Source organism: Streptomyces sp. NPDC059166, from assembly GCF_042755185.1.
Taxonomy (GTDB): domain Bacteria; phylum Actinomycetota; class Actinomycetes; order Streptomycetales; family Streptomycetaceae; genus Streptomyces.
This window is the reverse complement of record NZ_JBHZCI010000012.1, coordinates 12,234-68,976: the sequence shown is the minus strand read 5'-3', so window position 1 is coordinate 68,976 and position 56,743 is coordinate 12,234. Positions and strand designations below refer to the sequence as shown.

Below are 56,743 nucleotides of genomic sequence, written 5' to 3'. Positions count from 1 at the left end.
CGAGACCGAGGTCGTGCAGCACGACGACCACCGCGTCGCCCGCGGCGGCCCGTTCGCGGCAGATGCCCAGCACCAGTTCCTGGTGGCGCAGGTCCAGGGCGGCCGTGGGTTCGTCCAGCAGCAGCAGCGGGGCACGCTGGGCCAGCACCCGGGCCAGTGCGACCCGGGCGCGCTCACCACCGGACAGCGCGGAGAAGGGGCGTGAGGCGAACTCCGCCACCTCCGTCGCGGCCAGCGCCGCCGCCACCGCTGCGTCGTCCTCGGGCTCGCGGGGAGTCCCGGCCCAGGGCGCCCGCCCCATCCGTACGACCTCCTCGACGGAGAAGGGGAAGGCGAGCGCGGCGGACTGCGGCAGGACCGCGCGGCGCAGGGCCAGTTCGGCGGCCTGCCATCCGGTCGCGGGCCGGCCGTCCACCCGCACCTCGCCGCTGTCCACGGACAGGTCTGCGGCGAGCGCCGCCAGCAGGGTCGACTTCCCCGCGCCGTTCGGTCCCACGAGGGCGAGCACCTCACCCGTCCGCACGGTGAGATCCACGCCGTCCAGGACCGGTCTGCCGCCGAGCCCGACTCGGACGGAGACCAGTTCGGCCGCTGTCGACCCCGGCTTCGGAGGAGAGGGGAGCTCCCGCGCACGGGAGGAGAGCAGTGCCGTGAAGGGATTCATGCCCAATCACCTTGTCTGCGACGGGTCCTGCGCAGCAGCCAGAAGAAGAACGGGCTGCCCAGGAGCGCGGTCAGCACCCCGAGCGGCAGTTCGGCGGGGGCGGCGACGGTGCGTGCCGCGAGATCGCCCGCCACCAGCACCAGCGCGCCTCCCAGCGCGCTGCCCGGGACGAGGAAGCGGTGCCCCGGACCGGCGGCCATCCGCAGCAGGTGCGGGACGAGCAGTCCCACGAAGGAGATGATCCCGGCGACGGCCACCGCCGCGGCGGTCAGCAGCGCAACGACGAGGACGAGCACGATCCGCAGCCGCTCCACGTCGACCCCGAGGTGGCGGGCGGGCCGCTCGCCCAGCGCGAGCAGGTCGAGCTTCCTGGCGTGGAAGGGCGCGACCAGGAGACCCGCCGCCGCGCAGGGAAGCACGGCCAGCACCTTCGGCCAGGTCGCCTGGGACAGCGAGCCGAGCTGCCAGAAGGTGATCTGGCTGATCTGCGCGTTGTCGGCGAAGAAGATGAACAGGCCGATCAGGGCACCGGCGAAGGCGTTGACGGCGATCCCGGTGAGGACCAGCGTCACCACCTCGGTACGGCCTCCTGAACGTGAGAGGACGTAGACGAGCAGCACGGTGGCGAGACCGGAGACGAAGGCGCAGGCGGTGATCGTCCAGTTGCCGAGGAACGTCGCTCCGAGCGCGATCGAGGCGACGGCTCCGACCGCGGCCCCGGAGGAGATCCCGATGACCCCGGGCTCGGCCAGCGGATTTCCGAACACCCCCTGCATCAGGGCCCCGGCGCATCCCAGGGAGGACCCGACGAGCAGTGCCAGCACGACCCTCGGCAGGCGCACGTTCCACAACACGCTCTCACCGACCCGGTCCAGGGCGTGCCCGCCGAGGCCGGCGCGGTGCAGGACGGAGGCCAGGACGTCGCCGAGTGGAATGCCGTACGCGCCGATGCCGGCGGAGAGCAGGCAGCCGGCGAGCAGGGCGGCCGACAGGGAGAGGGTGAGGACGAAGGCCCGCCCGCGCCGGGCGGTGAGCTTCAGGGGCGGCGCGTCGGAGGCGGTGGCGGTCACTTCTTGCGCCCGCCGTCCGGGTAGAGCTGGTCGACGAGTTCGGCCAGGACCCGGTCGGTGCGAGGCCCGTAGTTCAGCAGGACACCGTCGTCGATCGAGACGATGCGCCGGTCCATCCCGGCGGGTGTCTCCGCGACCCCGGGGATCTTCACCAGGCCGTCGGGGCCGCCCACCGACTCCAGGCCCTTGCTCATGACCAGGATCGCGTCCGGCGCGGCCTTCGCCAGCGCCTCGCTGGTGATCGCGGTGAAGTCCTTGGACAGCCCGGACGCCTTCCCGGCATCGACGGCGCCCGCTGCTTCGATCAGCGAGCTCGCCCCGGACTCCCGGCCGCCCAGCAGATAGACGGAGGCGGAACCGCGCAGGTAGAGGAACGCCACCCGCGGCGCCCCGCCCTCGGGCCGCGCGGGGACGGTCCTGCGTACGGCGGCGATACGGGACTCCGTACGCTTCCGCAGCGCGTCACCGGCGGACGGCACCCCCAGTGCGGCGGCCACGGTACCGATCCGGCGGCTCACGTCGCCGAGCTCCTTGGCCGGCTCCACGACGACGAGAGGGATGCCCGCGTCGCGGATCTGCGCGATCGCCTCCGCGGGGCCCGTGGTGGTGTCGGCCAGGACGACCGTGGGCCGCAACGAGAGCACGCTCTCCGCCGAGACGTCATGGGCGCGGGTCACCACGGGGAGCTTCTCCGCCTGTTCGAAGGTGGCCGTGATGTCCCGGGCGACCACCTTCCCGCCGAGCCCCAGGGTGAAGACGATCTCGCTGAGCGAACCGGTGAGCGGGACGATCCGGTCCACGGAGCTGACGCCGACCTCCTCGCCGTCGGCGGAGCGGACGGTGACGGGCAGCCGGGGCGCCGGGGTGGTGGCCGGCGGTTCGACGACGTCCGCCGGAGCGGTGGCTGCGCCCGGCCCGGCGGGGGCGGCCGCGGGGGCGGCGGACGGCCCGCAGCCCGTGAGGACCGAGGCCAGGGCCAGGACGACGACCGGTATCCGGCGGACGGCGGTGCGCCGCCGCGCCGTTCTTCGGTCCGCCGCGGCGGGGTACTGGGGAAGTCGCACGGGTGCACCGTCCTGGGTCTTGCGCAGAGGTGCGGCGGAGGGGGTTCCGGCGCACGGGCATTGAGCTTAGGTTAGCCTTACCTCACTTACCAGCTCCTGGGGGGTCTCCCATGCCGTCGTCCCTGTCCGTCCGCGCGCCCGCGGCCGCCGTCATCGCGGTGCTGCTCGGAGCCCTGCTCCCCGCCACCGCCGCACACGCGGCGAGCCGCACGGTGCAGGGCGGAAGGCTCGACTGGGGGATCAGGTCCTCCTTCCAGAGCTATGTCACCGGACCCGTCGCCGACGGCAGTTGGAGCCTCACCGGAGGGGCCGCGACCGTCGGCGGAAGCCAGTTCCGCTTCCACTCCGCCACGGGCTCCTACGACCCGGACAGCGGCGCCCTCCGCGCCGGGTTCTCCGGAGGGGTCCACTTCGTGGGCCACAAGCAGGCCGGCGGCGGCAACGAACTCGACCTCACGATCAGCCGTCCCACCGTCCGGATATCCGGGGGAGCGGGGACCCTCTATGCCGACGTGGCCGGCAAGGCCCGGGGGAGCGGCCGGATCACGGCCTCCTCGCAGGTCCCCCTGGCCACCCTCGGCCTCGGCGGGATCGACATGCGAGGCGGCTCCACCCCGGTCCGCCTCGAAGGGATCCCCGCGACGCTCACCGCCCAGGGGGCGAGCGCCTTCGCCGGGTACTACGCGGCGGGCACGCCGCTCGACCCGGTCAGCCTCTCCGTCGACACCCTCGCCCCCGCCGCGAAGCCGTCCGGATCCGCGAAGTCCCCCGCGCCCGCCAAGTCCTCGCCCTCCGCGGGGAAGAAGGAGCGGAGTGCCGGCCGCATCGAGGACGCCGCCGTGGACTGGGGCGTGCGACGCACCTTCCGCGAGTACGTCACCGGCTCCGTCGGCCGGGGCGAATGGACCCTGACCGACGGAGCCCTGGACGGCGGGGCGGTCTTCCGGTTCCCGGAGGGCGAGGGCGGCTACGACGCCGCGAAGGGCACGCTGGACGCCGACTTCGCGGGCAGCGTGCGCTTCACCGGCGCGGGCGGCCTCGATCTGCGGCTCTCCGCGTTCAGTGCCCGGATCGCCTCGGGCAAGGGGACGCTCCTGGCCGACGTCACCAGGGGCGGCGCCACGGACAGGGCCGTCCCCCTGGTCACCTTCGCGGCCGCCGGCCTGGCGCCTAAGGGCGGTCTGGCCGTCCTCACCGAGGCACCGGCCACCCTGACCGCCGAAGGTGCCGAGGCGTTCGGCTCCCTCTACAAGCCCGGCACGGCCATGGACCCGGTCTCTCTCGCGGTCGCACTCGACGCGAAGGCCGAACTGCCCGCGCTGCCCGACCTGGGCAGTACCGCCGCACCGTCCGGGACCCCCACACCCTCGGGGGCCAAGGCCCTGACCACCGAGCCGGCCGCCTCCGGAGCGTCCGGACCACGAACCTCTCTCGCCGTCGGGGGCGGAGCCGTGCTGATCGCGGCCGCGGCCGCCGTGCTGTACGCGGTCAGGCGCCGCCGTGCCGCACGGAACACCTGACGAACTCCCCCTTCCCTCCCTTCATCCACGTACATCAGGAGCACCGCCATGTCGGCAAACCGCCGTTCACGCACCCTCGCCGCAGCAGTGGCCACCGCCGCCGCCTTCGGCGCGACCTTCGCCCTCCCCGCGCTGGCGGCGGACAGGGCCACGCCCGCCGGGGCGCCCGCGGCCACCATGGAGCTGACGGACGGCACCCTCGACTGGGGCTTCAAGGAGAGCTTCCGCAGATACATAGGCGGTGCGGGCACGATCACGGTGAAGGACGGGGCGACCCAGGCCGCCGGGAACGGCATCTTCACCTTCGGCAACGGCAAGGGCACCTACGACACCAAGACCCACGGCACCGGTACCGCCTTCGACGGCAGCGTCAACTTCAACGCCCACGGCGGTGTCCTCGACATCACCGTCTCCGACGTGAAGGTCACCACGAGCGGCACCACCGGTGCCGTCACCGTCGACCTGAAGACCCCGCAGGGCACACAGGACGACGTGGCGTTCGCCGAGCTCGACCTGTCGTCCGTCCGGCCCGGCCAGGGCGAGGGCGGCGCGATGGTCTTCAAGGACATCCCCTCGAAGCTGACGAAGGCCGGTTCGTCCGCCTTCAACGGGATGTACGCCGAGGGCGAGGCCCTCGACCCGGCGACCCTGTCGGTGAAGGCGGTCACGCCCCCGACCGAGGAGCCCACGAAGGAGCCCACGAAGGAGCCGACGAAGGAGCCGACGGCGGCACCCACCGAGAAGCCCACCGAGAAGCCCACCGCGAAGCCGTCCGCGAAGCCGTCCGCCACGGCGACGGCCGTGGCGCCCGTCGAGGGCGAACTCGTCGACGGCACCCTGGACTGGGGGGTCAAGGAGTCCTTCCGCTCGTACGTCACGGGCCCCGTCGCCGGCGGCAAGGCCGAGACGGCCGACGGCGCCACCGCCTCGGCATCCGGCTACCGCTTCCCCGACGCCGAAGGCGGCTTCGACGCCGACGAGCAGACCCTGGACGCCGAGTTCGGCGGCAAGGTCCGATTCCTGGGCCACAAGGAGGGATCCGCCTACACGCTCGACCTCTCGCTCAGCGGCCTCGAGGTCAAGGTGAAGGACGGCGCGGGCACCCTCGTCGCCGACGTCTCCAGCAAGGACCGCGAGACGAAGAAGGTCACCACCTACAGCGACCTGGCCGTCGCCGACCTGAAGCTCCCCGCCGGTGAACTCGCGGCGAAGGGCGGTGTGGTGACCCTCGACGCGATGCCGGCCACCCTCACCGCCGACGGCACCAAGGCGTTCGGCGGCATGTACGCCGAGGGAACCCGGCTCGACCCGGTGACCGTCGCGGTCGCCCTCGACGAGGACGCGGAACTCCCGGCCGCCGCAGGCGGCGGCACCGCGACCACCGGCGGTGGCTCCACGGCCGCGGGCTCCACCTCCGGCGGCGCGACGGTCGGTGGCGGCGGCACGGTCGGCGGGGGTGGCGCCCTCGCCTCCACCGGGGCCGGCCTCCCGGCGGGCGCGCTGATCGCAGCCTCCGGTGCGGTCGTGGCGGCGGGAGCCGGCGCGGTCGCCCTGGCACGCCGGCGCCGTACGGTCTGATCCCCCTGGGGAGGGCCGCACCGGCGCACGCAGCCGGTGCGGCCCTCGGCGTACGGAGCCGCCGTACGGTGTTTGAATGACCCGGTGAACGACTACGACGTACCCGCAGGAATCGATGTGCTGCGCGTGTTCTGCGGCCCCGGCGGCCGCCACGGCAATGCCCTCGGTGTCGTACGCGACGGGCGCGGCTACCCCGACGACCTGTCCCGTCAGGCGCTGGCCCGCAAACTCGGCTTCAGCGAGACGGTGTTCGTCGACGACCCCGAACGGGGCGCCGTCGACATCCGCACCCCGGAAGTCCGGCTGCCCTTCGCCGGACATCCGCTCGTCGGGACCGCCTGGCTGCTCGACCTGGAGATCCTGGAGCTGCCCGTCGGCGACGTGACGGCACGCCACGACGGTGAGTTCACCTGGATCACCGCCCGCCCCGAATGGGCGCCGCCCCGGACGCTGGAGCGCTACGCCTCGGTCGCCGAGGTCGAGGCGCTGACGGGCCCCCCGCCCGGCGAGGGCTGGCTCTACGTCTGGGCGTGGGAGGACGAGGCGGCCGGCCGGGTGCGCGCGCGGGCCTTCCCGAGGCGCGGTGACGTCATCGGCGAGGACGAGGCGACCGGCGCCGCCGCCATGCTGCTGAGCGCCGAACTCGGCCGGGCCCTGAACATCACACAGGGACGCGGCTCCCAGATCCTCACCGCACCCGCGCCGGACGGCACGATGGAGGTCGGGGGCCGCGTCCTGCTGGATCACGCGTCCTGATCGCAGCCGTTCCCAGGCGCTGAACAGGACGACCGGAGCCGTCCTGCTGAACAGGACGACCGGAGCCGTCCTCAGGCGCCGATCGGGAAGACCTCGCCCAGCTCGCGGAAGACGGCCGTGTTCAGTGCGAACGCACGCCTGCACTCGTCGACCACGCGCTGCTTCTCCAGGTCGTCGGCGTCCACCGCGTCCAGCAGCTCCCGGTACTCCCGCTTGAAGGCGGCGGGGTTGGCGATCTGCTCGAAGACGTAGAACCGCACCCCGTCGCCCTTGCGCGCGAAGCCCCAGGTCTTCTCCGCGGTGCCGCGGATGATCTGGCCGCCGGACAGGTCCCCGAGGTAGCGGGTGTAGTGGTGCGCCACGTAACCGGCGGGCCAGTCACGGGCGCACTCGGCGACGCGCGCGGCGTAGGCCGCGGTGGCGGGCAGCGGCTCCAGGCCCTCGCGCCAGGCCTCGCCCCGCAGGTGGGCGAGGTCCCGCTCCAGCTCTGCCGTGCGCATCAGCTCGGGTCGGATGAAGGGGCCGGCGACCGGACTGTCGCGCAGGGCGTCCGCCCCGTCCTCCAGGGCCCGGTAGACGAACCACAGCTGCTCGGTGTAGCGCGTGTACGCCTCCACCCCGAGCCGCCCGCCGAGCATGTCGCTCATGAACGCCGAGGACTCGGCCTCCGTGTGCTGCTCGTGCGAGGCGGTGCGGATGAGCGTCGAGAACGGCGTGGTGGTGGCGGTCGACTCCAAGGCGGGCCTCCGGGGACACAGGGGACGGGAAGTCCGGATGAATGGGTGCATACCGGCGGCAGCTGTGCGGGCCGCCGCACGCCGATGTGCCGATCCTCCTACTTAGGCTTACCTAAGTCAACAGGTTCCCGACTCCCTGTCGGTAAGTTCCGTGCCTCAGGGAAGGGTCAGGATGTCGGCCCCGGTCTCGGTCACCACCAGTGTGTGCTCGAACTGCGCGGTCCGCTTCCGGTCCTTGGTCACCACGGTCCAGCCGTCGTCCCACATGTCGTAGTCATGGGTCCCGAGCGTCAGCATCGGCTCGATGGTGAACGTCATCCCGGGCTGCATCACGGTCGTCGCGTGCGGGCTGTCGTAGTGCGGGATGATCAGCCCGGAGTGGAACGAGGAGTTGATCCCGTGCCCGGTGAAGTCCCGGACCACGCCGTAACCGAACCGCTTCGCGTACGACTCGATCACCCGCCCGATCACGTTGATCTGCCGGCCGGGCCGCACCGCCTTGATGGCGCGGTTCAGCGACTCCCGGGTGCGCTCCACCAGCAGGCGCGACTCCTCGTCGACGTCCCCGCAGAGGTAGGTGGCGTTGTTGTCGCCGTGCACACCGTCGATGTAGGCGGTCACGTCGAGGTTCACGATGTCGCCGTCGCGCAGCACCGTGGAGTCCGGGATGCCGTGGCAGATGACCTCGTTGACGGAGGTGCAGAGCGACTTCGGGAAGCCCCGGTAGCCGAGGGTCGAGGGGTACGCGCCGTGGTCGACCATGTAGTCGTGGGCGACCCGGTCGAGCTCGTCGGTGGTGACGCCGGGGGCGATGTGCTTGGCCGCCTCCTCCATCGCGCGCGCCGCGATGCGGCCCGCGATCCGCATCCGCTCCACGGTGTCGGAGTCCTGGACCTCCGGCCCGGTGTACGGGGTGGGAGCGGGCTTCCCCACGTACTCAGGGCGCCGGATCTTTCCGGGGACGGAACGGACGGGAGTGATCTCCCCTGGTACGAGAAGCGACTGGCCAGACATGCCAGCGAGTCTAACCAGCGTGCCCGGGGCACCATGGCAAAGAGGAAAGGATCCTGCGATGGCCCTGTTCAAGAAGCGCACGGTGGGCAAACCGGGCGAATGGTACTACTGCCTGGAGCACAAGAAGGTCGAGGAAGGCCCCGAGTGCCCGGGCAAGGACCGGTTCGGCCCGTACGCCACTCCGGGGGAGGCGCAGCGCGCGATGGACACCGCGCGTGAGCGGAACCTCGAGTGGGAGACCGACCCGAAGTGGCACGACCGTCCGGAGGGCGGGCAGGCGGACTGAGGGGGTCGCGCCCCGGCGGGACCCGCCGGGGCGCCGTGGTCCGGTCAGCCGGGCCGGACGGAGTCCAGCGCGGCCAGGGCCTCGGCGTCGAGCCTGATCGCGCCCGCCGCGACGTTGGCCTCCAGGTGCGAGGGGTCCGCCGTGCCCGGGATCAGCAGGGTGGCCGGGGTGTGGTGGAGGAGCCACGCCAGCCCGGTCTGGGAGGGGGTGGCTCCGAGGCCGCGGGCGACCTCCTGCACGACGGGGTGCTCGTTGACCTTGGGGAGGTCGGGGAAGGCGCTGCCGAGGGGGAAGTAGGGGACCCAGGCGATGCCGTGTGCCGTGCAGGCACGGGCCAGCTCCTCGTCCTCGCGGGCCAGGAGGCTGTAGGCGTTCTGGACGCACGCGATGCCGAGGGGGAGCGCCCGGTTCAGGTCGTCGAGGGTGACCGTGCTGAGGCCGATGGCCTCGATCTTGCCCTCGTCGCGCAGGCTGCTCATCTCGGCGAGCTGGTCGTCGAGGTCGACCATCTGGTCGGGGGAGGCGGAGAGGCCGAAGCCCGAGGTGGTGGGGCGGCGCAGGTTGACCAGGGGGATCCGGTCCAGCCCGAGGCTCTTGAGGTTTGCCTCCACGTCGGCGCGGAGGTCGGCCGGGTGCTGGGCGTATCGCATCGGCGCGGGGCCGCCGGGATCGGGCGTGGCCCCGACCTTGCTGACGACCGTGACGCCGTCCTCGGGGCGGATCGCCTCGCGGATCAGCTCGTTCGAGAAACCGTCGCCGTAGAACTGCGCCGTGTCGATGTGGTCGATGCCGAGCTCCACCGCGCGGCGCAGCAGCGCCACCGCGCCGGCGCGGTCCTCGGTCATCCGGTGGAGCTGCATCGCGCCGTAGCCGACCCGGGAGACGGTGCGGTCACCGAGCCGGCCGGCCCCTCCGGCGCGGGGGGCGCCCGAGGCCGTCGTCGGCGAGGAGGGGGAAGGTGAAGCGGATGAGGATGAGGGCATGGGTGGTTGACTCCCTCGGATGTGAGATCCTGAAGTGACGCGGAGGATTCCTCCGCTTGAGAATGACCGTAACAGGAAACGGAGGAATCCTCCACCATGGTTCCGCGCGCCCCCGGCGGCGGCTCCGCCGACCCGGCACCCGGCAGTGCGCGGGGCGGGCGGACCGATGCCCGCCGTAACCGCGAGAAGATCGTTCAGGCCGCCCGGGACGCCTTCACCACGGCGACCGGACCGGTGGCGCTGGAGACCGTCGCCCGGCAGGCGGGCGTGGGCATCGCCACCCTCTACCGGAACTTCCCCACCCGTGACGCGCTGGTGGAAGCGGTCTACGCCGAGGAACTCGACGCGATCGCGGCCGACGCCCCCGCCCTGCTGGCGGAACTCCCCCCCAGGGCGGCACTCCGCGCCTGGATGGACCGCTACATCGCGTTCTCCGCGGCCAAGCACGCGATGCACCGGGATCCACGGGTCGGACCCACCGCCGGAAGAGCGGTCCCGGTGCTCCCCACCCGCGAACGCATCGACGAAGCCGTGGCGACGCTGCTGAGCGCCGGAGCGCGTGACGGGTCGCTGCGCACGGACGTCGCCGCGGACGACGTCACCACCCTGCTCCTGGGTGTCTCACTGGCAGCGGTGGCGGGGATCCCGGCCGAGCAGACGGCACGTCACCTGGACCTCGTCGCGGACGCCCTGGCGTCGAAGGGGGCCGGCCGGGTCTGATCCGGCCGACCGCGCCGTGGACCGTGGCGCGTCACCAGCGGTCCGGGGGCGGGGCGGTCAGCTGGTCGGCGAGCCGGGAGAGGCGGTCGCGGAAGGTACGGCGGCCCCGCGACGCCGGGCCGCCGTTCTCGCCGGCCGCCGCGCTGACCAGGTGCTGCACCGTGTCCAGATCGACCTCCGCCTCGCCGGACACCGTGAGCGCCTCGTGTGCGAGGCCCCGCACCTCCGGATCGCCGCCGTCCAGCGCGAGCACCGTCGCACCCGCGCGCCGCGCGTCGTGCACCCGCTCCAGCAGGCCGCCGCCGGGCCGCTGCGGAGCGACCACGAGCAGCGTCTCCCCGCGCCCCGCCGACTCGATCCGCCCCAGCCCGACGGCCAGGTGAACCGGGTCGTCCGGCTCGATCCGGTGGCGTACGAGAGTGGGCCGCAACTGCGGCAGACCCGACCACGTCGACTCGTCGACCAGGTGCGCGGCCATGTGCCACGGCTCGTAGACCTCGGTGCCCACCAGCAGCAGACCGCCGCCCCGGGGCACCACCGAGGAGCGCAGGGTCCGGGCGAAGCCCCGGGCCGCCGCCGGCCACTCGGTCCCGGCGAGCACCTCACGCAGCAGTGCGACACGTACGGCGTCCATGCCCCGGCATCATGCCGCCCGGCCACCCGGCCCGTCCGGCGGTCGCCCGTACTCCACCCGAAGGGGGCAGGCGGCACCCGCTCACGTGACGCATGTCGCAGGCGCCGGATACCCGGCGGCCGCCCCGCTACCTGGCAGTAGGGTCGGCGCCATGACTGCACATGACACCGGAAGCACCCCGAAGCCCCCCGCCAAGGACCCCTGGGACCTCCCCGACGTGTCCGGCCTGACCGTGGGCGTACTCGGCGGGACCGGCCCGCAGGGCCGCGGCCTCGCCTACCGATTCGCCCGTGCCGGGCAGAAGGTCGTCATCGGCTCCCGCGCCGCCGACCGCGCCGAGGCCGCCGCCGCAGAACTGGGCCATGGTGTCGAGGGCGCGGACAACGCGGAATGCGCCCGCCGCAGCGACATCGTGATCGTCGCCGTGCCGTGGGACGGCCACGCCAAGACGCTGGAGTCGCTGCGCGAGGAGCTCGCCGGGAAGCTGGTCGTCGACTGCGTCAACCCCCTCGGCTTCGACAAGAAGGGCGCCTACGCCCTGAAGCCCGAGGAGGGCAGCGCCGCCGAGCAGGCCGCCGCCCTCCTGCCCGACTCCCGCGTGACGGCCGCCTTCCACCACCTCTCGGCGGTGCTGCTCCAGGACGAGTCGATCGAGGAGATCGACACCGACGTACTGGTGCTGGGGGAGGCCCGGGCGGACACCGACACCGTGCAGGCCCTGGCGAGCCGCATCCCGGGCATGCGGGGCATCTTCGCCGGCCGGCTGCGCAACGCTCATCAGGTCGAGTCCCTCGTGGCGAACCTGATCTCCGTCAACCGCCGCTACAAGGCACACGCGGGGCTGCGTACCACCGACGTGTGAGCCCGTGACCGGAGCCGAATCGGGCATGAGGGACACTGGAGGGGCCACGCACCATCCCCCGACAGGAGCACCAGCCCCTCATGCCCCGCCTCGCGCTCTACGCCATCGTCCTCTGCGTCCTCGCCGTCGTCGCGGCCGTGGTCTCCTTCGCCCAGGGCGGCATCCTGCTGGGCGTCGTCTGGGTGCTGCTGGTCGGCCTCTCCTCCAACATGGCGTGGTTCTACGTGCGCCGGCACAGGGCGCAGAAGGACGCGTGAGGCGCCGGCACAGGGCGCGGACGGACGCGTGAGGCGCCGGCACAGGGCGCGGAAGGACGCGTGAGGCGCCGCCGGTTTCAGCGGATCACCGCGCAGCCCGGGTCCTGGTCGCCGAACCACTCCTGCCAGAAGCGGTAGGTGTCGAGCCCGCAGTACGTCTCGACCTCGCTGACGCCCAGGCCCCGCAGCAGCGCGTCCACCGCGTCGAAGAAGAAGCCGTTGACCTCCGGGACCCACAGCAGCCCGAAGACCGCGATCAGCCCGAAGGGCGCGAACGGCTCCACCTGGCGGCGGATCCCGTGGGAAAGCCACGGTTCGATCACCCCGTAGCCGTCGAGCCCCGGGACCGGCAGGAAGTTCAGGATCGCCGCCGTCACCTGGAGCAGTGCGAGGAACGCCAGCGCGAGCCGGAAGGTGACGGGGACGCCGTCCAGCGCGTCCAGCCAGAAGGGCGCGGTGCACACGACGGCGAACAGGACGTTCGTCAGCGGGCCCGCCGCCGAGATCAGGCTGTGCTTCCATCGCCCGCTGATCCGGCCCCGCTCGATGTACACGGCCCCGCCCGGCAGCCCGATACCGCCCATGATCACGAAGAGCACCGGCAGCACGATGCTGAGCAGCGCGTGCGTGTAGGTGAGCGGGTTGAGCGTCAGATAGCCCTTCGCCCCGACCGAGATGTCACCGCTGTGCAGCGCGGTGCGCGCGTGCGCGTACTCGTGCAGGCAGAGCGAGACGATCCAGGCCGCGGTGACGAAGAGGAAGACCGCGAATCCGGTCTGCTCGGCGAAGTCCGTCCACACCGCCCAGCCCGAGACGGCCATGACGGCGACGATCCCCAGGAATACCGGGCTCACCCGCCGGTCGCTGCGGCGGCGGAAGGCGGTGGTCATGGCGGAACTCCTGAGGGCTGGACGGCGGCCGGAACCCCGACGGTACGGGTGCCACGGCGGGAACGTCTCACAGTCGGGTGGTAGTTCCTCGGAGGGACGGGCCGTCACGGACAATGGGCGCGTGCACTACGGCATCCTCGGTACCACCCGTGTCCTCCGCCCCGACGGCTCTCCCGTCGCCCTCGGCGGGGCGCGGCTGCGCGCCCTGCTCACCGTGCTCGCCCTGCGCCCCGGCAGGACGGTGCCGGCCGGTGTACTCGTCGACGAGGTGTGGGGTGCCGACCCGCCCGCCGACGCCCCCGGAGCACTTCAGGCCCTGGTCGGACGGCTCAGGCGCGCCCTCGGCCGGGACGCCGTCGAATCGGCCACCGACGGCTACCGCCTCGCCGCGGACCCGGACGCCGTGGACCTCCACCACTTCGACCGGCTCGTGGCGAAGGGAGCCCGGGCCCTCGAACAGGGTGACGCGGCCGGCGCCACCGCCGTACTCGACGAGGCGCTGAACCTCTGGCGCGGTCCCGCGCTGGCCGATCTGCCGGACCGCGCCGTGGAGGCGGCCCGCTGGGACGCCAGGCGGCTCGACGCCCGCCGGACCCGGATCGAGGCGCTCCTCGCGCAGGGCCGCACCGGTGAGGTCCTGCCCGAACTCGCCGGCCTCTGCGCCGATCACCCGCTGGACGAACCGCTCCAGGCACTGCGCATCACCGCGCTGAGGGACGCGGGACGCACCGCCCAGGCGCTCGCGGCGTACGAGGAGGTCCGCGCCCTCCTCGCCGACCGGCTCGGCACCGACCCGGGCCCGGCCCTGCGCGCCCTGCACACCGAACTGCTGCACCAGGAGGCCCCGGCCCCCGAGGCCCCCCGCCCGGCCCGCGCCGCGAAGCGGCAGGGCAACCTGCGGGCGCGGCTCACCAGCTTCGTCGGGCGGGAGGCGGACATCGCCGCGCTGGGCGAGGACCTGACCCGGTCGCGGCTGGTCACCCTCCTCGGCCCCGGGGGCGCGGGCAAGACCCGGCTCTCCCAGGAGGCCGCGGAATCCGTCGATCCGGCAGCCTGGCCGGACGGTGTCTGGCTGGCGGAACTCGCGCCCGTCGACGACCCCGAAGCCGTCCCGGAGGCCGTACTCACCGCCCTCGGCGGCCGGGAGACCGTGCTGCGGGGGGCGGGCGCCGAGGAACTCCGGGCGGCGGAGCGCGGCCCGGGCGAACGGCTCGCACGGCTCACCGAACACTGCGCCACCCGTCGCATGCTGCTCCTCCTGGACAACTGCGAGCACCTGATCGAGGCGGCAGCCGCCCTCGCCGAACACCTGCTGGCCCGCTGCCCCGGCCTCACCGTCCTCGCGACCAGCCGTGAACCACTGGGCGTACCGGGGGAGTTCGTACGGCCGGTCGACCCCCTGCCGGACGCGACGGCACTGCGCCTGTTCGCCGAACGCGGCGCCGCCGTGCTCCCCGGCTTCCGGACCGACGCCGACGCACGCTCACGGGAGGCCTGCACCGAGATCTGCCGGCGCCTCGACGGTCTCCCGCTCGCCATCGAACTGGCCGCCGCCCGGCTCCGGATGCTCACCCCCCGTCAGATCGCCGACCGCCTCGACGACCGATTCCGCCTGCTGACGGCCGGCAGCCGCACCGTGCTGCCGCGCCAGCAGACGCTGAGGGCGGTCGTCGACTGGTCGTGGGATCTGCTGAACGAGGACGAACGCACCGTGCTGCGCAGGCTGTCGGTCTTCTTCGGCGGCTGCTCACTCGACGCGGCCGAGGAGGTCTGCGCCGCCCGGCCGGAGGATGCCCGCGAGGTCGCGGCCGTGCTCGGCTCGCTCGTCGACAAGTCCCTGGTCGTGGCCGCCCCCACCGACGACGGCGAGATGCGCTACCGCCTCCTGGAGACGGTGGGGGAGTACGCCGCTGAACGGCTCGACGAGGCGGGGGAGCGGGAACTCGTGGAACGCCGGCACCTGGTCTTCTACCGGGAGCTCGCCCGCACCAGGGACCCGGAGCTGCGCGGCGCCGGACAGCTCGCGGTCCTCGGCCTGTTCCAGCGCGAGTACGAGAACCTGCGCACCGCCCTTCGGCGCGCCGTGGCCCTCCGGGACGAGCAGGAGTCGCTCTCCCTCGTGCTCTCGCTCGCCTGGTACTGGCAGATGCGCGACCTGCGGGACGACGCGCTGCACTGGGCGGAAGCAGTCGGCGCGCTCGGCCCCGACCCGTTCGCCCCGCCCGGCGAACGCGCCCCCTCCCTCACGGAACGCTGCACCGACGCCCCGCCGCCGATGCGCCCCGAACTCCTCCAGGAGGCCAGGCGGCAGGTGGCGCTGATGCAGATGGCCACCATGGACCACGGTGACCAGGACTGGACGGACGAGGCCGGCCAGGCCCGGCTGCGGGTGATCGCCGACACCTACACGGCCGGCCAGCCGCAGACCTGCCGTTCCCCGGGGTCGCTCTGGTTCTTCGCCGTCATGTTCACCGGCGACACCGGAACCCTGCGCGGCCTGCTGGACGAACGGGTCCGTGCCTCAAGGGATTTCGGCTACGACTGGGAACTCGCCGCCGCGCTCCAGGTCCGGGCCAACATCCTGGCCAACTGGCCCCGCTGGGCGGCTGACGCGCGTGAGGACTCCGACGAGAGCCTGGCGATCTTCCGCCGCCTCGGCGACGACTGGGGCGCCGCCGAGGCCCTGTCGTCGCGGGGTGAGGCCGCCGAGAAGACGGGCGACTACGAAGGGGCCGCAGAGGACTACCTGGCGTCGATCGGCTATGCCGAGAAGATCGGTGCCAGGTCCCAGGTGCTGGTACTCCGCACCCGGTACGCCGCCACGCTGTCCGAGCTGGGCCGCGTCGCGGAGTGCGAGGCGATCCTCCGGGACGTCCTCGTCGAGGGGAGGCACACGGGGCCCGAGGGGACGGCCTTCGCCCGGTACTTCCTCGGCCTGTGTCTGGGAATGGCCGGCCGCACCGAGGAGGCCAGGGAGCAGCTCACCCTGCTGCTCGAAGAGTTCGGGGCGGCCGCCATGGGGACGTTCCAGGGCTTCGTGCTCACCGGTCTGGCGTGGCTGGACAACCAGGACGGCCGTTACGCGGACGCCCTGGACCGGAGCCGCCGGGCGCTGGAGGCCTCCAGCAGCCATCTGTGGCTCATGATGGCGCCGGACATGCGCTCGCAGTGCCTGATCATCCACGCCCGGGCGCTCGGCGGACTCGGCGGGGAGCGGAGGGCCGTCCTGGGGGCCCGGCTGCTGGCCGCCGGACGGGAACTGCTGCCGGAGGGGCACGTACCGGTGCGCACGGAGCGGCAGAACGAGGCCGCGGCCGAGGACCTGCTGCGCGGAGTGCTCGGGGACGCCGCCTTCGAGTCCGCGTACGCCGAAGGCGGCGGCCTCTCCCGGGAGGAGGCCACCGCCCTCGTGATCGAGTACCGCGACTGAGCCGTCGGCCCGCCCGCGCCCTCTCCCCGGCCCGCACCGGGGGTCCGTCAGGACTTCTTGCGGAACTTCGACACCGCGAGCGGCGCCATCACGGCGGTGATGACGACCGTCCAGCCGAGCGTCAGCCAGACCGAGTGGCCCAGCGGGCCGCCCATCATCAGCCCACGGGCCGAGTCGGCCAGGTTGGACAGAGGGTTGTAGTCGGTGAACGCCTGGAGCCAGCCCGGCATCGTCTGGGTCGGGGCGAAGATGGACGAGCCGAACTGGAGCGGCATCATCACGATCATCCCCATTCCCTGGACGGCCTGGGCCGTCTTCATGGTCAGCCCGAGCAGGATGAAGATCCACATGATGGCGGCGCCGAACGCGGCCGACAGAGCGATCGCCCCGACCAGTCCGAGCACCGAACCGTGGAGCTCCATGCCGAGCGCGAAGCCCATGCCCAGCAGGATGAGCGTGGCGACCGTCATCCGGCCGAGCTCGACCACGATCTTCGCGATGAGCACCGAGGACCGGGCGATCGGCATGGTGCGGAACCGGTCCATGACCCCCTTGCGGAAGTCGTCGTTCACACCGGAACCCACGGCCATGGCGATGTTCATGCCCATCATCGCCATCAGGCCGGGGATCAGGTAGTTGAGGTAGTCCTGCCGGTCGCCGCCCAGGCTGCTGCCGACCGATCCGCCGAAGACGTACACGAAGAGCAGCACGAAGATCACGGGCATCAGGAGCGCGTCGAACATCGACTCCGGATCCTTCTTGATCTGGAGCAGGTTGCGGCGTACGAGTGCCCCGATGTGGCGCAGGTTGTTCCGCAGCCCGATCCGGCCCTCGTCGTGGGGCTTCGTCAGGGGGGTGGAGCTGCCCGCGCCGGTGGAGGCGGGCGTCAGAGTCGTCGTGCTCATGCCGCGACCTCCTGGGGGTTCGTGTCGGTGACGGTGGCCTTGTCGCCCGTGATGGCGAGGAAGACCTCGTCCAGGCTGGGCAGGGCGGTGGCGACGTGGGCGAGGGAGAAGCCCCGGGCCCCGAGCAGCCCGATGACCGCGGTCAGCTGCTCGTCGCTGAGGATGGGTACGTAGAGCAGCCCTTCGTCCGGGACCGCCTGGGCGCCCGCCGTGCCGTCGAGGCCGGCCTCCCGCAACGCCTGGGCCATCGCGGCCAGTTCGTCCGGGTCGGAGGGCCGGATCTGAAGGGTGCGGCCGCCGACCTTGGCCTTGAGCTCGTCGACACCGCCGCGGGCGATGATCCTGCCCTTGTCGATGACCGTGAGTTCGCTCGCGAGCTGCTCGGCCTCCTCCATGTACTGGGTGGTGAGCAGTACCGTCGCGCCCTCCGCGACCATCCGCTGCACCTCGTCCCAGACCTCGTTGCGGGTGCGGGGGTCGAGCCCCGTCGTCGGCTCGTCGAGGTAGAGGACGGCCGGGCTGCCGATCATGGACGCCGCCAGGTCCAGCCGGCGCCGCATGCCGCCGGAGTAGTCCATCGCGGCCTTCTTCGCCGCGTCGGTGAGCGAGAAGCGCTCCAGCAGCTCGTCGGCGCGGGACCGGGCGTTCTTGCGGGACAGGTCGAGCAGCCGCCCGATCATGTAGAGGTTCTCCCAGCCGGACAGCTTCTCGTCGACCGAGGCGTACTGACCGGTGAGGCCTATGGTGCGCCGGAGCTGGCGCGGCTGCCGCACCACGTCGTAACCCGCGACGACGGCGTGTCCGGCGTCCGGGACGATCAGGGTGGAGAGGCAGCGTACGAGGGTGGTCTTCCCGGCGCCGTTGGGACCGAGCACGCCGAGGACGGTGCCCTCGCGCACATCGAGGTCCACGCCGTCCAGCGCCTTGGTCGTGCCGTAGTGCTTGACCAGCCCCCGTACCTCGACGGCGTTGGTGCCGCGGTTGAGGTTCTTGTCGTGTCGCTTCATGGGGACCATCAGACCAGGCGCCACCGACAAGTCACCGACATGTCGGTGACAGCGGGACCGACAGGCTGCCGACAACGCGCGACAGCCCGCCGATGGGGGATGTCGGCGGGCTGTCGGTGGTGCGGCAGTGGTCTCGGGTGCGTCAGTGGAAGGTGTGCTCCGCGGCCGGGAAGGTGCCGCCGACGACCTCGTCGGCGTACGCCCTGGCGGCGTCGGCCATCACCTGGCGCAGGTTCGCGTACTGCTTGGTGAAGCGCGGCACCTTGCCGCCGGTCAGGCCGACCATGTCGGTGTAGACCAGCACCTGGGCGTCCGTGTCGGGCCCGGCGCCGATCCCGACGGTCGGGATGTGCAGGGTGCGGGTGACCTCGGCGGCCAGTTCGGCCGGTACGAGCTCCAGCACGACGGCGAACGCGCCCGCGTCCTGCACCGCCTTGGCGTCGCGCAGCAGCTGCTGGGCGGCCTCCTCGCCGCGGCCCTGCACCCGGTAGCCCATCGCGTTGACGGACTGCGGGGTCAGGCCGATGTGGCCCATCACCGGGATACCGGCCTCCACGAGCAGCCTGATCTGCTCGTGGGAGCGCTCGCCGCCCTCCAGCTTGACCGCGCCGACCCCGGCGTCCTTGATCAGCCGGGTGGCGTTGCGCAGGGCCTGGACCGGCCCCTCCTGGTACGCCCCGAAGGGCAGGTCGGCGACGATGAGGGCGCGCCTGGTGCCCCGTACGACGGCGGACGAGAGGATGGTCATCTCGTCCATCGTGACGGGCACGGTGGTCTCGTAGCCGAGGTGGCAGTTGCCCATCGAGTCGCCGACGAGCATGACCGGGATGCCGGCCTCGTCGAAGACGGACGCGGTCATCGCGTCGTAGGCGGTGAGCATGGGCCACTTCTCGCCGCGCTCACTGGCGGCGGTGATGTCGTGGACGGTGATGCGGCGGGTGCTCGTGCCTCCGTACAGGGCCTTGCCCTGACCGGGAGTGGGGCCCGCGGGGGGTGTTGCGTTCTGATTCTGCGCAGCCTGAAGCGACATTGCGAACGGCTCCTTCGTCATCTCGAGGCGCCCTCACGGCGTCCCCGGATCCCTTCCATGGTGGCATCTCCCGGCCGTTCCCGTGAAGTGGGCCCGCCGCCCGCGGTGAACGCGCACCGGCGAGAGGGTAAAGGCTTTCCAATACGAGACGGTCTCGTATTGGAAGTCGATTAGAGTCGTACTCATGTCCATACCGTCCGGCGCCCCAGGCGTCGCTCGCCGCGTCCCGGAGGCGGTCCACCGCCGCCGCTGGGCCATCCTCGGCGTCCTCATGTTCAGCCTGCTCATCGTCGTCCTCGACAACTCGATCCTGAACGTCGCGGTCAAGACGATCGCCAGCCCCGAGCCGACCGGCATCGGCGCTTCCCAGAGCGAGCTCGAGTGGGCCATCAACTCCTACACACTCGTCTTCGCCGGGATGCTTTTCACCGCCGGGCTCCTGGGCGACCGCATCGGCCGCAAGAAGGTCCTGCTGGCCGGCATCCTCGTCTTCGGCCTGGGTTCCGCCCTGGCCGCCTTCTCCTCCTCGCCCGGGCAGCTCATCACCTGGCGCGCCCTGATGGGCTTCGGCGCGGCGTTCGTGATGCCCGCCACGCTCGCCGTGCTGATGAACGTCTTCGAGCGTGACGAGCAGCCCAAGGCCATCGGCATCTGGGCCGGCAGCGTCGGTCTGGGCATCGCGATCGGTCCGATCACCGGCGGGCTGCTCCTGGAGCACTTCTGGTGGGGCTCGATCTTCCTGGTCAACGTGCCCGTGGTCGTCGTCGCACTGATCGCCATGGCCGTCCTCGTGCCCGACTCCAAGGACCCGGCCCCCGGCCGCGTCGACCCGCTCGGCGTCGTCCTCTCCATCATCGGCCTGGTCCTGCTGGTCTACGGCATCATCCGGGGCGGCGAGCTCGCCTCCTTCACCGATGTGACCGTCCTGCTGCCGCTGATCGGCGGCCTGCTGGTGCTCGCGGTATTCGTGTGGCACGAGAAGCGCAGCAGCCACCCGTCCATCGACATCTCCTACTTCCGCAAGCCGGCCTTCTCGGCGGCCGTCGCGGCCATCGCGCTGGTCTTCTTCGCGCTGATGGGCGTCACCTTCTTCTCCGCCTTCTACCTCCAGAGCGTGCGCGGATACAGCGCGCTCCAGTCCGGTCTGCTGATCCTTCCGCTCGCGGCCGCGCAGATGATCTTCGCGCCGCGTGCCCGGCTGGTCGTCGACCGCTTCGGCGCCAAGGCCGTGTGCACCGTGGGCATGCTGCTCGTCGCCGCGGGACTCTCGGCCTTCGCGCTGTTCGACGCGGACACCCCGCTGTGGGTGCTGTGCCTGGTGTTCTTCGTCCAGGGCACCGGCATGGCCCACATCATGCCGCCGGTCACCGTCGCCGTGATGCAGGCCCTGCCGCGTGAGCGGGCGGGCTCGGGCTCCGCCATCAACAACACCTTCCGGCAGGTGGGCGGCGCCCTCGGTGTCGCCGTGCTCGGATCGGTGCTCTCCACGGTCTACCGGGGCGACATCGAGGGCCACCTCGGCGCCGTACCGGCCGCGGCCAGGGACGTCGCGGGCGAGTCCATCGAGGCGACGCTGGGTGTCGCGGAACGGATGGGACCGGCCGGGAAGCCGCTGGCCGCCGCGGCGAACGACGCCTTCATCGGCGCCATGCACGTCACCGCGCTCGGGTCGGCGGCGGTCGCGCTGATCGGCGCCGTGGTCGTGGCCGTCTTCCTGCCGGGCAGGCCCCCGGCGGCCCGGACGGCCGGCGATCAGGCCGGTTCACCCGCCAAGGAGCCGGCCACCCGGTCGTGATCCGTGCGGCCGGCCGGGGGCTCGCTACGCCCCCGGCCGGTCGGCGAGAATCGGACGTACGGTGATCAGCGAACGGCGGACGGCGCAGCGAGAGGCGGCCCAGGTGCGGCAGTCGGCACAGAACCCGGCACAGGACCCGGCCGAGGGTGCGGCCCCGCCGCCCTGCGAGGGGTCCGAGCCACGCCGGGGACGGCCTCGGAGCGCGGCGGTCGAGCGGGCGATCCTCGACGCCGTGGTCGAGCTGCTGGAGACGGGGGAGACCCTGGAGGGCCTGTCGATCGAGCGCATCGCCCGTACCGCGGGTGTCGGCAAGGCCACCATCTACCGCCGCTGGAGCGGCAAGGAGGAGCTCTTCGTCGACGTCCTGCGTGACATGGAGCCGGCCGACCCCGTGGTCTCCGGGACCGCGGGCCTGGACGACCTGCGCGCCATGCTCGACTACGTGCGCAGACGCGGCGTCGCCCAGCGCTCCTCAGCGCTCCTGCACAACGTCTTCGTGCAGATGAAGAAGCACCCCCGGCTGTGGACCGAGTACCAGTCCACCGTCCTGGCCCCGCGGCGCGCCGCGATGAGGGCCGCCGTGCAGCGGGCCGTGGATTCGGGCGAGCTCCGCGGCGACCTCGACGTGGAGCTGATGAACGACCTGTTCCTGGGGCCCGTGCTCCACCGGACGATGCACCGCCCCGACTCACCGCTGCCCGAGGACCTCGCGGACCAGGTCATCCGTGCGCTCCTCCAGGGACTCGCGCCGGGCGCGGCGGCGGCCCCGGTCCCGCCCGGGGGTCCGGCGCCCGCCTCCGTGTGATCGTTCTGTCACAAGCCCCGATGCCGCCGTGGTGGCCGGAACCTGTCGCGACGTATCAGTCGTCCTGATGGCAGTACGGCCGCCGTGGGCGGCGGGAACGGCGCCGCCCATCGCCTAGGGTCGGGAGGCGCGGCGATGTGTACGGCAAGGCAGTGAGGACGAGCGCGATGGTGCAGGCGTACAGGGCGGACACCGAGAACCCCGGCGGAGCTCCGCACCCGGGCTCACGTCTTCGGGCCCTGCGCCACAGACTCGCCTCGGACCGGGGCATCTGGCGGCGCGGAATCCTCCTGGCGCTCTGCTCGGTCCTGCTGACCGTCGTGATGGTCCTCCACTCCGACATCCCGAACACCATCGGCAACCTGGGCAGCCTCACCGAGACGTTCCTGCCGTGGTTCGGACTGCTCGTGCCCGTCCTGCTGGTGCTGGGGCTCCTGAGGCGTTCGGCGACCGCGGTCCTCGCGCTCGTCCTGCCGGTCGCGGTCTGGCTGAATCTCTTCGGCGGCCTGCTGTTCGCCGACAAGTCGGGCACCGGCGGCGACCTGACCGTCGCCACGCACAACGTCAACGCGGGCAATCCCGACCCCACGGGCACCGCCCAGCAGGTCGCCGGATCGGGCGCGGACGTCGTCGCCCTGCAGGAACTGCCGAGCGGCAAGGTCGGGGCGTACGAGGACGCGCTCTCCGACGCCTACCCGCACCACTCCGTGCAGGGCACCGTCGGCCTGTGGAGCAAGTACCCGGTCTCGGATTCCCGGCCCGTCGACATCAAGCTCGGCTGGACCCGCGCGATGAGCGCCACGGTGACCACCCCGGAGGGGCAGGTCAAGGTGTACGTCGCCCACCTCCCCTCCGTGAGGGTCAAGCTGAACGCGGGCTTCACCGCCAACCAGCGCGACGACAGCGCCGACGCCCTCGGTGAGGCCATCGCGGACGAGCCGCTGAAGCGGGTGGTCCTCCTCGGTGACCTGAACGGCACGATGAACGACCGCTCCCTGAACGCCGTCACCGCCCAGATGCGCTCCACCCAGGGCGCGGCGGGCGACGGATTCGGCTTCAGCTGGCCGGCGTCGTTCCCCATGGCGCGCATCGACCAGATCATGGTGCGGGGCGTCGAACCCCTCGCCTCCTGGTCCCTGCCCGCCACGGACAGCGACCACCTCCCGATCGCGGCCCGCGTGCGTATGTGACGGGGCCGCTCCGGGGGTGGCCGGTGCGCAAGGCGGCTGATGTGTGACGGCCTGCAGCCCGGATGCCTGTCAGCGACATGCGGGAGCCGTCGAGGCGTCTACCACCAGTAGGTGGGGTACCGGGTCGCACCGCCGCTGCGTGCGGTGACGATGCCCACGCCGACGATCACCGAGGTGGCCAGGAGCAGCAGGGCGAGGAAGAGCACGGTCCCGGGCTCCGACATGACCACGATGACCGCGGTCGCCGCCGCGGGTGAGTGAGGCGTCCTCGCCAGGGCCATCGCGCCGATCGCCAGTCCGCCGGCCACCGCCGAGGTCCATACGGAGCTGCCGCCGACGGCCAGGCACACGAATCCGACCACGGCGGAGACCAGTTGGCCGCCGATGACGCTGCGTGGCTGCGCCAGGGGGAGGGCCGGCGCGGCGAAGACCAGGGCGGCGCTCGCGGCGAGGGGCGGGATCAGCACCGTCTGGTCGAGGAGGACGCCGATCGCCACCAGGGAGACGAGCGCCACCACGCCGCCGAGCGTGGCCAGCGAGACGGTGGGGATCGCGGGGCGGGGCGGCGCCTTGCTCGCCGGCACCGGACTGCGGCGGGGCTGTGCGGAGATCTCGGGCGTCTGCGTGTCGGACACGGACGTTCCTTCCTGGGGACGGGATGAGCGGCAGGACGGGCACCGGGGACGGGGCGGTGCGCGTACGCCGGCCACGCATGGGCAGCTAATGGGTGCATCCTATGCATAGCCATTAGCTACAGATGGCGAATTCGAGACGGCAGGATGGGGGCATGAGCGATAACACCGATCGGCAGCGCGGCCGGTCGCCCATTGACGAGCTCCCTCTGACGGGGGAGTCGTTGGCTCTGGACCTGGTCAACACGACCTACATCAGAGGTGGCGTGAGAGGGCACCTCGTGGATGCGCTGACCACCCCTGAGGACCTTCGGAACTGGCTTGTTTCGCACCAGGAGGTGCTTCCCGCAGGGCCGATGGGCCGGCTCGAGACGTCCGTACGGGCCGGGCGCGGCCATCTGGAGCGGTTCCTCGAACTGCGCGGGTCGCTGAGGTCGCTGGCGTCGGCGCTCACCGAGGGGGAGGCCATGAGGCCGTCGGACCTCGCGGTGGTGAACGACGCGGCGGGGCTGGCGGTGCGGTGGCGGGAACTGCGGGTCGACGGCGGTGCGGGGGAAGGGAGCGGCCGCCTCCTGGCGGCGGACCACTGGCCGGAGCCCGACGCGGTACTCGTCCTGCTCGGTGCGACGGCGTGCGCGGCCGTGGAGCTCTTCGGCGGCCCCGACGCCGCGAAGCTCCGGGCGTGCGAAGCTCCGGGCTGCATCCTGTACTTCGTCCGAAGACACGCCCGTCGCGCCTGGTGCACGACCGGCTGCGGGAATCGCGTGCGGGTCTCCCGCCACAGCCGCCGTTCCCGGGAGGCCGACCGCTGACATCCTGCGGGGGCACGCGGCCCGGGGGTGGGGCGTGGCGTCTGCCGGCCTGCATCTGCCGCCGTATCCCGTCGGGCGCGGCCGTCCCTGGAAGCACCCCGGTGAGGGAGGCGCGTCCCGGTGTCCTGCGGGGCGCCGGACGAATTTCGGGATCGCGGTGATGAACGGAGCACGACAGGTGCGCAGCCGCCGGGTGAGATGTTCGGCGGACCGGAAACCGTCCCGGGGTTCTCCGCCTACCGCGAGAGCGGTATCGAGGAGTTCGACCGGCCGGTTCGCCCTTACGCGGAAGGGAGTCCGGCGGGGAGGGGGCGGGTCGGTCGCTGTCCCACGGGTCCTGGGAGCAGCTGGGGCGGCGGCGTTTGTTCGAGGCGCATGCCCATGGCAGGATCTGGCTAACGGGATAGGAGTCGGCAGTCCATTAGTCAGGCCGGTCGGGCGAGTGTCTGCAGTGACTCGCACCGCCAGGCGTGGGGGTCTCCGAATCCGGGCACGCCAGGGGAGGCAGGCCCTGTGCGGCGCCGGAGGCGGTTCCCGCGCACTGCCGTTTTTCTTTGGGGGAGGAAAGGCAATGGATCTTGCGCTCTATCAGTTACGGACTTTTCGTGAGGTTGCTCGTCTGGGTAGCTTCACGAAAGCCGCTCGAAGCCTGGGGTACGCACAATCCAGCGTCACGTCACATATTCGTTCGCTGGAATCATGTATCGGAATTCGGCTGGTCCAGAGATTGCCGCACGGTGTGAGCCTGACGCCGTCGGGAGACATTTTCCACGAGTACGCGAACCGCATATTCCATGTGGTCGACGAGATGTCCAGCGCCCTGAAACCATCGGGTGAACTGGAAGGCCGTGTCACCGTCGGAGCCTCCGCGCTCCTCCTGGAGACCAGGGTGGGCTCCCTGGTCCAGGACTGCCGCCACCGGTACCCGAAGGTGCAGGTTTCGCCCCGGCAGCTCGTCATCAGCAACGCGGCCCGGGCCGTCCAGGCACACGAGGTCGATCTGGCGCTGGTGCACGGCGACTTCGCCGGCGGCGCGCGGGAGCTGCCCGGCCGTCTGGTGGTCGAGGAACTGCCGGATCTCGAAGTGGTGCCGGTCGGATCGGTGGAGCTCGCGCGGGACCCGGACCGCACGCGGGCGTTCTCGCAGGTGAGGGTCCTCGCGGTCGATCCGGACTGCTCCTCGCACCGGGTCATGGTGACAGCGCTCCGGGAGATCCACGGAATCGAGCCGCAGGTCATCGAGGCAGGGTCGGTCGGGGGAGCGCGAGAGCTCGCCCGTGTCGGCTACGGGATCGCGATGCTGCCCGCCGAGTCGGTGCGGGTCGAGGGGGAGGGCAGCGGGCTGGCCGTCCTCCCGGGGCTGCCCCGTGTCCGGCTCGGTGTCCGTGCGCTCTGGGCAGGGCGTGAGCTCGCGAGCGCGCCCGTCTCCGCATTCCGCGAGGTGGCCGTCAGGGCCGGCAGGCAGCGGGAGGCGCAGCCGGCCTGACAAGACGTCACGATGTGCGTCAGGGGCGGGTGGGTGGAGCACGGGCGACCGTGCTCCACCCACCCGCCCCTTTGTCCTTGCCCGCCTCGCGGCCGCACCGTCACCGACCCATCGGGAAATCTGATGACGGCCATCGCATTTGGGCCGGATCGGATGGAAGCGTCCGTACCTAGGCTTCTCGAGGAGATCCAAGAGGAACCTTTGAGAGGTGGGAACGTGTCTGACATCGCCTACATTCCGAATGTCTTCCGCAGCGGATTCGAACTGGACGATCTGGACTGGGTCACCTGGTCCGAGCCGGGCCGCGCAGGTGTCGAGCACCATGTGCTGTGGGCGCCCGACGAAGCGAAGGGGGAGAATTCGGTCGGCCTGCTCCTGCGCTTCCCGCCGGGTGCGCACGGAGACTTCCACGAGCACCTCGGCCAGGAACTGATGCTGGTCCTCGACGGAGTGCTCGACCACAGCGACGGCATCTCGTATGTGAAGGGCGACCTTGTGGTTGAGGGGCCTGGGACCGAACACCAGATGTCCAGCCGCACGGGCTGCACGGTGCTGGCGATCCGCACCGCGCCCGTTGCCGCGCGTACCCCGCAGAGGCCGCTGCGCCCGGTCGGCGTCACCGCGGCCCCCTGACCGGTGCGGGCAGGGGGCGCGTCTCCCGCCGCCGGGCCCGCCCGCCCGGTCGCACCACCGGCGTTCCGCCAGGCACCACACCTCCTCCCGTCGATCCGAAGAGAGCGGTTCCTTGTCCACGTACAGCCTCCAGACTCCGCACGGCCCGACCCACGCGGAACAGGCGACGGTCCCCTTCGCCTCCGGCGAGCCCGGCGGCCGCAGGGTCCTGGTCTCCAGCGTCTCCTCCGACTCCCACACCTGGAACCTCGTCTTCCTCCAGCTTCTCCTGGAGGAGATGGGACACGATGTGACGAACATCGGGTCCTGCGTCCCGGACGAACTCCTCATCGAGGAGTGCAGGCGGGTCCGCCCTGACCTCGTCGTCATCAGCAGCGTCAACGGACACGGCGCGCTGGACGGCGCGCGTGCGGTGCGCCGGCTGCGCAGTCAGCCCGACCTGCGGGACCTGCGCGTCGTGATCGGCGGGAAGCTGGGCGTACGCGGGCCCGACGCCGAACCCTGCGGGCCCGAGCTGGTCGAGGCCGGATTCGACGCGGTCTTCGAGGACGCCTCCTCGGTCACCGAGTTCCGGAACTATCTCGCCCGGTCCGGACGGCCCGCGCTCGCTGCGGCAGGAGCACGGTGACGGTGGTGGAACGCCCCGTACGGCACTCACCTGGCGTGCGGCCGGTCACGACGGAGAAAGGGACGTTCGCCACAGCGGTGGCCGAGGGCGTGAGGGCGGGAGAGCTCGTCGTGCAGCCCCGGATGGGTTTCGCCGACCTCCCCAGGATGCGCGAAGGCATGCACGCGGTGAAGGAGGCGCGCGCACGGACCGTGGGTACGCTCACGATCGACAGCTACACCCGGGTCGGTGACAACGAGTCGGCGCGCCGGGCGCTCGCCGACGGCACGGACCTCAACGGCTATCCGATCGTGGCCCATGGCCCGGTCGTGACGCGTGAACTGACCGCTCCGCTCACCGGATCCGGCTTCGCGATCCAGGTACGGCACGGCTCCGCGAACCCGCACCGGATCATCGAGGCGCTTCTGGACGCCGGCCTCGACGCGACCGAGGGCGGGCCGGTGTCCTACTGCCTGCCGTACAGCAGGACACCGCTGGACGACTCCGTCAACGCGTGGGCACGCAGCTGCGAACTGCTCGCGTCCCGGCCCGGAACCCATCTGGAGAGCTTCGGCGGCTGCATGCTCGGGCAGCTCTGTCCGCCCGGGCTCCTGGTCGCGCTCTCCGTCCTCGAAGGCGTCTTCTTCCGGCAGCGCGGACTGCGCAGCGTGTCGCTGAGCTACGCCCAGCAGACCCACCACGCGCAGGACGTCGAGGCGCTGCTCGCGCTGCGGACGCTGGCCGGCGAGTTCCTGGGCGGCATCGACTGGCATGTCGTCCTCTACACGTACATGGGCGTGTTCCCCCGGACCACGGAAGGCGCGCTGGGGCTGCTGCGCGAGAGTGCCCGCCTGGCGGTGATCACCGGCACCGAGCGCATGATCGTCAAGACGCCCGCCGAGGCGCACCGGATCCCCACCATCGGGGACAACGTGCGCGCCTTGGAGGAGGCGGCCCTGGCAGCCGCCGGATGCGACGGCCCCGTCGCGGCGGTGGATCAGGAGTTCGGCGTGCTGGCCGAGGCGCGCGCCCTGGTGGAGGCGGTCCTGGAACTGCACCCCGACACCGGGCGGGCCCTGGCAGGGGCGTTCCGGCGCGGACTGCTCGACGTGCCGTACTGCTTGCACGCCGACAACGCCAACCGGTCCCGCAGCTACATCGACACCCGCGGTGCGCTCCAGTGGCACTCCACGGGCGCCATGCCCCTCCGCGCCACGCCCGCGCCCGGACAAGGGCGGCTGCGGGCCGACGACCTGCTCGGCATGCTCTCGTACACCCAGGAATCCTTCGACCGGGCCGCCCTCGGCGAGCGTCGTCACGCCGTGGAGAGGCACCAGGCATCCGGCTGACCGCACTCGCGTATCACTCCTCACCGTAAGGAAGTAGCTGTGTCCGGATTCCCGTCCGATACACCTCCTCTCGTCATCGCCGTCATCGGCAGCGGCCCCAGGGGCATCTCCGTGCTGGAGCGGCTCGCCGTGCGGACCGCGGCCGAGGCCGAGCAGACGGCCGGCCGGCCCCGGCCCATTCGTGTCCACCTGATCGATGCCACCGAGATCGGTGCCGGCCGCGTCTGGCGCACCGATCAGGACGACTGGTTCACCATGAACACCGTGGTCAGTCAGGTGACCATGTACTCGGGCGACATGGACGACGGCCCCGACCGTCCCGGTGCCGGCCCTTCGCTGGGCGAATGGATAGCGCGCCGGGCACAGGAGGCCGGAGAGGAACTCCTCGGCCCCGACGACTACGCTTCCAGGGTCCGCTACGGTCGCTACCTCGTCCATGTACTCGACACCGTCGTGGCGGCTCTGCCCGCCCACGTGGAATTCGTTCCGGTGACCGGCAGGGTCACCTCGCTGCGGCCGGCGGAGGGCGGCGGATACCACCTCGGTATCGGCGACGCCGGTTCCCTGAAGGCGGACCGCGTGGTCCTGGCCACCGGCCACCCGGTCAACACACCGGGGAAATTCGAACGCGAGATGCTCGACTTCTCCGTGACGACCCCGGGAACCCGTTACCTCTGTGGTGACTCGGCGGCGGACATGCCCCTCGGCGAGAACGACATCCCGGCCGGAAGCGTGGTCGGGGTCAAGGGTCTCGGCCTCTCCTTCTACGATGTGATGCTCGCCCTGACCGTGGGGCGGGGCGGCCGGTTCGCCACCGGACCGGACGGTGTGCTCCGCTACCTGCCGAGCGGCCGGGAGCCCTTGATCGTCGCCGGATCACGCAGTGGTCTGCCTATCCCCGCACGCGGGCGCAACCAGAAACCTCCGCACCACAGCCATCGCGCACTCTTCCTGACCCCGGACGCGCTCGGACGCGCCCGGGCGGCCCGCCTGGCTCTGAACGGCAGCGAACAGCTCGACTTCGAGCACGACGTGCTGCCGCTGCTCCGCGCGGAGATCGACCACGTCCACTGCACCACCCTGGTACGCCGGTCCCAGGGTCCGGCCGCCGCGGAGGAGTTCGCCCGGGAACACGCGCGGGTGCTGCGGGAGGGCGGTGACCCCGGAGCCCTGCTGGAGCGGGCCGGGCTCGGCGATGTCGAGCCGGTGGACCTGGACGCGCTCGCCCGTCCGTTCGCCGGGCAGGTCTTCGAGTCCTCCGAGGACTTCCGTGCGCATCTGCTGAAGGTGATGGACGAGGACCTTGCCGCAGCCGAACTCGGCACGCTCGACGGACCGTTGAAGGCGGCGCTCGATGTGCTCCGGGACATCCGCAACGTGGTCCGGCAGGCCGTCGACCACGGTGGACTTCTGCCCGCTTCGCACACCGAGTTCTTCCACGGCCGCTTCCTGCCCGTCAACGCCCTCCTGTCGGCGGGCCCTCCGATGGCCCGCGTGGAGCAGCTCAGGGCGTTGATCACACAGGGTGTCGTCGAGGTCGCCGGACCGGAGACCTTCTTCGAGCCGGCACCGGAGGCAGGGGGTTTCCGGATCGCGTCCCCTCGTGTCCACGGTTCGGAGCGCATCGCCCAGACCCTGGTCGACGCCCGCATTCCCACCCCTGACCTGCGGCGTGACACGTCCTCGCTGACCCGGCAACTGGTGGACGAGGGACTGGTACGCGCCCATGTGATCGAGGGGCCGGACGGGCACCGCCATGTGACCGGCGGCATGGACGTCACGGTCAGTCCGTTCCGGGTCGTGGACGCCGACGGACGGATCCGGTCCGGCCTGTACGCCCTCGGTATCCCCACCGAGCACACCCGCTGGTTCACCCAGGTCGGCAGCAGCCGCCCGGGTGTCGGCACCCTCTTCTACCGGGACGCCGACGCGATAGCGGCGGACGCGCTTCGCCCGGAGACCGTGGTCCGACTGCCCCGGCAGGCGACCGCCGGCCGGCGGCCCGCGGCTCACGGTCGTACACCTTCGCCCGTCCGTGAGGGGGAGCCCGCATGAGCCGGGAACGGAACGGTGAGGGGCGCGGGGACGACTCCGCCGCGGGGGAGTTCCTGCGTGCCAGGGACATCCTGCTCGCGCACCGGACCGATCTCGCGAAGGCCGTCGCTGAATTCAGCTGGCCCCGGCCGGAGTTCTTCAACTGGGCGCTCGACCACTTCGACACGGTCGCCACCCGTACCGGCGTGCCCGCGCTGCGGATCGTCGGCCCGGGCGGCCCGGAGAGCGACGAAGTCCATGGATTCGGCGAACTGGCACGCCGCTCCGCCCGGCTCGCCAACTCCCTGCGCGCCATCGGTGTGCGACGGGGCGACGTCCTGCTGCTGATACTGGGAAACCGGGTCGAGGTATGGGAGACCATGCTGGCCGCCGTCAAGACCGGCGTGATCGTCATCCCCACCTACACGACGGCCACCCACGCGGAACTCGCGGACCGGGTTGAGCGGGGTGGGGTGAGCCATGTCATCGCCGAGGCGTCGCTGACGGACCGGTTCAACGGCATCCCGAGAGGATGGACCGGCATCGTCGTGGGTGGCGAGGCGGAGGGCTGGCTGCCCTACGAAAGCCTCGGGCAGGCGTCCGACGTCTTCGTGCCGGACGGTCCCACCCGGGCGGACGACCCGCTGTTCCGGTACTTCACGTCGGGCACCACATCGAAGCCCAAACTCGTGGAACACACCCACACCAGCTATCCCGTCGGTCATCTGTCGGGCATGTACTGGAACGGTGTCCAGCCGGGCGACGTCCACCTGAACATCTCCGCACCGGGCTGGGCCAAGCATGCCTGGAGTTCGTTCTTCGTCCCCTGGAACGCGGAGGCCACGGTGCTCGCTCTCGACGCGGCGCGGTCGAGCCCCGCCGACATCCTCGACGCGTTGCGCAGCCGCCGTGTGTCCACCTTCTGTGCCCCGCCGACCGTCTGGCGCGCGCTGGCGGGTCTTGGACTGGGTGAGCGTCCGCCGGCTCTGAGAGAGGCCGTAGCGGCGGGCGAGCCCTTGGAGCCGGCCCTGATCGAGCGGGTCGCCCAGTCATGGGGGATCCCCCTGCGCGACGGATACGGGCAGACGGAGACAACCGCGCAGATCGGCAACACGCCCGGCGGGCATGCGGTACCGGGCAGCATGGGACATCCGCTGCCCGGCTACAGCGTCGTCCTGGTCGACCCGGAGTCGGGCACGCCCGTCCCTGACGGCGTTCCCGGGGAGATCTGCCTGGACCTGGCCACGTCGCCCCTCGGTGTCATGCGGGGATACGTCGGGAACACCGCTCGCACGGCGGAGGCGATGGCCGGCGGCTACTACCACACGGGGGATCTGGCCGTACGTGACGCCGACGGCTCCCTGCACTACCTGGCGCGGGCGGACGACATGTTCAAGTCCTTCGATCACCGCATTTCCCCTCGCGAGCTGGAGGAAGTGCTGCGCGGCAACCCCGCGGTGGCCGATGCGGCCGTCGTCCCGGTGCCCGACCCGGTCGGCCTGTGGGCTCCGAAGGCGTACGTCGTCCTGGCCCCGGGACACCCCGCCTCCGCTGGTACGGCACGTGAGCTGCTGAGCCGGGCCTGCGCCGATCTGCCGCCCGAGAAGTGGGTGCGGTCGGTGGAGTTCGCGGCCTCCCTGCCGCGCACGGCGTCGGGAAAGGTCCGCCGGGCCGAACTCAGGGAGCGCCCGTCAGGTACGGAGTATCCACTCGCCGGCTGATCGCCGCCGAGGCGCCGGGCCCGCTCGTCGGGGTCCGGCGCCTCGCCGTTCTCCCGCACGACCGAGCCTCGGACCGTGCGGGATGTGCGTTTCCTCCGGTACAGGGATCGATTCCGGTCGCCGAAGGGGTGGACGCCGCGGAGTGACGCCTATGTCACACCGTTCGGCAACGGCTGGTTCACGTCCGGGCATAAAACGTCTGAGAGACTTTGTTCCGACGGGAAACATAACTCGTCGCGGCGATGAAGCCGACGCTCCCGCACAGACACTCAGACACCCACGCCACCCGGGCGGAACGCTCCGGGCGGCCCTCGCCCGAAAGGTCACCCACCATGCCCCTGGCCCTGCTCGCCCTCGCTGTGAGCGCCTTCGGCATCGGCACCACCGAGTTCGTGATGATGGGCCTGCTGCCCAACGTCGCGGACGATCTGGGAACGTCCGTACCCACCGCCGGATACCTCGTATCGGCGTACGCGATCGGCGTCGTCCTCGGTGCCCCGCTGCTCACCGGCCTCGGCTCCAGGATCCCGCGCAAGCGGATGCTCCTGCTGCTGATGGCCGTCTTCACCGTCGGCAACCTCGCCTCCGCCTTCGCCCCCGGCTTCGGCTGGCTGCTCGCCGGCCGGGTCCTCGCCGGACTCCCGCACGGCGCCTTCTTCGGCGTCGGCGCGGTCGTCGCCGCCCGCCTCGTGCCGGACGGCCGTCAGGCACGAGCGGTCGCCACCATGTTCCTCGGCCTGACCGTGGCCAACATCGTCGGAGTCCCCGCGGCCACCCTGCTCGGGCAGCACCTCGGCTGGCGTGCCACGTTCATGGTGGTCGCCGTGATCGGCCTGGCCGCGATGGCGGCGCTGGCCCGTCTCGTCCCGCAGATCCCCGTCGAGGCCCATCAGAACGTGCGCCGTGAACTGAGCGCGCTCGGCAGCCGGCAGGTGGTGCTCGGCCTGCTCACCGCGGTCCTCGGCTTCGCCGGCGTCTTCGCCGTCTACTCCTACCTCTCGTCCATGACGACCGAGGTGATGGGCTTCGGCGAGTCCTCGGTGACGCTCGTACTCGCGCTCTTCGGCATCGGGATGACCCTCGGGGCCCTGGCGGCGGGACCGCTGACCGACCGGGCGCTGCGACCCACCCTCTACGGCTCGCTGGCCGCACTGGCGGTCGTGCTGGTCGTCTTCCCCTTCGCCGTCCATGTGCGGTGGGCCGCGCTGGTCATGGTGGTGCTGCTCGGCGGCATCGGCTTCATGACGACCACACCGCTCCAGATGCTCGTGATGCAGAAGGCCAAGGACGCCCCGACGCTGGCCTCCGCCTCGAACCACTCGGCCTTCAACCTCGCCAACGCGGGCGGGGCATGGCTCGGCGGAGTCGCCATCTCGGCGGGCTGGGGCTGGACCTCCCCGGCCCTGGTCGGCGCGGTGCTCGCCGTCGCGGGCCTCGCGGTGGCGGTCACCGCGGGGATGATGGACCGGACCCCGGGCACCTCCCGTGTGGTGGCGTCCGGCGCGCGTCACGAGACGCGCGAGCACGCGGAGAGCGGCGCGGCGCGGGGCTGAGACGCTACGGGGCCGGGCAGGCGGAGTCGCGCCTTCAGCTGCCCGGCCCCGGGCGGCGCCAGCCCCCCACGCACCGCGGCGCCGGTAGCGGCAGGCGGGCGTCGAGCCGGGCGCCCAGCTCCGCGGGAGCGCCGCTTCTTGACTCTCACACCGTGTCAGGCGGTCAACTCGGAGACATCATGTTCACCATCGGAGACTTCGCCCGGCACGGCCGCGTCTCGGTCCGGATGCTGCGTCACTACGACGCGACCGGCGTGCTGCGGCCGGCTCACGTCGACCCGGCCAGCGGCTACCGCTACTACACCGCCGCCCAGCTGGCCCGCCTCAACCGCGTCATCGCGCTCAAGGACCTCGGCTTCACCCTCCAGCAGGTCCAGGCGATCCTGGACCAGGAGGTGACCACCGGGGAACTGCGCGCCATGCTCCGGCTGCGCCACGCCGAGCTGGAGGCGGCGATGGCGGCGGCAGCCGCACGGCTGAGCCAGGTCGAAGCGAGGCTCCGCTCGATAGAGAGTGAGGGGCAGATGCCCAGCAACGATGTCGTACTGAAGGGTCTGCCGAGCGTGCGACTGGCGGAACTGACCGCGGTCGCGTCGGACTTCGACACCATCGGCCCCGTCATCCAGCCGCTCTACGAGGAGCTGTTCCGGCGTCTGGAGGCGGCAGGCGTCGCTCCCACCGGACCCGGGGTCGCCTACTACGAGGACGCGCCGGACGGCGGGATCCTCATCCACGCGGGTGTCGAGGTCTCGGCGCCCCTCGGCGAGAACGACGGGCTGAAGATCGTGGACCTGCCGCCGGTCGAGCAGGCCGCGACCATCATGCACCACGGCTCGATGGAGTCCGTTCTGCCCACGGTCCAGACCCTCGGCCGCTGGATCGACGCCCACGGCTACCGCTCGGCCGGGTACCCCCGGGAGATCAATCTGGAGTGCCCCGACAACCACGACGAGTGGGTCACCGAACTGCAGGAGCCGGTGAGCGGGGCCTGACGGGACAAGGGCCGGCACGGCCACCGGCCGGCCCACACGATCCGCCGCCCAGAGTGCGGACGACTCGATCGTCGCAGTGGACGACTTCGAAGCCGGCACCCGGGGCGCTCGGTCGTGTGGGTGCCGGGCCGATCCCGGTGGCGGGCACTCCGTGGGCCACCCGTCCCCGGAGTGCGAGCCGGCGCCTCGCGGCCCCTGTCAGCCCGACTCGCGCCACCGGTTGGTGATCGGCAGCCTGCGGTCCTTGCCGAAGCCCTTCGGTGAGATCTTCGTGCCCGGCGGGTACTGGCGCCGCTTGTACTCCGCCGTGTCCACCATCCGCAGCGTCCGCGTCACCAGGGCTTCGTCGAATCCGGCCGCCACGATCGCGTCCCTGCCCTGGTCCCGGTCGACGTACAGCTCGAGGATGCGGTCCAGCACGTCGTAGTCCGGCAGCGAGTCGGTGTCCACCTGGTCCGGGCGCAGCTCGGCGCTCGGGGGCTTGGTGATGGACGCCTCCGGGATCGGAGGCGTCTGCCCGCGCTCCTCGGCGGCCCGGTTGCGCCACTTCGCCAGGCGGAAGACGGAGGTCTTGTAGACGTCCTTGATCGGGCCGTACGCGCCGACGGAGTCGCCGTAGAGGGTCGAGTAACCCACCGCCAGCTCCGACTTGTTGCCCGGCGCCAGCACGATGTGGCCCTCCTGGTTGGACAGGGCCATGAGCATCGTGCCGCGCAGCCGCGACTGCAGGTTCTCCTCCGCGAGTCCGGTGAGCGCCAGCGACCCCATGTACGCGTCGAACATGGGCTCGATCGGTACGGTGCGGAAGTTGAGCCCCGTACGCCGGGCGAGCTCGGCGGCGTCGCCCTTGGAGTGTTCCGAGGAGTACTTGGACGGCATCGAGACGCCGTACACGTTCGCCGCGCCCACCGCGTCGCAGGCGATCGCGGCGACGAGGGCCGAGTCGATTCCGCCCGAGAGCCCGATCAGCACGCTGCGGAAGCCGTTCTTCGCGGCGTACGCGCGCAGACCCACGACCAGGGCCGAGTACAGCTCCTCGTCGTCGTCCAGCCGCTCGGCGTAGCCACCCGCGAGTTCGGCCTCGTAGGGCGGCAGCGGGTCCCCGCTCAGGACCACGTGGTCGATCCGCAGCCCGTCGTTGACGACCCCGGAGGGCGCCTCGGCCGGGGCTGCCGGAAGCTCCAGATCGAGGATCATGCTGCCCTCGGTGAACTGGGGCGCGCGGGCGATGACTTCGCCGTGCCGGTCGACGACGATCGAGTCCCCGTCGAAGACCAGCTCGTCCTGGCCGCCCGTCATGGCCAGGTACGCCGTCGTGCAGCCGGCCTCCTGGGCCCGCTTGCGGACCAGTTCCAGCCGGGTGTCGTCCTTGTCGCGCTCGTACGGGGAGGCGTTGACGGAGAGCAGCAGCCCGGCTCCGGCGGCGCGGGCGGCCGGGACGCGGCCGCCGTCCTGCCAGAGGTCCTCGCAGATCGCGAGCGCCACGTCGATCCCGTGCACCCGGACCACGGGCATCGAGTCGCCCGGCACGAAATACCTGAACTCGTCGAAGACCCCGTAGTTGGGCAGGTGGTGCTTGGCGAAGTTCAGCGCCACCCGGCCGCGGTGGAGCACCGCGGCGGCGTTGCGCGGGGAGCCCGCAGGCTGCCCGTAGCGAGCCGCCGCGTGCTCCGAGCGGTCGAGATGGCCCACGACGACCGGCAGTTCGCCGAAGCCCTCGTCGGCCAGGCGGACGGCGAGAGCGCGCAGCGCGTCGCGTGACGCCTCGACGAAGGAGGACCTCAGGGCGAGGTCCTCGACGGGGTAGCCGGTCAGCACCATCTCGGGGAACGCCACCAGGTGCGCGCCCTGCCCGGCGGCGTGCCGGGTCCAGTGGAGGACCGACTCGGCGTTGCCCGCGAGGTCCCCGACGGTCGAGTCGATCTGATTCAGTGCGAGACGTAGTTGAGGCACGGGACCAGTGTAATCGTCTGACTGACGCGATGTCCTGGAGTCCCGCCCGCTTCCGGGCGGAATCCCCTTCCCCGGAGCCGCTCAGCGGAGGTAGCCGAGCACCGTCATCATGCCCGCCTCCGCGTGGTAGACGTTGTGGCAGTGGAGCATCCACAGGCCCGGGTTGTCCGCGTCCAGGTCGACCGTGAGCGTGCGTCCCGGCAGGACGGCCGCGGTGTCCTTGCGTGCCCCGAGCGCCGTGCCGGCCAGGGCGAACGTGTGGCCGTGCAGATGGATCGGATGCCACATCGAGGTCCGGTTGGTGAACGCCAGGCGCACCCGCTCCCCGGCCCTGACCGGCTGCCGCACCGCGGGGTCGTAGGGCTTGCCGTCGAAGGCCCAGTCGTAGGCGTCCATGGAGCCGGTGAGCGTCATCCGCACGGTCCGGTCGGGCTCGCGCTCCGCCAGGGCCACGCCCTCGTCCGGGGCGAGCCTGTCGGCCGTCACCAGCTCGCCGTCCAGCTCCGCGGGGCGTGCGGTGGCGGGCGGCAGCTCCCCGGACGCCGTCCGCAGGACGGCCATCGCCGACGCGTCCTTGCCCTCGGCGAGCGCGGTCAGGGGGAACACCCCGTCCCCGGCGGTCACCAGCACGTCGTACCGCTCGCCCATCGCCAGCAGCAGCGTGTCCGTCTCGGTGTGCCGCACCGGGAAGCCGTCCGTGTGCGTCACCGTCATCCGGTGCCCGCCGAGCGCCAGGCGGAAGGCGGTGTCGCCGCTCGCGTTGATCACGCGCAGCCTGATCCGGTCGCCGGGCTTCGCCTCGAAGACCGAAGGGTCCGTCGCCCTGCGGCCGTTGACCAGGTAGTGGGGGTAGGCGACATCGCCCGCGTGACCGCCCAGCAGGTCGCTGCTCGCGCCCACCAGGAGGCGTGAGGGCGCGTCGCCGTCCGCACGGGCCGCGCCGCGTCGGGCGGCCTTCTTGTGCGCCGTCGCGTCGTGGCTGCTGCCGCGCCCCTTGGTCAGCTCGCCGAGAACCGCGTCGGGGGTGGACCCGTCCACCCCGTCGAGCCAGTCGTCCAGGACGACCACCCACTCCTTGTCGTAGGCGAGCGGCTCCTTCGGGTCGTCGACGATCAGCGGCGCGTACAGCCCGCGGTCCAGCTGGACCCCCGAGTGCGGGTGGATCCAGTACGTACCCGGGTGGGAGACCGCGAAGCGGTAGGTGAAGGAGGCCCCGGGCTGGATCGCCTTCTGGGTGAGGTCCGGGACGCCGTCCATGTCGTTGCGGAGCGCCAGGCCGTGCCAGTGCAGCGAGGTCGACTGCGACAGGTTGTTGGTGAGGGCGAGCTCCAGGATGTCGCCGGCGGTGACCCTGACGGCCTCGCCGGGAAGCTTGCCGCCGTACGCCCAGGTCGGGACGGTGAGCCCGCCGCCGAGCTCCATGTTCGAGGCGCCCGCGGAGAGCGAGACCTTGCGCAGGGGGCCGGTGCCCCGTCCGGCCTCCCTCTCCACGACCTCCGGACCGTCGGGAGCGACGTAGGTGTCGGCGGCCCGGGCGGGGGCGGCCGTCCGTACGGAGGGGACGGGGCGGGGTGGGACGGCGTCTGCGCGGGTGGCCAGGGCTGCGGTGCCCGCCAGGGCGAGTCCGGAGGAGAGTACGGCGCGACGAGAGGGCATTTCAGACATATTGCGCACCGTACCCCTGTCGGGTATGGACACGGCAGCCCGACACCCGCCCGTGCGCGTCATGGTGCGCACGGGCGGGGAGGCCTGGGCGGGGGTGTCACGCGGGGCCCGGCGCGTATGAACCGCCACCCGTACGGGCGTACGCCGGACAGGTTCGCGGCCGCGTTCCGCCGGGTCGGTTCCGGGGCCGTGTTCCGCAGGGCCGTGTTCCGCCGGGCCGGTTCCGGGTCCGTTTCCCCTGGACCGGTTCCGCGCGTCCGTTCCCCGTGCCGGTTCCACGCCCTGTTTCCCCGGCGCGGGTCTCGTCTCGCCCCCGTACCCCGGGCCGGTTCCGTGCTCCCGTTCCCCTGGCGCCGGCTTCGCCCCCGTTCCCCCGTGTCAGTTCTGTGCTCTCTCCTCCCGGGCCGGTTCCGCCCCCGCGATCCGGCCCGGTTCCGCGTCCGCCCCCGCGATCCGGCCCGGTTCCGCGTCCGTTCCCCGCCCCGGGCTTCCGCTCAGTGGCGGGGAGCGGCGCCCCGCGCTTCGAGCATGTCCGCCATCAGGTCCAGCTCGGAGCGCTGGGCCGCGACCATGCCCTCGGCAAGGCGCTTCTCGACGGGTACGGCGCACCGCTGGGCGCAGCCGCGGGCCATGGCGACGCCGCCCTTGTGGTGGTCGGTCATCAGCTGCAGGAAGAGGATCTCCGCCTTCTCGCCGCGAGCCTCGCGGAGAGCCGCCAGCTCGGCCCGCGTCGCCATGCCGGGCATCAGAGCACCGTCGTGATCCATCCCCTCCATCCCCGCCATGCCTTCCATGCCTTCCATGCCCGCCATGTCGTGACCGGCGTGGGCGTCCGGCATCCAGGCCATGGGGCCCTGTCCGTCGGGCGCCGTCTTGGGCAGCCCCCACAGGTCCAGCCAGCCGAGCAGCATTCCGCGCTGGTTGGCCTGCGTGTTCGCGATGTCGTACGCGAGGCGCCGTACCTCCTCGTCCCGCGTCACGTCCCGCACGATGAAGGACATCTCCACCGCCTGCTGGTGGTGGACCGCCATGTCCCGCGCGAAGCCCGCGTCGGCCGAGGCGGCCGTGGGGACGGGGGTGCGGGGCTGCTCAGGGGCGGCGTCACCCCGGGCGGAGGCGACCGTCGCCGCTCCCGCGAACAGCAGCGCGAGGGCCACGGCGGAGCCGCCCACCCACCGGGCCCGCCGGGTGCGTGCCGAGGCGCTCACCCGTCGACCCCGCCGGTGCAGGGGGCACCCGGTTCGGGTGTCTGGGCGCCCTGCACGTACTTGGCGAAGAAGCGGGCCACCCGCGGGTCGTCCGCGCCGTCCACGGTGACCTGCTTGCCCCAGGCGCTCAGCATGAGGGCGCCCGCCTGTCCCTCGTACGGGGACATCAAGGAGTAGGGAGTGTCCTTCACCCGGGAGGCGAGTGCCTTCACGTCGGCGTCCTGGGCCTCGGCGTTGTACGTCACCCACACCGCGCCGTGCTCCAGCGCGTGCACCGCGTTGACGTTCGGTACGGCCTTTTCGTATACGACGCCGTCGCAGTTCAGCCAGGCCGGATTGTGGTCCCCGCCCACCGGCGGCTCCATCGGGTACGTCACCTCGGTCGTGACGTGGTTGCGGGTCAGCTTCTCCGCGTCCCAGGACTTCTCGCCGGCGACGGGCTCGGCCGCGAGCTTCGCCTTGTCCTCCTCGCCCTGCTTGGCGTCCTGGGCCGCACTCTCCGTGCTCCGCTCCTTCGCCTCGGACTTCTCCAGCAGCATGTACGAGCCGAATCCCAGCAGGCCGGCGACCACGACGGCGCTCACGCCTATGGCGAGCACCCGGTTGCGGCGGTCGCGCGCACGGTCGGCGTGACGCATCTGCTCTATGCGGGTCCTGCGGTCGAAGCTCATGTCGTCGGGTCCTTCTGCCAAGGGGTAGGGAGGGACGGGAGCGGAGCGTGTGGAACGGGTGCGCGCGGGGCCGTACCGGAACCTCGACAGGCCCCGCACACCATGGGCGCCGATCGTAGTGGGTGGCCACGTGCTCTCTCTCACACCGTGTGCGTAATCTGGGTGAAATCCCGGGTCGTGATACTGAGGTGTCCCCCTACCCCGGGGCGGTGGTGCACGGACCGTCTGAACTGCAAGGATGTGGCTATGGACAAGCAGCAGGAATTCGTCCTCAGGACGCTTGAGGAGCGTGACATCCGCTTCGTACGGCTGTGGTTCACCGATGTTCTCGGTTACCTCAAGTCCGTCGCCGTGGCCCCGGCCGAGCTCGAACAGGCCTTTGACGAGGGCATCGGCTTCGACGGCTCCGCCATCGAGGGCTTCGCCCGTGTATACGAATCGGACATGATCGCCAAGCCGGACCCCGGCACGTTCCAGATCCTCCCGTGGCGTGCGGAGGCTCCCGGCACCGCGCGGATGTTCTGCGACATCCTGATGCCCGACGGCTCTCCCTCCTTCGCGGACCCGCGCTTCGTCCTCAAGCGCATCCTCGCGAAGACCTCCGACCTGGGCTTCACCTTCTACACCCACCCGGAGATCGAGTTCTTCCTCCTGAAGAACAAGCCGGTCGACGGCAGCCGCCCGACCCCGGCCGACAGCTCCGGCTACTTCGACCACACCCCGCAGAACGTCGGCATGGACTTCCGCCGCCAGGCGATCACCATGCTCGAATCGATGGGCATCTCGGTCGAGTTCAGCCACCACGAGGGCGCCCCCGGGCAGCAGGAGATCGACCTCCGGTACGCCGACGCGCTCTCGACCGCCGACAACATCATGACCTTCCGTCTGGTCATGAAGCAGGTCGCGCTGGAGCAGGGCGTGCAGGCCACCTTCATGCCGAAGCCGTTCTCCGAGTACCCGGGCTCCGGCATGCACACCCACCTCTCGCTCTTCGAGGGCGACCGCAACGCCTTCTACGAGTCGGGCGCCGAGTACCAGCTCTCCAAGGTCGGCCGGTCCTTCATCGCGGGTCTGCTCAAGCACGCCGCCGAGATCTCCGCGGTGACGAACCAGTGGGTCAACTCCTACAAGCGCATCTGGGGCGGCTCAACCCGTTCCGCCGGTGCCGGCGGCGAGGCGCCCTCCTACATCTGCTGGGGCCACAACAACCGCTCCGCGCTGATCCGCGTCCCGATGTACAAGCCCGGCAAGACCGGCTCGGCCCGTGTCGAGGTCCGTTCCATCGACTCCGGCGCCAACCCCTACCTGACGTACGCGGTGCTGCTTGCCGCGGGACTCAAGGGCATCGAGGAGGGCTACGAGCTTCCGGCCGGCGCCGACGACGACGTGTGGGCGCTTTCGGACTCCGAGCGCCGCGCGATGGGCATCGAGCCGCTCCCGCAGAACCTGGGCGAGGCCATCTCCCTCATGGAGAAGAGCGAGCTGGTCGCCGAGACCCTGGGCGAGCATGTCTTCGACTTCTTCCTGCGCAACAAGAAGCAGGAGTGGGAGGAGTACCGCAGCGAGGTCACGGCCTTCGAACTGAAGAACCTGCTGCCGGTGCTGTAAGCGCAGGTCAGCGGCTTTGAGAGCGCTAAGCGGGCGGGTTACCCGGTTGAACCGGAGCGACCCGCCCGCAGTCATGATCAGCTCTGGGCCGTCTAGGGGCCGTGAGGCCCGGACGGGCGGCCCAAGTACACCTTGTCCATGGCGATGCGGGCCCGTCCCTCGCTGCTCGGAAGTAGGTGGGTGTAGGTCCGCAGAGTGAACCCGGGATCGGTGTGCCCGAGGTACGTACTTAGCGCCTTGATGTTCTCTCCGGCATCAAGGCACCCGGCTGCGCTTCGCTCCGCCGGGCGCGCTTCCCGGCTCTGGCTGCGCCCGCGCTCCTGCCTTCGGCCCGCTCGGCGCTGCCGCCGCCGACGCGCGCCCGCAGTGGATAGGCCCGAGGGGCATGAGACGAGAACCAAGCCCGCGGCTTCAAGACATGCCTCCGGCGGGGGCGCTCAGACTCCGGGATGGGAGGGGCGCCGTTCGCGGGTGCCGGCGGATTCGTGGTGAGCGTCGTGGGGGCTCCCATCCCGACCACCTTCGACCCAGGCAGAGCCGAGCAGTCGCGGCCCAGGGCGTCAAGGTCGTTCGTACAGTGGCGCGCTCCACCTTGACGCCCTGACCCACGCCCGCTCCACAGTGTGTGGGTCGAAGGCGGACGGGATGGGAGCTGGGGTGAGTGGTGGGTGAAGTGGGGAGACCGCTGCACCGACCTCTGTCAGTGGCTGCCGATAGCCTGAAAGGTTCGCAGCCATCCCCACATGTAGTGGTTGGATGAACTGAGGTGCCCACAAGTTGTGGTTCCCGTACCCCATTTGAGTCACAAGAGGCGCTATCCTTCTCAACAGCACGAAAGACCCCAGGTCGGAGGGACTGACGGGGGGTCGGTACCTGCTCGAACTGGGGTCGTGATGCGTTCCTAGGCGCCCAACGACCCTACATGGCTCCCCTCTTCCCTCAGAAGGGCGGGGTCGACATCGAGTGGTATCCAGCTCGAAAGGTAGGTGATCAGGATGGCCAAGAAGCTCACGCCGGGCACGCCGGCGCCGAAGTCGGGGCAGTACAAGGTCCCCGGTTCCAGGACCGAGGTCACGGCCGTGAAGGGCAAGCCCCTTCCGCCGACGCCCAAGGCTGGCCAGGGTTACAAGCTCGTTGACCCGACCAAGCACAAGCCGAAGGGCAAGTGAGCTGAGGGGCAGGTTCTCCGGGGCCTGCCCCTCAGGCGTCCAGACGACTTTCGAGCGCAAGGCATCACGATGAAGGCATATCCGGACTTCGGTCACCCGCAGGGCATGGGCGCGAGCCCCTGGTTCACGATCCGCAGCAGCAAGCTGTACCCAGACTTCGGCCACCCCGAAGGCATTGGCGCAAGCCCCTGGTTCACAGTCGAGGGCGACCAGCTCTACCCCGACTTCGGTCACCCGCAGGGCATGGGCGCGAGTCCTTGGTTCACGATCCGCAGCAGCAAGCTGTACCCAGACTTCGGCCACCCCGAAGGCATTGGTGCAAGCCCCTGGTTCAACCTCCGGTAGAAGCGCTCCCCGGGCCGTCTCCGGGCCGTCCGGGGGTGCACAAGGGTGACCAATGCCGACAACCGTCGACACCTGCATTGCAGGTCACAGCACTGGTCGCCACCACGGCCGCAGGCCAGACGACCGGTCCCTCACTTCCTGCGCAACAAGAAGCAGGAGTGGGAGGAGTACCGCAGCGAGGTCACGGCCTTCGAGCTGAAGAACCTGCTGCCGGTGCTGTAACCGCAGGTCGGAGCAGGTTTCCCGCTGATTCGGCGGATGGGGCCGCCGGTCACGGACCGGTGGCCCCATGGCGTCTCACGCGTCCTGGGGCGTTCGGCGTCGGATCGGTGCCCTCCTGCAAGCCGACCGTGGCCTTCCGGCGCGTCGCCGCTCGTTCCTGGGAGTGGGAAACCTGCTCCGATTCCGCAGCCGGCGCCCAGATCGATCCCGGACTGTCTGTCCTCCAGCGGGTACAACTCGTCTGTTGGTGACGCTTCGGTGGCGGGCCGGACGGAGCCCGGCAGGTCAGCCCGGGGAGATGAGGGCGGCGGCAGCCTCCAGCTCGGCGATCGAGCCGGACATGATCGTCCGCACGTGTGCGGTGATGTGCTCCACGGGCCAGTCCCACCAGGCGACGGCGAGGAGGCGCGCCACGTCCACTTCCTCGTAGCGGGTGCGCAGCAGTCGGGCCGGGTTGCCGCCGACGATGCCGTAGTCGGGTACGTCGGAGGTGACGACGGCGCCGGAGGCGATGATCGCACCGTGGCCGATGCGTACGCCCGGCATGACCGTGGTTCCGTGGCCGAACCAGACGTCGTTGCCCACGACGGTGTCGCCCCGGCCGGGCAGGTCGGTGATGAGGTCGAAGTGCTCGGCCCAGGAGCCGCCCATGGTCGGGAAGGGGAAGGTGGACGGGCCGTCCATGCGGTGGTTCGCGCCGTTCATGATGAACCGGGTTCCGGTGCCCAGCGCGCAGTACTTGCCGATGACGAGCTTTTCCGGGCCGTAGTGGTACAGCACGTTGCGCGTCTCGAACGCCGTCGGGTCGTCGGGGTCGTCGTAGTACGAGAAGTCGCCCACCTCGACGAGCGGCGACTTCACCAGAGGCTTGAGCAGCACGACGCGCGGGTGCTCGGGCATGGGGTGGAGCACGGTGGGATCTGCGGGAACGGGCGGCATCGGTGAGGCGGTTCCTCTCGGCGGGCCACTAGTGCGACAGGTGTTGCTTTAATATGCTGGCACGGTCTTCTCGTGTCCATCAACCGGATTCTGGATTCCCGATGACAGTCCCGCCCGGAACCACCGGCGGCGCGGATGCGGACCGCGCCGGCTCAGGCAGCACCGCCCCGACGGACGGCGCGTCCGGCGACCGCCGCCGCCCCGGCGGTCGTACGGCGCGCATCCGTGCCCAGGTCCTCGACGCGGTCCGCACCGAGCTCGGAGAGCACGGCTACGAAGGACTCACGATGGAGGGCGTCGCGAACCGCGCCGGCGTCCACCGCGCCACGGTCTACCGGCGCTGGCAGGACGTGGGCGGTCTGCTGGTCGACGTCATCGAAGCGGCCGGCGAGATCGACTGGGAGCCGGCCGACACCGGGTCCCTCGCGGGCGATCTGGCCGCCCTCAATGAGGAGATCCAGGAGTCCCTCTGCGTACGGCCGTCCTTCGCGGCCGCACTGATGGCTGCCTCGTTCCACTCCGGACAGGCGGCGCGGGCCCAGACGAGGCTGTGGGCGGACCGTTACGCCCAGTGCGAGATCCTGGTCGAGCGCGCGGAGGCGCGCGGCGAACTCCCGCCGGGGCGCACGGATGCCCGGAGCCTGCTGATCGCCGCGACGGCGCCGGTCTACCACGAGCTGGTGCTCCTGCGGGCCGACCCGGACCCGGCGCTGCCGGGGCGCGCGGCGGAAGCGGCGGTGCTGGCAGCCGCGGCGGGGGCGTTCTCGGTCGAGCCGGCGGAGGGGTAGGGCGGAGGCAGGGCGGGGGTCGCCTTCGGGCGGCCCTGCCGGGGCGGGGACGATATCCGGCGCATCCCCGCCGCCCATGAACTGAGTCCCAGAAGCACTTCACCGAGGGAGAGTTATGACCAGCAGATTCACCGAGCTGACCGTCGACTGCCGCGATCCGGAGAGGCTCGCCGCCTTCTGGTGCGAGGTGCTGGGCTTCGAGGTGATCGAGCGGAGTGAGGGCCAGGTCGAGATCGGGTCCTGGGTGCCGACCGTGGAGGAGGTCAGGGCCCGTCAGATGCCGCCCACCCTGGTGTTCATCCGGGTGCCGGAGGGCAAGGCGGTGAAGAACCGGCTCCACCTCGACGTCAGCCCGATCGACGCCGGCACCGAGGAGGAGGTGGCGCGGCTCGTGGCCCTCGGCGCCACCCGGGCGGATGTGGGGCAGGGGCCGGGCCGGAGCTGGGTGGTCATGGCCGACCCCGAGGGCAACGAGTTCGACGTGCTGCGCACCCTGGCCCCGTGACCGTACGAGGTGCGGTCCGCCGGGGGGACGGTGACGGATAATCGGGCACAACCGTCAGAGGGGGATTGGTGTCCGTACTGCTTGCTCAGATAAGTGACCTGCACCTGGACGGCAGTGAGAGGGCCACCCGGCGTGCCGAACGTGTCATGGACCATCTGCGGTCCCTGCCCCGGCCCGTGGACGCCCTGCTGGTGACCGGGGATATCGCGGACCACGGGGTGGAGTCGGAGTACGAGGAGGCCGCGCGGATCCTGGCCGCGCCGTTCCCGGTGCTCACCTGTCCCGGGAATCACGACGCCCGGCCCGCCTACCGCAAGGCGCTGTTGGGGAAGCCGGGCAACGACGGACCGGTCAACGAGGTGCACCACATCGGTGGAGTCGCCATCCTGATGTGCGACGCCACCGTCCCGGGGCGGGACGAAGGGCGTCTGGACGGCGAGACGCTCACCTGGATCGCCACGACGCTCGAAGGGCTGCCGCCGGAGAGCCGGGCGCTGGTCGCCTTCCACCAGCCGCCCGTCGCGGTCCACCACCCGCTGCCCGATTCCTGCATGCTCGAACGCCCCGGCGACCTCGAAACCCTGCTCGGATCGCATCCGCAGGTCGTGGCCGTCCTCACGGGGCACGCCCACACCGCGGCTGCATCCACCTTCGCCGGCCGTCCTCTCATTGTGGGGCCCGCGGTCACCTGGACCCTGCGCATGCCCTGGGAGGGGGACAGCGCCGCCGACCGCGACCAGCCGCCCGGCCTGGCGTTCCACGTCCTCGGCGACGACGGCAGGCTGACCACTCACTACCGCGTCGTCATCTGACCGTTCCGGTGAGCCGTGCGCCCGCCGTCCGCCGTCCCCGGGGCGCCCCGGCCGTTGCCTCCCCGGCCGCTGTCCGCGTGCCGGGGAGGCGTCGGGCCTCAGGAGGCGGTGCAGGTCAGGCCGCTGGGTGCGCTGCCGGAGGCGCCGGTGGCCGTGAACCCGAAGGTCGATGTGGCGCCCGGTGCCACGGCCCCCGCCCACGCGGCGTTCCGCACGGCGACCGTGCCACTGGTGCCGGTGTGCACGCCGTTCCAGAGGCTTCCGAGCGTCTGCCCCGGAGGCAGGGGCAAGGCGACGGTCCAGCCGTTCAGCGGCGAGGTGCCGTCGTTCCTCACCGACACCTCGCCCTGGTAGCCGCCGGACCAGCTGTTGACGGTGCGGTAGGCGGCGGAGCAGACGGGAGTGCCGCCACCCTCGTCCGGACCACCGTCGTCACCGTCGCCGGGGCCGCCTCCGGTTGAAGTGAGGACCGGAGTCTGCCAGGTTCTCCAGGCCGAGAGATCACCGGACTTGAGCGGGGAGACCCTGAACACCCCTGGTGCGCTGCCCGTGTTCAGCAGGTACTTCCGTACGCTCTGCTGCAGCGGGGCCTTCCACTCCGCCCTGGCCGCGCAGTGCGTGCCGTCCTGCACGTCCGACCAGTAGCTGATGTCGGCCCCGGCGCCGAGTGCCTTGTAGACCTCCGCGCCGCCGAGGGCGGCGACACTGCCCGACCTGGCGGCCAGCCAGTCCACGTGCGGGTTCTCCATGAGGAACAAGCCTCGTGGAGCGACCATCCCGATGATCTCGTGGGTGTCCACCGGCAGGGCGGCAGGGTTTCCGGTGAACGGGGCGAAGGCGTCGCCGAGCCACGGCTGCTCGGAATAGGCGCTGCTCAGCGGCTGTGCGCCGCTCTCCCCGGGGATGCCGCGGAAGGCGGGGGCGCCACCCGAACCGGACTCGATCGGCATCGTCAGATCGATCCGCTGGTCGAACGCGCCGGCCACGAGGGCGCCCTTGCCGAAGCGCGAACAACCCGTCACGCCGGTCGCGTCCGCCGTGAGCAGGCTCCCGCCCGACTGCTCGATGACGTCGATGATGCGGCTGACGCCCCAGGACCAGGCCATCAGCAGCCCGGTGCTGCTGCCCGACCCGTAGACGCTGTAGAAGGCGCCCTGTTTGGCATTTCGTGCCGTGCCCTCCTTGCCCACGGTGTACGGGTCGAAGTTGATGATCGCCGCGCCCGAGGCCTTGAGGGTGGCCGTGTCCGCGCCGAGTCCTCCCAGGACGACGACGGCGGGGAAAGGGCCCTGACCGGAGGGGAGTTCGACCTTGGCGGAGAAGCTGGATCTCTTGCCCTGATCCGTCACGTTCACCGTGATGCCCGTCGAGGAGACGGTTCCGGTGACGGAGGCGGGCCTGGCCGGCTTCTGGCCGTAGACCGACCTCTCCGCCTGCTCCCTGATCTCGGCGCGGCGGCAGCGCCAGTCGGAGACCGTCGAGACGCGGGTGCCGTCCATCCGCCTGAAGGGGTCGGGCAGCTTCGTCTCGGTCGGCGGGGTGCCGGGGGCGGGTATCGCGCAGTCGGCGCCCTCGTCCTCGACTCCGGGGCCGGCCAGGACTGCCGCAGCCGGTCCGTTCGCGGCACTCGCCTGCGGGGTGAGGGACGCGGTGGCCAGGGTGCCGAACGTCAACAGGGCGGCCGCCGTGGCCAGGGCCCTTGTTCTCGGTCTGTGAAGGCGTAGGGCGAATGAGCGCATGGGGGACCTCCGGAAGGCGCGCAGGGGAAGGTGCTCGGATCGGTCGCATTTCGGACCGGTGGTGGGAGCGCTCCCGAGCGTAGGGAGAGGAGGCAGGGGTGACAACGGCCCGGTCGTCACCGGCTCAGGTTGGCCCTTCTTGACCTCTCCGGAAGGCGCGGCGCGGTGCGCCAACGGGGTCGGAAGGGCGGAAATCGGCCAGTGGGCGGCGCGTGGGCAAGGCTGCGCAACAGGCGCTTTTGGTCAGTTTCGATGCAAGCTTCGAAACATTCGAAGCGGATGGAGGACTGGCGCGGCGTGCCTCGCGAGCCGAACGCCCCTCGGGGCGCCCCCTGTCTCCGTCGTGCACGGGCTGCCCGCCCGCCCCCGTCCGGTAGGGTGATGCGACCCGGTACCGGGACCGACCAAGGAGGTGAGACCCATTACCGCTTCAGCAGGCTGGGCGCTCACCCCTCGCCGTCGCGTGGCCGTAGCGGCCTGAGCGATCGCGGAGCGCTCATCGGTTTCCCGAAAGGCTCCGTGCGTGTCACTCTCCGAACCCTTCCTCAGCCCCTCCGCGATCGTCGCCGAACTCCGCGCCGCAGGCTGCGTGTTCGCCGAGGATGAGGCCCGACTGCTGATCTCCGCAGCGGACGGCCCCGCCGCTCTCGCCGCCATGCTGGAACGCCGGGTCGCCGGGCTGCCCCTCGAACACGTGCTGGGCTGGGCCGAGTTCTGCGGGCTCCGGATCGCCGTGGACCCCGGGGTCTTCGTCCCCCGCCGCCGCACCGAGTTCCTGGTCCGCCAGGCCCTCGCGCTGGCCCCGGCGAGGCCGGTCGTGGTCGACCTCTGCTGTGGCACCGGTGCCCTCGGCGCGGCGCTCGTCTCCTCGCTGGAGGGGGCCGAACTGCACGCCTCCGATGTGGAACCCGCCGCTGTACGCTGCGCCCGCCGCAACGTGGGCGTGCACGGAACGGTCTACGAGGGCGACCTCTACGCGCCCCTGCCGCCCACCCTGCGCGGAAGGGTCGACGTGCTCCTCGCCAACGTCCCGTACGTGCCGACGGGCGATGTCGAGCTGCTGCCCGCCGAGGCGCGGGTCCACGAGCCGCGCGTGGCCCTCGACGGAGGCGGCGACGGGCTCGACGTGCTGCGCAGGGTCGTCGCGGAGGCAGCCCACTGGCTGGCCCCCGGCGGCAGCCTGCTCGTCGAGACCAGCGAGCGGCAGGCGGAGGGCGCCGAGGCGACGGTCGGGAGCAGAGGACTGACCGCGCGTACCGTCGCCTCCGAGGAGCTGTACGCCACCGTCGTCATCGGTACCAGGCCGCAGACATGACACGGCTGCCCCGGCAACGGGGCGCGGCGGTCCTCCCTCGCTCGCCCGTGCCTTTTCCCGGCCACCCCCGCCCGCCGCTCCGGATTCACCGGTACGGGCTAGGCTCGAAGAGCGGGTACGTGTGATCGGCGGGCAGGGAGACACGGGATGACGACGGTGCCGGGACGCAGAAGCAGTACGTTCACACGCCTGCTGCGGCACGGTTTCACCGACCCGTCGGCCGCCGAACGACTGCTCGACCTTCCCGAGCTCGCCTCCGTACGCTCCGATCCCGTCCTCTTCGACGCCCTCGGGGCGACCGCGGACCCCGATCTGGCGCTGCACAGCCTCGTACGGCTGGTGGAGGCCGAGGAGGCGGCCGAGCGGCAGATCCTGCTGGACACGCTCGTCACCGCCAAGCCGCTGCGCGACCGGCTCCTGGGGGCGCTGGGCGCCTCCGAGGCGCTCGGGGACCACCTGGCGCGGCACCCGCGTGACTGGCAGGTGCTGGTCACCTACGAGGCCACCGATCTGCACCCCGGGGTACCCGAATTCGAACAGATGCTCTCCGATGCGGTGGACCCCGACTCCCTGCGGGCCGCCTACCGGAGGTCGCTGCTGTCGATAGCGGCGCGTGACGTGTGCGGGACGACGGACGTCGCGCAGGTCGCCGCCGAGCTGGCCGACCTGGCGACGGCGACCCTCCGGGCGGCGCTCGCCATAGCGCGGGCCGACGCACCCTCCGACGCCGCGCAGTGCCGGCTCGCCGTCATCGCGATGGGCAAGTGCGGCGGACACGAGCTGAACTACGTGTCGGACGTCGACGTCATCTTCGTCGGCGAACCCGTCGAAGGCGCGGAGGAGAGCGCCGCCCTGCAGGCCGCCACCCGGCTCGCCGCCCACATGATGCGGATCTGCTCCGACACCACCGTCGAGGGCACCATCTGGCCCGTCGACGCCAACCTCCGCCCCGAGGGACGCAACGGCCCCCTGGTGCGGACCCTCAGCTCCCACCTCGCCTACTACCAGCGCTGGGCCAAGACCTGGGAGTTCCAGGCCCTGCTCAAGGCGCGGCCGGTCGCCGGCGACCCCGAGCTCGGGGCTGCGTACGTCGAGGCGCTGTCACCCCTGGTGTGGCAGGCCGCCGAGCGGGAGAACTTCGTCGCCGACGTACAGAAGATGCGCCGCCGGGTCGTCGACAACATCCCCGCGGACCGCGTGGACCGCGAGCTCAAGCTCGGCCCCGGAGGGCTCCGGGACGTCGAGTTCGCCGTCCAGCTGCTCCAGCTCGTCCACGGCCGCAGCGACAGCACCCTGCACTCCGGTTCCACGCTGGAGGCGCTGAAGGCCCTCGCCGACGGCGGATACGTCGGGCGGGCGGACGCCGCCCAGCTGGACGAGGCGTACCGCTTCCTGCGGTCGATGGAGCACCGCATCCAGCTCTACCGGCTGCGCCGCACCCACCTGGTGCCCGAGGACGACTCGGACCTGCGCCGGCTCGGGCGTTCGCTCGGACTGCGCACCGACCCGGTCGCCGAGCTCAACAGGGCCTGGCGACGCCACGCATCCGTGGTGCGCAGGCTGCACGAGAAGCTCTTCTACCGGCCGCTCCTCGACGCGGTCGCCCAGCTCGCCCCCGGGGAGAGCAGGCTCAGCGCCAAGGCCGCCGTCGTCCGGCTGGAGGCCCTCGGCTACGCCGACCCCGCCGCCGCCCTGCGCCACCTGGAGGCCCTGTCGTCGGGGGTGTCCCGCAAGGCCGCGATCCAGCGCACCCTGCTGCCGGTGCTGCTCGGCTGGTTCGCGGACTCCGCCGATCCGGACGCCGGGCTCCTCGGCTTCCGGCAGGTGTCCGACGCACTCGGCAAGACCCCGTGGTACCTGCGGCTCCTGCGTGACGAGGGCGCCGCCGCCGAGAACCTCGCCCGCGTCCTGTCCGCCGGGCGGCTCGCCCCCGACCTGCTGATGCGGGCCCCTGAGGCGGTCGCCATCCTCGGGGACCCGGAAGGGCTCAACCCGCGCAGCCGGGAGCACCTGGAGCAGGAGGTCCTGGCCGCCGTCGGCCGCGCCCCCGGTGCCGAGGCGGCGGTCGCCGTCGCGCGGGGGGTCCGCCGCCGGGAACTGTTCCGGACGACCGCCGCCGACCTCATCGGCTCGTACGGCACCGAGGACAACCCCGCCGAGCCGGACCCCGGCGCCCTCGTCGACCGGGTCGGTTCCGCGGTCACCGACCTGAACGCCGCCACCCTCTCCGGGGCACTGCGCGCCGCGGTCCGTGAGCAGTGGGGCGCGACCCTGCCGACCAGGTTCGCCGTGATCGGCATGGGCCGTTTCGGAGGGCACGAGCTGGGCTACGGCTCCGACGCCGACCTCCTCTTCGTGCACCAGCCCCGCGAGGGGGTCGGAGACGAGGAGGCCGCCAAGGCGGCCAACACCGTCATCACGGAGATGCGCAGGCTCCTGGAGCTGCCGACCGCGGACCCGCCCCTGCTGATAGACGCGGATCTGCGGCCCGAGGGCAAGACCGGACCGATGGTCCGCACCCTGAAGTCGTACGCGGCGTACTACCGGCGCTGGTCGCTGGTCTGGGAGAGCCAGGCGCTGCTGCGCGCGGAACCCATGGCAGGGGACGAGGAACTGGGCCGCGCCTTCGTCGAGTTGATCGACCCGCTGCGCTACCCGGCGGAAGGGCTGGGCGACGAGGCGGTACGGGAGATCCGGCGGCTCAAGGCGCGGATGGAGTCGGAACGCATGCCGCGCGGCGCCGACCCCACGCTCCACACCAAGTTGGGCCGCGGCGGACTGAGCGACGTCGAGTGGACGGTGCAGCTGCTGCAGATGCAGCACGGCTGGGCCGAACCGGGCCTGCGGACGACGCGGACCCGGCAGGCCCTCGCCGCTGCCTGTGCCGCGGAGCTGATCCCGGCGGAGGAGGCCCAGACGCTGGACGAGGCGTGGGTGCTCGCCTCGCGGGTGCGCAACGCGGTGATGCTCGTACGAGGGCGGCCCGGCGACACCTTCCCCTCGAACCCTCGTGAACTCACGGCTGTCGGGCGCTACCTCGGATACGAGCCGGGCCATGTGGGCGACATGCTGGAGGACTACCGGCGGATCACCCGGCGGGCCCGCGCGATCGTCGAGGAACGCTTCTACGGGGCGGCGTTCTGACCGCCCGGCAGCGGCCCACGCGTCACCCCGGCCGCCGCGCCCAGGGAGCGGGACGCCTCCTCACAGCTGAGGAGTCCCGCTCCCGGGCCGGCGTACCGCTCAGCGCACGGTGAGCTGTGTCAGCCTGGCGTCGCCCCGGTGCCCCGCGTCCGTCGCCAGCGCCACGTACCGGGCGGTGCCGTCAGTCGTGAGCTGCCGGGTCCTGCCGTGCCCCGCCGGCCGTCCCGCCGGGGTGTAGGTCAGACCGTCGGTGCTGAACTCCGCCCGCAGACCGGGAATCCGGCCGCCCGTCCACTCGGTGCGTATCTCCCTGACCGGGTGCTCGGCGCCGAGGTCGACGACCATCCGGCCGTCGGGTCCGGGCGTCCAGGCCGTGTGCGGGTCACCGTCGACGGCCGCCGAGGGGTCCGACATCCCGGGCGGGAGCGGCGCGTTCGGGAAGACCACGGCGCCGAGGGCGAGGTCGTCCGCGGGGTAGGCCGCGGCGCCCCGCACGGTGACGGTGGTGGTGCGGCCGGAGCGGACCACCGCGACCTCGCTGTGCCCCTGGCCGGTCACCCGCACCGCGCAGGAGGGACCCGTGAGCCGCACGGTGGCGGCGTCGACGACCTCGGCCCGCAGCCCCGCCGGCAGTCGCCCGCCGTGCGCGGGGCTCAGCACCAGCCGCGGGGCGAGCAGTGCGGCCGTGGAGGCCTCCATCGCGGCCTCGTAGACGCTGCCCCGGGCCGTCACGGTCTGGGTCCCGTGGAACAGGACCGCGCGCGAACCGGACCCGGGGACGGCGATCCGGGTCGAGACGGGCTCGTCGGAGAGGTTGAACAGGCTGAGGTGGTCCTCCGTCAGGGCCGCGCGGACGCGTTCGTCGTCGGCCTCCGGGGTGTCACGGCGGGCGAGGTCCCTGAGTTCGTCCGCCGACGCCGAGGGGTATCCCTCGGCCAGCAGCGGCGCGGCCGGACCGTCGCCGAGGACGATCGTGTCGCCGTACACCGTGATCGGAAGCTCCGAATCCCGTACCACCAGGCCGGCCCGGCCGTCGATGTCGAGCCACCCGCCCTTGCTGGAGACGTCCGGCTCCGGCCAGGCGGAGAGGTCGGTCCAGCGGACTCCGTCCGCCGAGCCCTGCACCGTGTAGGCGCGTCCGGCCGCGGCCTCCCAGCGGAGGGTGACCCGGTCCACGGAGTGTGAGGCCCCCAGGTCGACGGCGATCCAGCTGTCCGCCCGGGACCGGTCCGCCTTCGACACGGCCCACCGGGTGGTGGGCTTGCCGTCCACCGCGAGCGCCGGCTCCTTGCCGGGGTCGTACGAGGACGCCGTGGCCGTCCCGGCAGCGGCCAGGTCGGTGCCGGCCCAGCCGTCGCGGACCTCGAAGGCGTAGAGGGAGTAGCCGTACACCGGGTCCGGCAGCACGCCGGTCATGCGCAGGTGCCTGACCTCCGCCCTCGCGAAGGTGACCTCGTCCACGCGAGGAGCGGCGGCGGTCTGGCCGGTGTCCCGCGCGGCAACGGTGGCGGTGCCCTCGGCGAACCGGTAGACCCGGGATCCCGTGAGGCCCGCCATGCCCGGCATGGTGAGGTTGTGGACCTCCAGGTGCCCCTCGCCCGCGGCGACACCGGTCGTGGCGTAGACGACGGCCCCGGAGGGCAGGGTGGTCAGGCCCGCCTGACCCGTGCCGAGACGGACCACGGTGGCGCTGCCGTCGAAACCGTCGCGGAGCCGGCTGTACGTGCGCACGTGCCGGCCGGTCACCTGCGCCGCCGTGCTCGGCAGGAACATGGGGCTCGGGCCGCTGAGCCGGAAGAGCCAGTCGTCATGAGCCGGCTGCCAGGCGAACTTCACGAAGCCGGGCTTGGTGACGGCACCCGCCCACGCGCCCGCCGACTGGTGGGACAGCAGACCGGGCCCGCTGCCGAAGTCGGTGACACCCGAGGCGTGTTCGAAGAGTTCCCGCGAGGACATCGGCCGGACCGTACGGCCCCGGTCCGCCGCCCACAGATGCAGCAGGTAGCTGATGGCCAGCTCCGCACGCGCCTCCGGCTCGTACTTCGGCTCACCGGAGAACTTCGCCAGACGGTACTCCGGCGGGTACTGCTGGTACGCCTCCAGCCTCTCCGCGAGGGCCACTTCGGCCCGCGCCGCCGCACGGTCACCGGTCACCTGGGCGAGGAAGGCCAGCGGGATGACGTCGCGCCCGTAGAGGTGCTCCCGGTCGGCGACCATCGGCATCAGCGGCTCGCCGGCGTCACTCATCACCCCGAGCAGGGTGCGCCACAGCGGTCCGGCGTTCGGCTGGCCGGTGAGGACCTCGGGCAGCGGGCGTCCGGCGGTGATGAAGTGCGCGGCGTTGCGCCCGGAGGTGCGCCACAGCTCCTCCTGGTAGTGCGGCCCGAAGGATCCGTGGTTCTCCACGATGAAGGTGTCGTACAGGTTGCGGGCGGTGTTGGCCGACACGGGGACGCCGTCGACGCGGGCCGGGTTCACCAGGTCCGCCTGGGGCAGACCGGTCTCGTTGCGCGACCAGGTGCCGAACGCCTTCTCCCAGTCGGCGTGCCGGGAGTCGTCGGAGGCCCACGCCAGCCCGGGGGCCAGGGACTGCGCGTAGACGCCCATCTCCTCCAGCTTGGTGTCGCCGACGTGGCCGCCGAGCAGGCCGTCCGGGGTCCAGCTGCCGGAGTCCGGGTCGTCGCCCGCGCCCAGGCCCGTCGTGTAGGCGGCCTGCTCGCGCGCGATGGTGTCCACATGGGCGCGGGTGGTCTCGTCCAGCTCGTCCCACAGCAGCCGTGCGGCCAGCACGAAGTAGAGCTGGAAGGTCGTGTCGAAGAAGAGTTTCCGGCCCCACTGGGTGCCGCCGGTGAGCCGGTTGGACGCGGCGAAGTGCTGGATGGTGGCGACGGTCCGGGCGCGCAGCGTCGGCTCGTCGACCCCGGCGCGCTCGCCGTCGTAGCGGCCACGGGTGAGCAGCACCGCGTTGCCGAGCACCACGGCGAAGCCGAAGTCCTTGTCCGTGTAGTAGCCGCGGGTCGCGTCCCACTGCGTCTCGGACCAGCGGGTGTGGTTCAGCAGGACGCGGTAGTACGTGTCCGCGATGCTGTCGGGCGCCGCACCCGGGCGCCCCTGGGCGCTCGCCGTCGCGGTGCCGAAGGTGACGGGGACGGTCGCCGCGAGCGCGGTCGCGCCGAGGATCTGGACGAACCGGCGGCGGTCCACGGAGAGGGATGCATCGGGCACGCTGGGCGCCTTTCGGTAAGACAACGTTGTCAAACGGATGATCGAGATTCTTCGTCCGGAATGGGCCTTGCGTCAAGAGGTGAGCGGGAGGCAGGGGATCCCGCATCGGACCACCACCCCTCGCCTCGGCCTCGGCCTCGACGGGGAAGGGCTCTTCGTCCACGGGAAGAGGTACGAGCACGGCGACGAGCCCTGCGTGCGAGGGGCCGGGCCCTCGTACACCGGTGCCCGGTGTGCGAGGGCCCGGCTGCGGTTCGGAGGTCCGGTGCGAAAGCGCCCTGATGCGGCACCCGGGGCCCGGCCACGGACGCGGCTGCGGCACCCGGGCCCGGCCACGGACGCGGCTGCGGCACCCGGGCCCGGCCACGGACGCGGCTGCGGCACCCGGGCCCGGCCACGGACGCGGCTGCGGCACCCGG

47 protein-coding genes and 2 pseudogenes (1 of these 49 running past the window's edge) are annotated in these 56,743 nt (G+C 71.8%); 30 read left to right on the top strand and 19 right to left on the bottom strand.

The genetic code is table 11. The features are described from left to right. The 3 genes in view from ACFXOA_RS11675 to ACFXOA_RS11665 are tightly spaced (each overlapping or abutting the next) and all read right to left on the bottom strand, a layout consistent with a single transcriptional unit that may run on beyond the window. Nucleotides 1-664, bottom strand: partial view of a heme ABC transporter ATP-binding protein gene (locus ACFXOA_RS11675; RefSeq protein ID WP_385025282.1) — the 5' portion only. 176 nt of this gene lie to the left of the window's left edge; the window shows 664 of its 840 coding nt (coding positions 1-664); the start codon lies at nucleotides 662-664; its stop codon lies off the left edge, out of view. Continuing rightward, nucleotides 661-1,734, bottom strand: a complete 1,074-nt coding sequence (locus tag ACFXOA_RS11670) for a FecCD family ABC transporter permease (RefSeq protein WP_385025280.1) — start codon at nucleotides 1,732-1,734, stop codon at nucleotides 661-663. Before ACFXOA_RS11670 ends, ACFXOA_RS11675 begins: the two co-directional genes overlap by 4 nt. Continuing rightward, entirely contained in the window at nucleotides 1,731-2,825 is a 1,095-nt protein-coding gene (locus tag ACFXOA_RS11665) for a hemin ABC transporter substrate-binding protein (protein WP_385025534.1), read from the bottom strand. The genes ACFXOA_RS11670 and ACFXOA_RS11665 overlap by 4 nt, the downstream gene beginning before the upstream one ends. 83 nt (nucleotides 2,826-2,908) lie before the next feature. Between ACFXOA_RS11665 and ACFXOA_RS11660 the strand changes: the two genes are divergently transcribed. From ACFXOA_RS11660 to ACFXOA_RS11650, 3 genes are all read left to right on the top strand, one after another. After that, nucleotides 2,909-4,318 (top strand): HtaA domain-containing protein, encoded by a 1,410-nt coding sequence (locus ACFXOA_RS11660; protein WP_385025277.1) that lies wholly within the window; start codon nucleotides 2,909-2,911, stop codon nucleotides 4,316-4,318. A gap of 48 nt (nucleotides 4,319-4,366) precedes the next feature. Further along, entirely contained in the window at nucleotides 4,367-5,896 is a 1,530-nt protein-coding gene (locus ACFXOA_RS11655) for an HtaA domain-containing protein (RefSeq protein ID WP_385025274.1), read from the top strand. 84 nt (nucleotides 5,897-5,980) lie between these two features. Next, the gene (locus ACFXOA_RS11650) at nucleotides 5,981-6,652 is read left to right on the top strand and encodes a PhzF family phenazine biosynthesis protein (RefSeq protein WP_385025271.1); all 672 of its coding nucleotides are present in this window, start codon (nucleotides 5,981-5,983) and stop codon (nucleotides 6,650-6,652) included. A 71-nt stretch (nucleotides 6,653-6,723) separates the two neighbouring features. Here the strand turns inward: ACFXOA_RS11650 and ACFXOA_RS11645 are convergent, their stop codons facing one another. Continuing rightward, nucleotides 6,724-7,389 carry a heme oxygenase (biliverdin-producing) gene (locus ACFXOA_RS11645; protein ID WP_385025268.1) on the bottom strand — a complete coding sequence of 222 codons (666 nt, stop codon included), beginning with the start codon at nucleotides 7,387-7,389 and terminating at the stop codon, nucleotides 6,724-6,726. A 156-nt stretch (nucleotides 7,390-7,545) separates the two neighbouring features. Continuing rightward, complete coding sequence (gene map / locus ACFXOA_RS11640; protein ID WP_385025266.1) at nucleotides 7,546-8,403, bottom strand: type I methionyl aminopeptidase; 858 nt, start codon at nucleotides 8,401-8,403, stop codon at nucleotides 7,546-7,548. A 58-nt stretch (nucleotides 8,404-8,461) separates the two neighbouring features. Between map and ACFXOA_RS11635 the strand changes: the two genes are divergently transcribed. Further along, nucleotides 8,462-8,689, top strand: a complete 228-nt coding sequence (locus ACFXOA_RS11635) for a hypothetical protein (protein ID WP_385025263.1) — start codon at nucleotides 8,462-8,464, stop codon at nucleotides 8,687-8,689. Nucleotides 8,690-8,733: 44 nt separating this feature from the next. Here ACFXOA_RS11635 and ACFXOA_RS11630 read toward each other — a convergent pair whose 3' ends face one another. Then, complete coding sequence (locus ACFXOA_RS11630) at nucleotides 8,734-9,672, bottom strand: aldo/keto reductase (RefSeq protein WP_385025260.1); 939 nt, start codon at nucleotides 9,670-9,672, stop codon at nucleotides 8,734-8,736. 96 nt (nucleotides 9,673-9,768) lie between these two features. Here ACFXOA_RS11630 and ACFXOA_RS11625 point away from each other — a divergent pair, with 96 nt between their 5' ends. Next, nucleotides 9,769-10,392 carry a TetR/AcrR family transcriptional regulator gene (locus ACFXOA_RS11625; RefSeq protein ID WP_385025257.1) on the top strand — a complete coding sequence of 208 codons (624 nt, stop codon included), beginning with the start codon at nucleotides 9,769-9,771 and terminating at the stop codon, nucleotides 10,390-10,392. Nucleotides 10,393-10,423: 31 nt separating this feature from the next. On the opposite strand, the gene ACFXOA_RS11620 is transcribed toward ACFXOA_RS11625, so the two are convergent. Further along, nucleotides 10,424-11,026, bottom strand: a complete 603-nt coding sequence (locus ACFXOA_RS11620) for a hypothetical protein (protein WP_385025254.1) — start codon at nucleotides 11,024-11,026, stop codon at nucleotides 10,424-10,426. Nucleotides 11,027-11,177: 151 nt separating this feature from the next. On the opposite strand from ACFXOA_RS11620, the gene npdG reads away from it, so the two are divergent. Both npdG and ACFXOA_RS11610 read left to right on the top strand, forming a co-directional pair. Further along, on the top strand, nucleotides 11,178-11,888 hold the full coding sequence (gene npdG / locus ACFXOA_RS11615) for an NADPH-dependent F420 reductase (protein WP_385025251.1): 711 nt from the start codon (nucleotides 11,178-11,180) through the stop codon (nucleotides 11,886-11,888). An 80-nt stretch (nucleotides 11,889-11,968) separates the two neighbouring features. Beyond that, nucleotides 11,969-12,145: a hypothetical protein gene (locus ACFXOA_RS11610; RefSeq protein WP_385025248.1), complete on the top strand. Its 177-nt coding sequence runs from the start codon at nucleotides 11,969-11,971 to the stop codon at nucleotides 12,143-12,145. 77 nt (nucleotides 12,146-12,222) lie between these two features. On the opposite strand, the gene ACFXOA_RS11605 is transcribed toward ACFXOA_RS11610, so the two are convergent. Beyond that, on the bottom strand, nucleotides 12,223-13,035 hold the full coding sequence (locus ACFXOA_RS11605; protein WP_385025245.1) for a site-2 protease family protein: 813 nt from the start codon (nucleotides 13,033-13,035) through the stop codon (nucleotides 12,223-12,225). Nucleotides 13,036-13,156: 121 nt separating this feature from the next. On the opposite strand from ACFXOA_RS11605, the gene ACFXOA_RS11600 reads away from it, so the two are divergent. Then, entirely contained in the window at nucleotides 13,157-16,465 is a 3,309-nt protein-coding gene (locus ACFXOA_RS11600; protein WP_385025242.1) for a BTAD domain-containing putative transcriptional regulator, read from the top strand. A 47-nt stretch (nucleotides 16,466-16,512) separates the two neighbouring features. Here the strand turns inward: ACFXOA_RS11600 and ACFXOA_RS11595 are convergent, their stop codons facing one another. The 3 genes from ACFXOA_RS11595 to panB form a co-directional block, all read right to left on the bottom strand. Continuing rightward, nucleotides 16,513-17,370, bottom strand: coding sequence for an ABC transporter permease (locus tag ACFXOA_RS11595; protein ID WP_385025239.1), 858 nt, complete (start codon nucleotides 17,368-17,370; stop codon nucleotides 16,513-16,515). Next, a complete protein-coding gene (locus ACFXOA_RS11590; protein ID WP_385025236.1) occupies nucleotides 17,367-18,386 on the bottom strand; it encodes an ATP-binding cassette domain-containing protein in 1,020 nt (339 codons plus the stop codon). The genes ACFXOA_RS11595 and ACFXOA_RS11590 overlap by 4 nt, the downstream gene beginning before the upstream one ends. Nucleotides 18,387-18,519: 133 nt before the next feature. Next, nucleotides 18,520-19,407, bottom strand: coding sequence for a 3-methyl-2-oxobutanoate hydroxymethyltransferase (gene panB / locus ACFXOA_RS11585; RefSeq protein WP_385025233.1), 888 nt, complete (start codon nucleotides 19,405-19,407; stop codon nucleotides 18,520-18,522). A 184-nt stretch (nucleotides 19,408-19,591) separates the two neighbouring features. Between panB and ACFXOA_RS11580 the strand changes: the two genes are divergently transcribed. The 3 genes from ACFXOA_RS11580 (at nucleotide 19,592) to ACFXOA_RS11570 (ending at nucleotide 23,197) form a co-directional block, all read left to right on the top strand. Further along, complete coding sequence (locus tag ACFXOA_RS11580) at nucleotides 19,592-21,202, top strand: MFS transporter (protein ID WP_385025230.1); 1,611 nt, start codon at nucleotides 19,592-19,594, stop codon at nucleotides 21,200-21,202. Nucleotides 21,203-21,263: 61 nt separating this feature from the next. Beyond that, complete coding sequence (locus ACFXOA_RS11575; RefSeq protein ID WP_385025227.1) at nucleotides 21,264-22,007, top strand: TetR/AcrR family transcriptional regulator; 744 nt, start codon at nucleotides 21,264-21,266, stop codon at nucleotides 22,005-22,007. Between the two features lie 167 nt (nucleotides 22,008-22,174). Next, a complete protein-coding gene (locus tag ACFXOA_RS11570; RefSeq protein WP_385025225.1) occupies nucleotides 22,175-23,197 on the top strand; it encodes an endonuclease/exonuclease/phosphatase family protein in 1,023 nt (340 codons plus the stop codon). A 98-nt stretch (nucleotides 23,198-23,295) separates the two neighbouring features. On the opposite strand, the gene ACFXOA_RS11565 is transcribed toward ACFXOA_RS11570, so the two are convergent. Further along, entirely contained in the window at nucleotides 23,296-23,832 is a 537-nt protein-coding gene (locus ACFXOA_RS11565) for an HPP family protein (protein WP_385025222.1), read from the bottom strand. A 152-nt stretch (nucleotides 23,833-23,984) separates the two neighbouring features. On the opposite strand from ACFXOA_RS11565, the gene ACFXOA_RS11560 reads away from it, so the two are divergent. The 10 genes and pseudogenes from ACFXOA_RS11560 to ACFXOA_RS11515 all read left to right on the top strand — a co-directional run bounded on the left by ACFXOA_RS11560 (nucleotide 23,985) and on the right by ACFXOA_RS11515 (nucleotide 35,016). Beyond that, nucleotides 23,985-24,641, top strand: a complete 657-nt coding sequence (locus ACFXOA_RS11560; protein WP_385025219.1) for a CGNR zinc finger domain-containing protein — start codon at nucleotides 23,985-23,987, stop codon at nucleotides 24,639-24,641. Nucleotides 24,642-24,801: 160 nt separating this feature from the next. Beyond that, nucleotides 24,802-25,389, top strand: a pseudogene (locus tag ACFXOA_RS11555) (LysR family transcriptional regulator); the annotation flags it as partial. Nucleotides 25,390-25,449: 60 nt separating this feature from the next. Then, complete coding sequence (locus tag ACFXOA_RS11550; RefSeq protein ID WP_385025531.1) at nucleotides 25,450-26,127, top strand: substrate-binding domain-containing protein; 678 nt, start codon at nucleotides 25,450-25,452, stop codon at nucleotides 26,125-26,127. 216 nt (nucleotides 26,128-26,343) lie between these two features. Beyond that, nucleotides 26,344-26,760, top strand: coding sequence for a cupin domain-containing protein (locus ACFXOA_RS11545; protein WP_385025216.1), 417 nt, complete (start codon nucleotides 26,344-26,346; stop codon nucleotides 26,758-26,760). A gap of 112 nt (nucleotides 26,761-26,872) precedes the next feature. Continuing rightward, nucleotides 26,873-27,388 (top strand): cobalamin B12-binding domain-containing protein, encoded by a 516-nt coding sequence (locus tag ACFXOA_RS11540; protein WP_385025214.1) that lies wholly within the window; start codon nucleotides 26,873-26,875, stop codon nucleotides 27,386-27,388. Beyond that, entirely contained in the window at nucleotides 27,385-28,716 is a 1,332-nt protein-coding gene (locus ACFXOA_RS11535; RefSeq protein ID WP_385025211.1) for a methylaspartate mutase, read from the top strand. The genes ACFXOA_RS11540 and ACFXOA_RS11535 overlap by 4 nt, the downstream gene beginning before the upstream one ends. A gap of 39 nt (nucleotides 28,717-28,755) precedes the next feature. Next, on the top strand, nucleotides 28,756-30,771 hold the full coding sequence (locus ACFXOA_RS11530) for an FAD/NAD(P)-binding protein (protein ID WP_385025210.1): 2,016 nt from the start codon (nucleotides 28,756-28,758) through the stop codon (nucleotides 30,769-30,771). Beyond that, nucleotides 30,768-32,471 carry an AMP-binding protein gene (locus tag ACFXOA_RS11525; protein WP_385025207.1) on the top strand — a complete coding sequence of 568 codons (1,704 nt, stop codon included), beginning with the start codon at nucleotides 30,768-30,770 and terminating at the stop codon, nucleotides 32,469-32,471. Before ACFXOA_RS11530 ends, ACFXOA_RS11525 begins: the two co-directional genes overlap by 4 nt. A 332-nt stretch (nucleotides 32,472-32,803) precedes the next feature. Continuing rightward, nucleotides 32,804-34,024 carry an MFS transporter gene (locus ACFXOA_RS11520; RefSeq protein ID WP_385025204.1) on the top strand — a complete coding sequence of 407 codons (1,221 nt, stop codon included), beginning with the start codon at nucleotides 32,804-32,806 and terminating at the stop codon, nucleotides 34,022-34,024. 179 nt (nucleotides 34,025-34,203) lie between these two features. Then, complete coding sequence (locus ACFXOA_RS11515; RefSeq protein WP_385025201.1) at nucleotides 34,204-35,016, top strand: MerR family transcriptional regulator; 813 nt, start codon at nucleotides 34,204-34,206, stop codon at nucleotides 35,014-35,016. Between the two features lie 198 nt (nucleotides 35,017-35,214). Here ACFXOA_RS11515 and ACFXOA_RS11510 read toward each other — a convergent pair whose 3' ends face one another. The 4 genes from ACFXOA_RS11510 to ACFXOA_RS11495 all read right to left on the bottom strand — a co-directional run bounded on the left by ACFXOA_RS11510 (nucleotide 35,215) and on the right by ACFXOA_RS11495 (nucleotide 40,513). Beyond that, nucleotides 35,215-36,969: an NAD+ synthase gene (locus tag ACFXOA_RS11510; protein WP_385025198.1), complete on the bottom strand. Its 1,755-nt coding sequence runs from the start codon at nucleotides 36,967-36,969 to the stop codon at nucleotides 35,215-35,217. An 81-nt stretch (nucleotides 36,970-37,050) separates the two neighbouring features. Then, on the bottom strand, nucleotides 37,051-38,634 hold the full coding sequence (locus ACFXOA_RS11505; protein ID WP_385025195.1) for a multicopper oxidase family protein: 1,584 nt from the start codon (nucleotides 38,632-38,634) through the stop codon (nucleotides 37,051-37,053). A gap of 494 nt (nucleotides 38,635-39,128) precedes the next feature. Next, nucleotides 39,129-39,842: a DUF305 domain-containing protein gene (locus tag ACFXOA_RS11500; RefSeq protein WP_385025192.1), complete on the bottom strand. Its 714-nt coding sequence runs from the start codon at nucleotides 39,840-39,842 to the stop codon at nucleotides 39,129-39,131. After that, on the bottom strand, nucleotides 39,839-40,513 hold the full coding sequence (locus tag ACFXOA_RS11495) for a DUF3105 domain-containing protein (protein WP_385025189.1): 675 nt from the start codon (nucleotides 40,511-40,513) through the stop codon (nucleotides 39,839-39,841). Before ACFXOA_RS11495 ends, ACFXOA_RS11500 begins: the two co-directional genes overlap by 4 nt. Nucleotides 40,514-40,759: 246 nt before the next feature. On the opposite strand from ACFXOA_RS11495, the gene glnA reads away from it, so the two are divergent. The 4 genes and pseudogenes from glnA to ACFXOA_RS11475 all read left to right on the top strand — a co-directional run. Beyond that, nucleotides 40,760-42,121 (top strand): type I glutamate--ammonia ligase, encoded by a 1,362-nt coding sequence (gene glnA / locus ACFXOA_RS11490; RefSeq protein ID WP_362552528.1) that lies wholly within the window; start codon nucleotides 40,760-40,762, stop codon nucleotides 42,119-42,121. Between the two features lie 995 nt (nucleotides 42,122-43,116). Next, nucleotides 43,117-43,290: a hypothetical protein gene (locus ACFXOA_RS11485; protein WP_385025185.1), complete on the top strand. Its 174-nt coding sequence runs from the start codon at nucleotides 43,117-43,119 to the stop codon at nucleotides 43,288-43,290. Between the two features lie 69 nt (nucleotides 43,291-43,359). Next, complete coding sequence (locus ACFXOA_RS11480) at nucleotides 43,360-43,635, top strand: hypothetical protein (protein ID WP_385025182.1); 276 nt, start codon at nucleotides 43,360-43,362, stop codon at nucleotides 43,633-43,635. Nucleotides 43,636-43,770: 135 nt separating this feature from the next. Continuing rightward, a pseudogene (locus ACFXOA_RS11475) lies at nucleotides 43,771-43,857 on the top strand (glutamine synthetase); the annotation flags it as partial. Nucleotides 43,858-44,142: 285 nt separating this feature from the next. Here the strand turns inward: ACFXOA_RS11475 and ACFXOA_RS11470 are convergent. Beyond that, nucleotides 44,143-44,796: a CatB-related O-acetyltransferase gene (locus ACFXOA_RS11470; protein WP_385025179.1), complete on the bottom strand. Its 654-nt coding sequence runs from the start codon at nucleotides 44,794-44,796 to the stop codon at nucleotides 44,143-44,145. Between the two features lie 101 nt (nucleotides 44,797-44,897). Here ACFXOA_RS11470 and ACFXOA_RS11465 point away from each other — a divergent pair, with 101 nt between their 5' ends. From ACFXOA_RS11465 to ACFXOA_RS11455, 3 genes are all read left to right on the top strand, one after another. Then, nucleotides 44,898-45,584 carry a TetR/AcrR family transcriptional regulator gene (locus tag ACFXOA_RS11465; protein WP_385025176.1) on the top strand — a complete coding sequence of 229 codons (687 nt, stop codon included), beginning with the start codon at nucleotides 44,898-44,900 and terminating at the stop codon, nucleotides 45,582-45,584. A 115-nt stretch (nucleotides 45,585-45,699) separates the two neighbouring features. After that, on the top strand, nucleotides 45,700-46,089 hold the full coding sequence (locus tag ACFXOA_RS11460) for a VOC family protein (RefSeq protein ID WP_385025173.1): 390 nt from the start codon (nucleotides 45,700-45,702) through the stop codon (nucleotides 46,087-46,089). A 68-nt stretch (nucleotides 46,090-46,157) separates the two neighbouring features. After that, entirely contained in the window at nucleotides 46,158-46,901 is a 744-nt protein-coding gene (locus tag ACFXOA_RS11455) for a metallophosphoesterase (protein WP_385025170.1), read from the top strand. A 98-nt stretch (nucleotides 46,902-46,999) separates the two neighbouring features. On the opposite strand, the gene ACFXOA_RS11450 is transcribed toward ACFXOA_RS11455, so the two are convergent. After that, the gene (locus tag ACFXOA_RS11450) at nucleotides 47,000-48,574 is read right to left on the bottom strand and encodes a cellulose binding domain-containing protein (RefSeq protein ID WP_385025167.1); all 1,575 of its coding nucleotides are present in this window, start codon (nucleotides 48,572-48,574) and stop codon (nucleotides 47,000-47,002) included. Nucleotides 48,575-49,163: 589 nt separating this feature from the next. Here ACFXOA_RS11450 and ACFXOA_RS11445 point away from each other — a divergent pair. Both ACFXOA_RS11445 and ACFXOA_RS11440 read left to right on the top strand, forming a co-directional pair. Further along, nucleotides 49,164-49,955 carry a putative protein N(5)-glutamine methyltransferase gene (locus tag ACFXOA_RS11445; protein ID WP_385025165.1) on the top strand — a complete coding sequence of 264 codons (792 nt, stop codon included), beginning with the start codon at nucleotides 49,164-49,166 and terminating at the stop codon, nucleotides 49,953-49,955. Nucleotides 49,956-50,102: 147 nt separating this feature from the next. After that, the gene (locus tag ACFXOA_RS11440; RefSeq protein WP_385025162.1) at nucleotides 50,103-53,099 is read left to right on the top strand and encodes a bifunctional [glutamine synthetase] adenylyltransferase/[glutamine synthetase]-adenylyl-L-tyrosine phosphorylase; all 2,997 of its coding nucleotides are present in this window, start codon (nucleotides 50,103-50,105) and stop codon (nucleotides 53,097-53,099) included. A gap of 99 nt (nucleotides 53,100-53,198) precedes the next feature. On the opposite strand, the gene ACFXOA_RS11435 is transcribed toward ACFXOA_RS11440, so the two are convergent. Then, the gene (locus ACFXOA_RS11435) at nucleotides 53,199-56,324 is read right to left on the bottom strand and encodes a discoidin domain-containing protein (protein WP_385025160.1); all 3,126 of its coding nucleotides are present in this window, start codon (nucleotides 56,322-56,324) and stop codon (nucleotides 53,199-53,201) included. Nucleotides 56,325-56,743 lie beyond the last annotated feature (419 nt).

Excerpts from the sequence above, each read along its gene's own strand:
- ACFXOA_RS11660 (WP_385025277.1), top strand. The coding sequence starts at position 2,909 with ATGCCGTCGTCCCTGTCCGTCCGCGCGCCCGCGGCCGCCGTCATCGCG.
- ACFXOA_RS11655 (WP_385025274.1), top strand. The coding sequence starts at position 4,367 with ATGTCGGCAAACCGCCGTTCACGCACCCTCGCCGCAGCAGTGGCCACC.
- map (WP_385025266.1), bottom strand. The coding sequence starts at position 8,403 with ATGTCTGGCCAGTCGCTTCTCGTACCAGGGGAGATCACTCCCGTCCGT.
- ACFXOA_RS11635 (WP_385025263.1), top strand. The coding sequence starts at position 8,462 with ATGGCCCTGTTCAAGAAGCGCACGGTGGGCAAACCGGGCGAATGGTAC.
- ACFXOA_RS11630 (WP_385025260.1), bottom strand. The coding sequence starts at position 9,672 with ATGCCCTCATCCTCATCCGCTTCACCTTCCCCCTCCTCGCCGACGACG.
- ACFXOA_RS11625 (WP_385025257.1), top strand. The coding sequence starts at position 9,769 with ATGGTTCCGCGCGCCCCCGGCGGCGGCTCCGCCGACCCGGCACCCGGC.
- ACFXOA_RS11620 (WP_385025254.1), bottom strand. The coding sequence starts at position 11,026 with ATGGACGCCGTACGTGTCGCACTGCTGCGTGAGGTGCTCGCCGGGACC.
- npdG (WP_385025251.1), top strand. The coding sequence starts at position 11,178 with ATGACTGCACATGACACCGGAAGCACCCCGAAGCCCCCCGCCAAGGAC.
- ACFXOA_RS11610 (WP_385025248.1), top strand. The coding sequence starts at position 11,969 with ATGCCCCGCCTCGCGCTCTACGCCATCGTCCTCTGCGTCCTCGCCGTC.
- ACFXOA_RS11605 (WP_385025245.1), bottom strand. The coding sequence starts at position 13,035 with ATGACCACCGCCTTCCGCCGCCGCAGCGACCGGCGGGTGAGCCCGGTA.
- ACFXOA_RS11595 (WP_385025239.1), bottom strand. The coding sequence starts at position 17,370 with ATGAGCACGACGACTCTGACGCCCGCCTCCACCGGCGCGGGCAGCTCC.
- ACFXOA_RS11590 (WP_385025236.1), bottom strand. The coding sequence starts at position 18,386 with ATGGTCCCCATGAAGCGACACGACAAGAACCTCAACCGCGGCACCAAC.
- panB (WP_385025233.1), bottom strand. The coding sequence starts at position 19,407 with ATGTCGCTTCAGGCTGCGCAGAATCAGAACGCAACACCCCCCGCGGGC.
- ACFXOA_RS11580 (WP_385025230.1), top strand. The coding sequence starts at position 19,592 with ATGTCCATACCGTCCGGCGCCCCAGGCGTCGCTCGCCGCGTCCCGGAG.
- ACFXOA_RS11570 (WP_385025225.1), top strand. The coding sequence starts at position 22,175 with ATGGTGCAGGCGTACAGGGCGGACACCGAGAACCCCGGCGGAGCTCCG.
- ACFXOA_RS11560 (WP_385025219.1), top strand. The coding sequence starts at position 23,985 with ATGAGCGATAACACCGATCGGCAGCGCGGCCGGTCGCCCATTGACGAG.
- ACFXOA_RS11550 (WP_385025531.1), top strand. The coding sequence starts at position 25,450 with ATGTCCAGCGCCCTGAAACCATCGGGTGAACTGGAAGGCCGTGTCACC.
- ACFXOA_RS11525 (WP_385025207.1), top strand. The coding sequence starts at position 30,768 with ATGAGCCGGGAACGGAACGGTGAGGGGCGCGGGGACGACTCCGCCGCG.
- ACFXOA_RS11520 (WP_385025204.1), top strand. The coding sequence starts at position 32,804 with ATGCCCCTGGCCCTGCTCGCCCTCGCTGTGAGCGCCTTCGGCATCGGC.
- ACFXOA_RS11515 (WP_385025201.1), top strand. The coding sequence starts at position 34,204 with ATGTTCACCATCGGAGACTTCGCCCGGCACGGCCGCGTCTCGGTCCGG.
- ACFXOA_RS11505 (WP_385025195.1), bottom strand. The coding sequence starts at position 38,634 with ATGTCTGAAATGCCCTCTCGTCGCGCCGTACTCTCCTCCGGACTCGCC.
- ACFXOA_RS11495 (WP_385025189.1), bottom strand. The coding sequence starts at position 40,513 with ATGAGCTTCGACCGCAGGACCCGCATAGAGCAGATGCGTCACGCCGAC.
- glnA (WP_362552528.1), top strand. The coding sequence starts at position 40,760 with ATGGACAAGCAGCAGGAATTCGTCCTCAGGACGCTTGAGGAGCGTGAC.
- ACFXOA_RS11485 (WP_385025185.1), top strand. The coding sequence starts at position 43,117 with ATGGCCAAGAAGCTCACGCCGGGCACGCCGGCGCCGAAGTCGGGGCAG.
- ACFXOA_RS11480 (WP_385025182.1), top strand. The coding sequence starts at position 43,360 with ATGAAGGCATATCCGGACTTCGGTCACCCGCAGGGCATGGGCGCGAGC.
- ACFXOA_RS11470 (WP_385025179.1), bottom strand. The coding sequence starts at position 44,796 with ATGCCGCCCGTTCCCGCAGATCCCACCGTGCTCCACCCCATGCCCGAG.
- ACFXOA_RS11465 (WP_385025176.1), top strand. The coding sequence starts at position 44,898 with ATGACAGTCCCGCCCGGAACCACCGGCGGCGCGGATGCGGACCGCGCC.
- ACFXOA_RS11460 (WP_385025173.1), top strand. The coding sequence starts at position 45,700 with ATGACCAGCAGATTCACCGAGCTGACCGTCGACTGCCGCGATCCGGAG.
- ACFXOA_RS11440 (WP_385025162.1), top strand. The coding sequence starts at position 50,103 with ATGACGACGGTGCCGGGACGCAGAAGCAGTACGTTCACACGCCTGCTG.